Here is a 55,231-nt window from a genome sequence, read left to right as displayed (position 1 = left end):
GCAAATTGCGTCATTATTTAATCCTTATACTAGAAACGAACCAGCGCGGAACCCCAGGTGAACCCGCCACCAAAGGCTTCAAGCAAGACCAACTGGCCCCGTTTGATTCGTCCGTCACGTACCGCTTCATCAAATGCGCACGGTACTGACGCCGCAGAGGTGTTGCCGTGACGATCCAGCGTCACCACAACGTTATCCATCGACATGCCCAGCTTTTTAGCGGTCGCGCTGATGATGCGCAGGTTCGCCTGATGCGGCACCAGCCAGTCGAGTGCGGAGCGGTCAAGGTTATTCGCTTCCAGCGTTTCATCGACAATGTGCGCAAGCTCAGTCACCGCCACCTTGAACACCTCATTACCGGCCATCGTCAGGTAAATAGCGTTATCCGGATTAACGCGATCGGCGTTAGGCAGGGTCAGTAATTCGCCGTAGCTGCCATCGGCATGCAGATGCGTAGAGATGATGCCCGGCTCTTCGGACTGACCGAGCAGTACCGCGCCCGCACCATCACCAAAAATAATGATCGTCCCACGATCGGTTGGATCGCAGGTACGTGCCAGCACGTCAGCACCGATGACCAGCGCATATTTCACGGCACCGGATTTAACATACTGATCGGCAACGCTCAGCGCATAGGTGAACCCTGCGCACGCTGCGGCAACGTCAAATGCCGGGCAGCCTTTAATGCCGAGCATGTTTTGCACCTGGCACGCTGCGCTTGGGAAGGCATGCGTGGCAGAGGTCGTGGCAACCACGATCAAGCCAATCTGATCTTTATCAATGCCCGCCATTTCGATAGCACGCTGCGCGGCTTCGTAACCCATGGTCGAAACGGTTTCGTCTGGCGCGGCAATACGACGTTCACGGATACCTGTGCGCGTGACAATCCACTCGTCAGACGTATCTACCATTTTTTCAAGATCGGCGTTGGTACGCACGTGTTTTGGCAGGTAGCTGCCGGTACCTAAAATCTTCGTATACATGTACGCTCAGTCACTTTTAGCTAATACAGATTCCAGGCGAGCGGCAATCCGCTGAGGGACTTGTCGCTGCACCGCCTGCACTGCCTGTTCAATGGCGACAGTAAATGCTCGCTGATTGGCGGCACCATGACTCTTAATCACGATGCCGCGCAATCCTAACAGACAGGCGCCATTATACTGGTCGGGGTTGAGGTGACTGAATCGCCGCGTCAGGCTTTTTTGTAACCAACGCTTTAATAAAATCAACCACCAGGCGCTTTTTTTGCCTTCTCCCTGCGATTTAAGCAGTGAGAGAAACATTCGCACGACCCCTTCCATGGTCTTCAACGTTACGTTCCCGGTGAAGCCATCACACACCAGAACATCCGTTTTCCCCGTCAGCAACTCATTGGCTTCGAGATAACCAATATAGTTGATGGAGGGAACCTGTTTGAGCAATTCGGCAGCTTCGCGAATACTGTCCAGGCCTTTGGTCTCTTCTTCACCGATGTTCAATAACGCAACACGGGGATTGTTTATCCCGACCACTTCTTCTGCCAGCACCGACCCCATCACGGCAAACTGAGCCAGCATTGTACTATCACAATCGACGTTAGCACCCAAATCGAGCACCACGGTCTTGCCCTTCTGCTGGTGCGGTAATACCGTCACCAGCGCCGGACGCTCAATACCTTCAATAGGTTTGAGCAACAATTTCGACAGCCCCATCAGCGCGCCGGTATTTCCCGCACTGACGCAAGCCTCCGCGCGTCCTTCCTTCACCAGCTCCAGCGCCATTCGCATAGAACTGCCCCGGCTATTGCGAATCGCCTGCGATGGACGTGCATCACTGGCAATAACTGACTGCGCAGGAATAATCTGCAGACGCGAACGTTGTTCGAAGTCAGCTTTTGCAAGTAATGGCGTGATTGTGTCGGGATTGCCGACTAAAAGAAGTGTGAGTTGCGAATTAGAATTCAGTGCCTGCAAAGCTGCAGGCACTGTCACGGAAGGGCCAAAATCCCCTCCCATGACATCTAACGCCAGGGTTAGACGTGTCAAGGTATCGTCACAGCCTGGTTCGGTAAATTCCCCGTTTGCACGGGGAAATCCTCACTAAGCCTAATCACGCTGACGCGTGATTACTTAGTGATAACCTTGCGGCCGCGGTAGAAACCGTCAGCGGTGATGTGGTGACGCAGGTGTTTCTCACCAGAAGTCTTGTCTACAGACAGGCTGGTAACTGCAGTCAGCGCGTCATGGGAACGACGCATGCCACGTTTGGAACGGGTTGGTTTATTCTGTTGTACGGCCATGGACCTTACTCCTCAATTACTTACGCTTTAAGCTGGCTAATACGGCAAATGGGTTTGGTTTTTGCGCTTCATCAGGCAGTTCCCCAAAGACCATGTCCGCCTCGGACACTTCACAGTGTTCAGATTCATGCACCGGAACGACTGGCAAGGAGAGGATGATTTCATCTTCAACCAGAGCCAGAAGATCGATTTCACCGAATTCATTAACTTCAATCGGTTCATACGCTTCCGGGAGTGCTTCAGCCTGTTCGTCAGAACGGACCGGACTGAAACAATACGTTGTGTGAACATGCTGTACAAACGGTTTCCCGCAACGCTGACATTCGAGGGTTACCGTCACCTTTGCATCACCGGTTAAAACGGCGAGACGCTGGTTATCGATAGCGAACGACATGGAGCATTCTACATCACTGTCCACACTGACTACGGATTCGGCGACACGCTCAGCCTGATCGGAAGTATAAATACCTTCGTAATCGAGGCGTTTTTGAGCCGTGCGAACCGGATCAAGAGTCAGGGGTAATTTTACCTTTTGCATAGGGCGCGCATATTAACTTTGTAACGTCATATAGTCAAAGAAAAAGGCAACCACAGCTGCCTTTTGCCAATTATTCGCACACATTGCGGCCTGTAGTTTAAAATGGCTGGCATCGATACGCTATATCTGGTGATAAAAATATGCCAAATCTCGTTCTTGCCTCCACCTCACCCTACCGCCGAATGTTGCTGGAAAAGCTCGGGATCCCGTTTGAATGCGCGGCGCCGGAGGTTGACGAGACGCCACAGCCGGGCGAATCACCGCGTCACCTGGTCACCCGTCTTGCGAAGGAGAAAGCGCAATCACTTGCCGCACGCTACCCTTCGCATTTGATTATAGGCTCCGATCAGGTTTGTGTGCTGGACGGTGTTATCACCGGAAAGCCGCACACTGAAGCGAATGCCTGCCAGCAGCTTATGCAAGCGCGAGGCAATATCGTCACCTTTTATACGGGTCTGGCGCTCTACAACTCCGCCTCGGGTCACCTGCAAACCGAATGCGAACCTTTCGACGTCCATTTTCGCCATCTTAGCGAGCAGGAAATCGCCGACTATGTGCGTCGGGAGCGACCGCTCAATTGCGCCGGAAGCTTCAAAAGTGAAGGTCTGGGGATTGCCCTGTTCGACAAGCTGGACGGACGTGACCCGAACACGCTGGTCGGGTTGCCGCTGATAGCATTGTGCCAGATGCTCAGACGCGAGGAGTGTAATCCGCTGAAGATGTGAGTATTACGGGTGATGCATCACTTACCGGCCTGAGAGACCTCAGGCCGGTAAGTGCCGGCCAAATCAGCCGCGCAGCACCTTCAGGCAGCGTTTTAACTGCTCATCAAGGGGGGCTTCAATGCGAATTGTTTCGCCGGTATTCGGGTGAGTGAACGTCAGTGCCGCCGCATGCAGGAACAGGCGTGACAACCCGGTGCCCGCCAGCTGCTTATCAAACTCCCTGTCACCATAGCGGTCATCAAATGCGATCGGATGACCGGCATACTGCGTATGTACGCGGATCTGGTGGGTACGGCCGGTTACCGGGCTGCAGCGCACCAGCGTGGCGAACGCATAGCGCTCTTCCACTTTGAAACGCGTCTCAGACGGCTTCCCTTCCTGATTCACACGTACAATGCGCTCACCGCTTTGCAAAATATTCTTCAGCAAAGGTGCCTGCACCGCCTTAACGTGGGACTGCCAGTGGCCACGAACCAGCGCCAGATAATCCTTCTGCATCCCTTTTTCACGCAGCTGCTCATGCAGGGAACGCAGGGCAGAACGTTTTTTTGCGACCAGCAACACGCCGGAGGTATCGCGATCGAGACGGTGAACCAGTTCAAGGAAACGGGCTTCAGGGCGCAGCGCACGCAGGCCTTCAATCACGCCAAAGCTGAGACCACTCCCGCCATGGACAGCGGTACCTGACGGTTTATTCAGCACCAGGATATGATCATCCTCATAAAGGATAACGTCACTCAGGGCGGCCACTTTCTGCAACCTGGGTGAAACGACCTCTTCTTCGCGTTCCGCAACACGGACCGGCGGGATACGCACTTCATCACCGGCTTCGAGTTTGTACTCAGGCTTCACGCGTTTTTTGTTAACCCGCACTTCACCCTTGCGCAGGATGCGGTAAATCATGCTCTTTGGCACGCCTTTGAGTTGGGTGCGCAAAAAGTTATCGATACGTTGCCCCGCGTCGTCTTCCGCGATGGCAACCATTTTTACGGCTGGAGTCTCTGTTTTCATGGTTGGCGATTCTAAATATCGTCAGCCATTAGCGCCACTCATTTTTCTATGCTTATATTTACTTTTATCCGGCCTGTCCCCTGTTTCACGCAATCGATTTGGTGGTTATTAAACCAATCACCACCTTGAAGTGAAGAAACTGTGAGTAACCGGGTGATAATTGGTAAAAGTCATCTTGCTATAACCCGGCGAGCAGTGGAATAATGAACTCGTTTTCCGTGTTAAATCCTGGTTAAGTAAGGATCTCGACGGAATGACCAATTTTGTCTGACCGATCATCCACGCAGCAATGGCGTAAGACGTATTGATCTTTCAGGCAGTTAGCGGGCTGCGGGTTGCAGTACTTCCCGGTATAAGGATTGTTCTCTGGAGAGTTCTACCCAGGCAATTCCCCTGATAATTGCGCTGTGTTTCCGTATGAAATACAGGCAACCGACACTCTGCGCCTCTTAAGCGAGCGACAACCGTGAGGTTGGCGACGTGAATAGACACGAGGCCATCGGTTCATACCCCGGAAAGCGTCACCTTGCCCGCAGCTTTGTCGTCAATGTAAGAATAACGAGTAAGTTACGATGAAAAGAATGTTAATCAACGCAACTCAGCAAGAAGAGTTGCGTGTCGCCCTTGTGGATGGGCAGCGCCTGTACGATCTGGATATCGAAAGTCCTGGACACGAACAGAAAAAAGCGAACATTTACAAAGGTAAAATCACCCGCATTGAACCAAGCCTTGAAGCTGCATTTGTCGATTACGGTGCTGAGCGTCACGGTTTCCTCCCTCTGAAAGAAATCGCCCGCGAATATTTCCCTGCAAACTATAACTCCCATGGCCGCCCAAACATCAAAGATGTGCTGCGTGAAGGTCAGGAAGTCATTGTTCAGATTGATAAAGAAGAGCGTGGCAACAAAGGTGCCGCACTGACCACCTTTATCAGTCTTGCGGGAAGTTATCTGGTTCTGATGCCAAACAACCCGCGTGCCGGTGGTATCTCTCGCCGCATCGAAGGTGATGACCGTACCGAGCTGAAAGAAGCGCTGGCAAGTCTTGAGCTGCCTGACGGCATGGGGCTTATCGTGCGTACCGCAGGCGTCGGCAAATCTGCCGAAGCGCTGCAGTGGGACTTAAGCTTCCGTCTGAAGCACTGGGAAGCAATCCAGAAAGCGGCAGAAAGCCGCGCAGCGCCGTTCCTGATTCACCAGGAAAGCAACGTGATTGTGCGTGCCTTCCGTGACTACCTGCGTCAGGACATCGGTGAGATTCTGATCGATAACCCGAAAGTGCTTGAGCTGGCGCGCCAGCACATCGCTGCGCTGGGTCGTCCGGATTTCACCAGTAAAATTAAACTGTACACCGGTGAAATCCCGCTGTTCAGCCATTATCAGATCGAATCGCAGATTGAATCCGCTTTCCAGCGTGAAGTGCGTCTGCCATCCGGTGGTTCTATCGTTATTGATACGACCGAAGCGCTGACCGCCATCGACATCAACTCCGCACGTGCTACGCGCGGCGGTGATATCGAAGAGACAGCCTTCAACACCAACCTTGAAGCCGCTGATGAAATTGCCCGCCAGCTCCGCCTGCGCGACCTGGGTGGTCTGATTGTTATCGACTTTATCGACATGACCCCTGTTCGTCACCAGCGTGCGGTTGAAAACCGTCTGCGCGAAGCGGTACGTCAGGATCGTGCTCGTATCCAGATTAGCCATATCTCACGCTTCGGCTTGCTGGAGATGTCCCGTCAGCGTCTGAGCCCTTCACTCGGTGAATCCAGCCATCACGTCTGTCCGCGCTGCTCCGGTACCGGTACCGTTCGTGATAACGAATCTCTGTCCCTCTCTATTCTGCGTCTGATTGAAGAAGAAGCGCTGAAAGAGAACACCAAAGAGGTTCATGCCATTGTTCCCGTGCCAATTGCGTCCTACCTGCTGAACGAAAAACGTGCAGCCGTCAGCGCAATTGAATCACGCCAGGGCGATGTTCGCTGCATCATCGTGCCTAACGATCAGATGGAAACTCCGCACTACCACGTGCTGCGTGTCCGTAAGGGTGAAGAGACCAGCACGCTCAGCTATCTGCTGCCTAAGCTGCATGAAGAAGAGATGGCGCTGCCTTCCGATGAAGAACCTGCCGAGCGCAAACTGCCAGAGCAGCCAGCCTTAGCGACCTTCATCATGCCTGAAGCTCCGCCAGAAACGGCACTGGAAAAACCCGTGACCAAACCGGTTGCGCAAAAACCAGAAGCCGTTGCGGTCAAAGCCCAGCCAGAACAACCGGGTCTGCTGAGCCGCCTCTTCGGTGCGCTGAAGAAGATGTTTGCAGGCGAAGAAGTCCAGCAGCCTGAGCAACCGAAAGAAGCACCGAAAGAAGCGAAACCTGAACGTCAGCAGGACCGTCGTAAACGTCAGAACAACCGCCGTGACCGTAACGATCGTAATGACCGTAACGAACGCCGTGACAACCGTTCGGACAATAATGAGGGTCGTGAGCAACGCGAAGACAACCGTCGCAACCGTCGCGAGAAGCAACCGCAGAATGTTGAAGATCGTGAAATTCGCCCGCAGGCGGGCGATGAGTCTGAGAAGAGCAAACAGCGCGACGAGCAGCAGCCACGCCGTGAGCGTAGCCGTCGTCGTAACGACGAGAAGCGCCAGGCGCAGCAGGAAGTCAAAAACCTGAACCGCGAAGAGCCTGTTGAACAGCAGGAAAGCGAGCAGGAAGAACGTACTCAGGTTATGCCGCGTCGTAAGCAGCGCCAGCTGTCACAGAAAGTGCGTGTAGGTGCCCTGCCGGTGGAAGAGACCGTCATCGTCCCTGCAGAAGCAAGTGACACTGCACCAGGCACTCAACTGGCGAAAGTGGATCTGCCGGCCGTCGTCGAAAACAACGCTGAGCAAGACGATAACGGTGAAGGCCGTGATAACGCGGGTATGCCACGTCGTTCACGCCGTTCTCCGCGTCACCTGCGCGTCAGCGGTCAACGTCGTCGTCGTTATCGCGATGAGCGTTACCCGACACAGTCGCCAATGCCATTAACCGTGGCGTGCGCGTCTCCTGAAATGGCATCCGGTAAAGTCTGGATCCGCTACCCGGTTGCTCGTCAGGAGCAGGTTGTGGAAGAACAGGCTGTCACCGAAGAGGTGATTGCCCCGGTAGCCGCAACTGAAGAAGCGGTAAATGAAGCCGCTATCGTGGTTGAGCCACAGGCCGTTGAGTCAGAAGCGCCTCATGCAGTAGACGTTGAAACCACGCACCCAGAAGTGATTGCCGCGCCGGTTGACGCCGCACCGCAGCTTATTGCTGAAGAAGACACCGTGGTCGCTGAAGACGTTGTTGCTGAGGTTCAGCCAGCAGCAGCGGTAGAAGAGACCCCGGACGTGGTTGTTGAAACCGTGACTGAAGACGTGGTTCAGGACGTTGAAATTGACGTCGAACCGGTGCGTGAAGCCGCGAAAGCAGAAGAGCCAGAAGTGAAAGCCGAGCCGGTAATCACAGCGCCGGCCCCTGCTCACGTTGCGACAGCCCCGATGACTCGCGCACCAGCGCCGGAATATGTGCCGGAAGCACCGCGTCACAGTGACTGGGTCCGCCCTGCGTTCAACTTTGACGGTAAAGGCTCTGCCGGTGGCCACAGTGCAACGCATCAGGCGACGGCACCGGCTACCCGTCCGCAGTCTGTTGAGTAACGACACATAGCGTAAAAAGCCGACCTTCGGGTCGGCTTTTTTATTGCTCGCGTGCCGGCTTTCTCATACCCGCAATGTCCGGCATCACCCTCTTCATCATCTCCAGAAAACGGCGTAAACGCGCCGGATAATAACGCGACCACGGATAAACCAGATGAACCGGGAGCGCGGCGGGCTGCCACTGTGGAAGCAAATGCACTAAGCGCCCTTCCTGGATATCCTCCTTGACCGTCCAGCTTGAAACCATCGCCACCCCTAACCCTGTCAGGGCGGTATTGCGCGCAACATGCAGACTATCCGTGCTTAACCGTGGCGCAATGGAGATACGTTTTACCTGCGAAAGATCATCCCACAACTCCACATGTCGCTGATAGAACGTGCTGATGGCAATCCAGGGCAGCGCCTGCAGATCCTCCGGTGTGTGAACCGGCGCAAACTGGTCCAGCAGCGCAGGCGAAGCCACCACACAGCGTGGCACTTCCGCCAGCAGCACGGAGACGGTTGCCGGATCCACCTCTGCGCCAACTCGAATAGCACAATCCAGATTGTCGCTCAGAAAATCCACCGACTTATCGTTGAGCATCCACTCCACCGACAGCTGAGGATAACGCTGCAAAAACTCCGTTAACGGTCTCAGGAGCTGATCCTGCCCAAAGGCGTGCGGTGCGCGTACCCGTAACACGCCGACCGGCTCGTCCTCCGTCTGGCCGATTTCATCTTCCAGTGCCAGCCAGCTATCAATGACCCGCCGGGCATGTTGATAGCAGCGCTCGCCGTCATCGGTAAGTTTTGTTGCATGGGTGGTTCGCAATAAAAGCCGTACCCCCAGCAGCGTTTCCAGAGACTGAAGACGGCGGCTCACCGTGGCCTGGCTCGTCGCAAGCCGTCTTGCCGCCCCGGATAGCGATCCGCTTTCCACAATACGAACAAATGTGCGCATGAGTTCAACCCTGTCTATACGCTCAACTCGCTTCATCATTTTCCCTGCTATACGCCAAACGTATAAGCGTTTTACCACCAGGCCCTCTACCGTCGCAAGGCATAGTGATAAAAAATAGCGGCACACTATGAGTGAGGAACGTCTTATGAACACAACAACTGCTCCCCATGCCGCCAGTCGCTGGGTGATTTTTATGCTGGCTCTGGGGGCTGGCTTTAGCGTCGCATCCATTTACTACGCGCAACCGCTGCTGCCGCTGATAGGCGCCGACCTTCATCTTAGTATTGAAGGGATGGGGCTGGTCCCGACGCTGACCCAGGCAGGCTACGCGCTCGGTATTCTTTTTCTGTTGCCACTTGGCGATCGTCACGACCGCAGGATGTTAATCCTGATAAAAAGCGCCGCCCTGGCACTGTTTCTGCTGGGCTGCAGCCTGACCGGGCAGCAGCACTCACTGCTGCTGGCAAGCCTGCTGATTGGCATGGCCGCGACCATGGCACAGGATATCGTTCCCGCAGCGGCTATCCTCGCCCCCGAAGGGAAACAGGGAAAAACCGTGGGAACCGTGATGACAGGGTTGCTGATGGGCATCTTGCTGTCGCGAACCGTCAGCGGTGTGGTGGGTGAAGCTTTTGGCTGGCGCGTCATGTATCAGTTGGCCGCTGTAAGCATCGCATTTATTGGGGCGGTGATGTGGCGGGTACTCCCGCGTTTTGCCATTCACTCCACGCTGAGTTATCCCGCTCTGATGCGCTCAATGGAACATCTGTGGCATCGTTATCCGGCTCTGCGTCGTGCAGCACTGGCACAGGGTTTTCTGTCGATTGCCTTTAGCGCCTTCTGGTCAACGCTGGCGGTCATGCTGCTGGAGCGCTATCACCTGGGGAGCGCCGTCGCGGGTGGTTATGGTATTGCCGGGGCCGCGGGGGCCTTAGCCGCCCCGCTGGCGGGAGGTCTGGCGGACAAGCTGGGCGCCGGAAAAGTCACGCAGCTTGGCGCGGCACTGGTTACCGTCTCGTTTGGCCTGATGTTCCTGATGCCCGCGCTGGGTCTTCATGGACAACTGATTCTGATTGCTGTCTCAGCCATCGGGTTTGATCTGGGGCTGCAGTCCAGTCTGGTGGCGCACCAGAATCTGGTCTATAGCCTTGAGCCTCAGGCCAGGGGGCGTCTTAACGCCCTGCTCTTTACGGTGGTCTTTATCGGCATGGCGCTGGGTTCGGCTGCGGGGAGTAAAATCTACACGCTGGCTGGCTGGACGGGCGTGGTTGCCCTGGCAACGGTATGCGGTGTCATTGCGCTGGCAATACGTCTGATTGAAAGTGCACGCGTCGCCTCCGCACCGGCAGAAATCGCGTAAAAAAAATGCCCAATCCACACGGATTGGGCAGTAAAACATGCCCAGTTTCAAGACATGTTCCAAGAGGTCAAGATGTTATCTGTTCAGCTGGAACAGGGACATGCCCTGCATATCGCTAAACGCTTTATAAGATGCCTGCAGCGCGGCCTGCTGCATGGTGTAAGAGGAGATCGCTGCGTTCCAGTCCACATCAACCAGGTCGCTCATCTGCTTAGTCTGGCCCAGTGCACGATCGTCACCAAGGTTATCCAGCTTTTCAAGCTCGTTCATCTTGGTACCTACATCAGCAGCGACAGTAAGAATGTTGTTCTGGGTATTTGTGATGCCGGTTTGAGCATCAGAAATGATTTTCCCCTGTGCTTCAGCTGCAGCAGAGTCGGTATCGACGGGAACCTTAAGCGCGGTAATCGCCGTATCGAGGATCTTGAACATGTTCGTCTCGCCATATCCGCCACCAGGCAGTTCTTTGGCGTTACTGGTGATGCTTTCGAAGATCTGCTGACCCGTGTGGCTAATGACCATATTACGCGCGGTATCAACCTGCTGCGAAATAGCCTCAGTACCGCCTTTGTAGTCACCGGTAACGGAATCAAACGGTGGCACTTCAGTCTTAAAGCCGGCAAAGATAAACCGACCATTACCATCCGCGGTGTTTGCAAGGTTCATCAATTGGTCGCGAATACCTTGCAAATCGCTCGCCAGCGACAGGCGATCGTCATCACTTAAGGTTGCGTTTCCGGCATAGACTAATTTCTCTTTAGCACTGGTGATAGCGGCAGTAACCTGGTTAAGCACATTATCTTCGAGAGAAACTTTTTGTGATGCGAACGATCTTGCCAACGCAAACTGGCTATTTTGTGACTGTGATTGTGACAGAACAATAGCCTGCGACGCCGCGATAGGATCGTCCGACGGACGATTGACACGCTTGCCGGTGGACATTTGTTCACCATAACTCAACCACTTGCTCTGGGAATCGGTGATCCCGCGCATGTTTTGGTCGTACATCATCTGGGTGCTAATACGCATGTTTAACCTCAGCCTTAGCGAATATTAATGATTGCATCAAAGAGCGAGCTGGCAGTTTGTAGAACCTGCGCATTAGCGAGGTAATACTGCTGATAGCGCTGCAAATTGCCATACTCTTCGTCAAGGTTTACCCCTGAGATCGACTGCTGCTGTTTGGTTAACTGCGTCGCCACATTCGCTTTCGTTTCGCTGCTGGTTTTCAGTGCCGCTGTTGAGCTACCAACGGTACTGACGAGGGAAGCATAAGCATCATTGAAAGACTTATTCCCGCCGACAAGCTTGCTATTTTGCAGATCCAGCAATTTTTGACCGTTGCGGTTGTCACTTTCGCCACCGGCGCTTGTCGATGCCATCGCCAGTTTGGACTCATCATTAAACTTGAGTTCCATGTTTACGATGACATCAGAAACGGGCTTCACAACAAAACTGTCTTTGTTATTCGCGGTACCGCTCACGTTGACATTCAGGCCGTCGAAAGACAGATTGCCGCTCGCATCCGGACTCATCGTGAAACTGGTCTTATCCGACGTACGCGTAATGGTCCAGTCGGTTCCGTTGAACTGCAGCTTATAATCGGTTGCCTGGACTTTAGTACTGTCAGCCACGGAGGCTGTCAGCGCGGCGGTACCTGAATTCTTGCTGTTGGACACAACCGCAGGCGAGCCAAAGTCAAAGAGCTTGCCGCCAGCATCGCCGTTAGCATCAAAACCCGCTTCATGCTGCTTGTTCATCGCGTCAGCAAAGGCCAGCGCCATCTGGTTAAGGCTATTACGCGCTTTATCCAGATCTTCAGAGCGGAAGGTGAGTAAACCGCCAAGGGTGCCGGTGGTAATCAGCTTCTCAGGAATTTCGATATTCCCGGAAACGTCATCGGTATAGGCCAGCGTTGTACGGGTTGGGTCTGCGCTGGAATTCACCGCAGCCAGCTGGTTCGCTTTGCTCCCCTGTACCAGGCTGTAACCGGTGCCAAATGAGACGTTATACGTGCCGCCATCCTGCACAGAAACTTCAACACCGACAATTTTATTCAGTTCGCTCACCAGCTGATCGCGTTGATCGAGCAGGTCATTTGGTGATGAGCCAGCACCCACGCCGGTCAGACGGGAAATCTGATCGTTCAGGTTCGCAATCTGTTTGGCGTAGTTATTAATTTGATCGACGCTGGCAGCAATCGCGGTATTCACCTGAGAATCCTGATCGCGAAGATACTGATCGTTGGTTTTAAACTGATTGACCAGGCCATCCGCTTTGCCCAGCACCGTCTGGCGCGCAGCCGGATCTTCCGCGTTGCTCACCAGCGTCTGCAGACTTTTGAAGAAGTCCTGCAGCGTGGTAGAGAGCGAGTTGGTGGTATCCGAGAGCACATCATCGATCTTTGACATCTGCTGATAGCGCGTAGTCAGGCCGCTGCTCTGGGTCTGCGCGGCGCGCAGCTGGTTGGTAATGAATGCATCATACTCACGCTGGACACCGGAGACATAAACCCCGTTACCTACCCAGCCACCGCCGGTCAGCGTGCTGTTTGACGCGCCCAGCACTGTCGTCTGGCGGGTATAACCTGCCACGTTATAGCTTGAAATATTATTACTGACGGTATTGAGTGCCGACTGCGCAGCACTGAGGCCACTCATGGCACTGTTAATCAAACTGGACATGGGGGTTCCTTTTATACGTTCAGACACGAGTCCTGATGAAGGTTATCGGCAGCCTCCACCGGGACTTGAGAACTTTCAGAACAGATTTTCGATATCTGTGCTATAGGCTTTGCTGACCTTCTCGCCCATCGATTTCAGCTGCTGAATCATACTGGTGAGCTTACGCGCATAGTTCGGATCGGTGGCGTAGCCCGCATTCTGCAGTGCCTGAGCGCCCTGCTCCGCGGTTGCCGCCTGTGTAACGGCGGTGTAACGCGGATTTCGGCTCAACAGGCCCACATAGTCGGATAAGGCTTCCAGATAGGAGCTATAGACGCGGAATTTGGCTTTAACCTTCACCGCCGCACCGTTTTCATATTCAGTGGTGGTGATCTCGGTGGTCGGCCCCTTCCAGCTCGACGTGGCCTTCACGCCGAAGATGTTAAAGCTCGGATCGCCGTTTTCTTTACGGATCTGCCGCTGACCCCAGCCGGACTCCAGCGCCGCCTGCGCGAGGATCAGGTGGTGAGGCACGCCGCTCTGTTCACTGGCAAGACGTGCCGGCAGCGAGAGCTGCGCCAGGAAGTCTTTGCTGTCGCCAGAAAGTGGCTCATCGCTGGTGCTCGTGGCCTTCGGTATGGCTTTGCGCACCATCTGCGTCAGGGCCTGATTCTGATAACTGGTCACCGTTTGCAGGTCGAACTTCATCGGCACCTGCTGTGGCTTATCATCCGGCTGGATGCCCTGCGCGGCTTCGGTCTGTTTGACAATCATATCAGCCAGACCGAGGCCTTTCCCGGCGGTCATCTGCTGCGCAATCTGCTGGTCATACATGCTGGTGTAAAGACGGGTTGAATCACTGCTGAACATCCCGTCTTTCGGCAGGGTTTCACGCATGCTTTTCAGCATCATCTGTACAAACATCCCTTCCACCTGGCGGGCGACCGGGCGGATATTCGCCGCCGGGTCCTTACCTGCTTTGGTTTTCAGTTCGTTGAGCGACTGGGCATCCCAGGCAGCACCGGTCAACAGCTTGCTATCGGTCAGCATCAGATGATTTCCAGTTTGGCGCGCAGACAGCCCGCGCTTTGCATGGATTGCAGAATCGACATCAGATCCATCGGCGTCGCCCCCAGGGCATTCAGGGCCCGAACCACGCTATTGAGGTTCGCGCTGGAGCGTACGCTCTGCAGCGACCCACCGCTCTGGCGCAAATCAATCTGCGTTTGTGGCGTCACCACGGTCTGGCCACCCCCGAACGGGGTATCAGGCTGACTGACGTTGGCGGAACGGTTAACCGTCACGGAGAGGTTACCCTGCGCCACGGCACAGCTGTCGAGCGACACTTCGCGGTTCATTACGACCGAACCGGTGCGCGAGTTGATAATCACTTTGGCATCCTGAACCGGAACATTCACTTCCATATTCTGGATATCAGCCAGCATACGGACCTGGTTGCTGCTGCCGGTAGAGGTGCGGATCTGCACGGTACGGGCATCCAGTGCCGTGGCGCTGCCGTAGCCGCGGCTACGGTTGATGGTGTCGGCAATCTGCTGCGCCATCGTGAAGTCTTCATTATTCAGTTGCAGGTTAATGGTGTTGCCTGCGCCAAACTGGGTCGGCAGTTCACGCTCAATGATCGCACCATTGGTGATACGCCCGCCGTTCAGCTGGTTCACCTGCACACTGCTGCCGCCCGCAGACGCGCCGGCACCGCCGACCAGAATGTTCCCCTGCGCCAGCGCATAAACCTGGCTGTCGACCCCTTTCAGCGGAGTCATCAGCAGCGTGCCGCCACGCAGGCTTTTGGCGTTACCCATTGACGAGACCACGACATCAATTGTCTGCCCCTGGCGCGCGAACGCCGGGTAGGAGGCGGTGACCATGACCGCGGCCACGTTTTTCAGCTGCATGTTGGTTCCCGCCGGGACGGTAATACCGAGCTGGGAAAGCATGTTGTTCAAACTTTGAGTCGTGAATGGCGTCTGGGTGGTCTGGTCGCCCGTTCCGTCCAGACCCACCACCAGGCCATAGCCAATCAGCGAGTTTTCGCGTACGCCCTGAACGCTGGTGAGATCGCGAATACGGTCAGCCTGGGCAAACGTTGCCACCAGCGCCAGCGCCACGGCGAAGATCGATTTAAACATGGGTCACCTCGCTTACATCGGCGATAAGTTAAGGAAGAAACGCTGCAGCCAACCCATATTTTGCGCTTCATTGATGTAGCCGTTACCGACGTACTCGATGCGCGCATCCGCCACCTGGGTGGACGGAACGGTGTTGGTGCCGCTGATGGTGCGAGGATTAACCACGCCCGAGAAACGAATGAACTCAGTGCCCTGATTGATGGCGATCTGTTTTTCACCCACAACGTGTAAATTGCCGTTAACCAGCACCTGGTCAACCGTCACCGTCAGCGTGCCGCTAAAGGTATTGCTGGCATTCGCGCCACCTTTACCGTTAAAGGTATTGCCGCCAGAGGCCTCGACATCAGCACGCGCATTGCCGAACAGGCCCTGCAGATAGCGTGGAACGGTATCGAAACCGAAATTGGTTTTGCCATCGCGGCTGGCATTCGCCGACGAGCTCTTGCTCGCGCTGACGTTTTCCTGCAGCACAATGGTCAACGTATCGCCGACATTACGCGGGCGGCGATCTTCAAACAGCGGTTGATAGCCATAATTGATTGGCTGCGCGGTCTGGAAAATGGAGCCGTTCACCACTGGCGCCGGGCCAGGAACGGGTTGGGCGGTAGTCGCACCCTGCACTAAAGGTTTAGACGGGATCAAGGCACACCCGCTGAGGGTGACAGCCAGAACAGTCAGTATCGGATAACGAAACGCCGCGTTTTTTTGCATTGCCTTCATCTTCGAAAACAGGGAGCCGGCGCGGCGTTGACCGCACCGGGCTACACCTTAGAGTTGCGTCAGTTTCTGCAGCATCTGGTCGGTCGTCGACACTGCTTTACTGTTAATTTCATACGCGCGCTGGACCTGGATCATATTCACCAGCTCTTCCGCAACGTTCACGTTCGAGGTTTCCACATAACCCTGATACAACAGACCCGCACCGTTGAGGCCCGGGGTGCTTTCATTTGGCGTACCGGAGGATTGCGTTTCGGTGTAGAGGTTCTCACCAATGCTTTCCAGACCGGTGTCGTTCATGAAGGTGGTCAGGTTTAGCTGTCCAACCTGAACAGGTGCGGCCTGCCCCTGCTGCGTCACACTCACCACGCCGTCACGCCCGATAGTAATACTCAGGGCATTCGCCGGGATGGTAATCGCAGGCTGAACCTGGAAACCACCCGCCGTCACCAGTTGGCCATTCTGATCGACCTGGAACGATCCGTCGCGGGTATAGGCAGAAGTACCGTCAGGCAACTGCACCTGGAAGAACCCCTGGCCTTTGATTGCCACGTCTTTGCTGTTGTTGGTCTGAGACAGGTTGCCCTGGCTATGCAGACGCTCGGTGGCTACCGGACGAACACCGGTACCAATCTGCAGGCCGGATGGCAGCGTCGTTTGTTCAGAAGACTGCGCTCCCGGCTGGCGGATGGTTTGATAAAGCAAATCTTCGAAAACAGCACGCTGACGCTTGAAACCATTGGTGCTGACGTTTGCCAGGTTGTTGGCAATCACATCCATGTTGGTTTGCTGCGCGTCCAGGCCAGTTTTCGCGATCCATAAAGAACTGATCATAAGGAGTCCTGTTAACTCATAGCCAGAAGTTGGTTAGCCTTGCCCGCGTTTTCATCAACGCTGCTGATAATCTTCATCTGCATTTCAAAACGACGGGCACTGGCGATCATGTCGGTCATCGCTTCGACCGGCTTGACGTTACTGCCTTCCAGAACGCCGGACATCACGCGGATGCTCGGATCGGCCTGTAACGTGGCACCCCGAGTGGCCTGGGTCGCCTGGGTCAGACGGAACATCCCGTCATCACCACGCTGCACCTCTTTGCCTTCCGCCTTCACCAGCTTCAGACGCCCGACGGGCGCAACGGTATTGGCCGGATCGCCCGGGTTCAATGCCGAAATGGTCCCGTCGGCCGCGATAGTCAGCTCAGACCCTTCCGGCACCGTCAGCGGACCCGCTTCACCCATTACCGGATGACCCTGAATCGTCAGCTGGCCCGTGGCACTCACCTGGATGTTACCGTTACGGGTATATCCTTCACCGCCGTCAGCGGTCTGCACCGCCAGCCAGCCGTCCTGTTGCAGGGCAACGTCCAGCGGGCGTGAGGTGTAATCCATCTGCCCTGGCGTCATATCCGCACCCGGCGTGGAGGCCGTGACCAGCGTACGCGTCGGCAGGGAGAGCCCTTCCACCGGGACCGCACGCAGCGCATTAAGCTGCGCACGAAAGCCCGGTGTAGAGGCGTTTGCCAGGTTGCTGGCAGTAACAGCCTGCTGATTGAGCGTCTGGCTTGCCGCGCCCATCGCGGTATATATTGCGTGATCCATTGCGCTTTCCTGTCAGCCGCTTAACGCAGGTTAACCAGCGTGTTGAGGATCTGATCCTGGGTTTTGATGGTCTGCGCGTTCGACTGATAGTTACGTTGCGCGACGATCATGTTCACCAGTTCTTTACTCAGATCCACGTTAGACGCTTCCAGCGCACCGTTGGTCAGCGTACCGAAGTTACCGGAGCCCGCGGTACCCAGCAGCGCCACGCCGGAAGACTGGGTGGCAGACCAGACGTTATCGCCTTCAGACTTCAGACCTTCGTTGTTGGCGAAGTTAGCCAGCACGATCTGGCCCAGGGCCTGGGTCTGTTCGTTGGAGTAATTACCCACCACGGTGCCGTCGTCGTTGATCTGGTAGCTCACCAGGTCACCCGGTTTGTAACCGTTCTGGTTGGTTGCCACGATGTTATTGGCGCCGGTGTTCTGCTGCATGGAATTGGCGAAGCTCATCGCAAACGTGGCTGGCGTTGCACCTGGAACGGTGCCGGTGGTGATATTGATGCTGCCGCCGCCGGTCAGTACGCCGCTGGTGTTGAAGGTCAGCGTGGTCGCCAGGGATGGCGTGCTTCCTGCAACGCTGCCGTCCTGGGCATAGACTTTCCAGGAGTTTGCCGGAGTCGCGTCTTTAACGTAAAACAGGTTCATGTTGTGCGCATTACCCTGGCTGTCAAAGACCGTCACCGTCCCTTTTTTGTTGTAGCTGTCAGGGTTGATCGGATCAAAGGCCGTGGTTGGCGCGGTGTCAGTAGAGTTCAGGTTGATCTGCTGGGACGCGGTGGTGGTGGATTTCGCCGCCATCAAGGTCGTTGGGATATTGATCGCCTGCGGGTTAGCGCCGGTCTGAACCGTTGGCGGGGTACCCGCAACAGGATAACCGGTTAATTGCAGACCCTGCATGTTCACCAGGTTACGGTTTTCGTCCAGTTTGAACTGACCGTTACGGCTGTAGAACACAGAGCCGTTGGAATCGACCATACGGAAGAAACCGTTCTGGCTGATGGCGACGTCCAGACCACGACCGGTGTTGGTCGTCGTACCGTCGGTAAAGTCCTGAGTGATGCCCGCAACTTTCACGCCCAGACCCACTTTGGAACCGGCAAACATATCTGCAAATGAGGCAGAACCGGATTTAAAACCATAGGTCGCGGAGTTGGCGATGTTGTTGCCAATGACATCCAGGTTGGTGGCCGCAGCATTCAGGCCGCTGACCGCTTGAGAAAAGGCCATGACTTACTCCTGATAAGTGTTAAGGCTTAGATAATCTGCCGAACTTCGTCGAGCGTGGTGGTACCTGAGGTACCCAAATCCAGTTTGTTACCGCCAGCGCCTTTAATCACGCCCTGAACCAGCGCGAACTGCAGCGGCTGTGCCACCAGTTGGGTGGTTCCGTTGCTGGCGCTGATCGCCACTTTGTAAGAACCGTTTGGTGCTTTCGTGCCGTCGGTCAGGCTGCCGTCCCAGGTAAAGGTGTGTACGCCTGCCTTCAGCTCACCAATGTCAATGGTGCGTACCACTGCCCCGCTCGCATCGCTGATCGTCGCAGTCACTTTGTCAGCCGGCTGCTGCAGCTCAACGCCAAACGGCGTGGTGGTCGTGGTTGACGTCCCCTCGGTAGTGCTGGTGCCGGCAAGGATCGTGGTCCCCGGGATCATCACCCCATGACCAATCAGATTCGCAGCCTGCAGAGACTGGCTGTTGTCAATCTGACCGGAAACGGAGCCAAGGGTGGTGTTGAGTTTTTCAATGCCGCTGACGGTACTGATCTGCGCCAGTTGCGTGGTCAGCTCGTTGTTCTGCATCGGATTGGTGGGATCCTGGTTCTTCAGCTGCGCTACCAGCAGCGTCAGAAAGCTGCTCTGCAGATCGGACGCGTTACTGCCCGTCAGGGCGTTGGAACCCGTCGAACTTTTGGCGCCATTAACACCTGAGTTCGTGGGATCATTCACATTTACGGCGATGGACATGCATGTCTCCTTTACTGGCCGAGAGTGAGTGTTTTGAGCATCATGCTCTTCACGGTATTAAGCACTTCGACGTTTGCCTGGTAACTGCGTGACGCCGACATGGAGTTCACCATCTCACCCACCACATCCACGTTAGGCATTTTTACGTAACCGTTCGCATCCGCCAGCGGGTTGCCAGGCTCATACACCAGCTTGTCCGGTGCCTGGCTCTCAACCACATCAGAGACTTTCACACCGCCGGTGGCCGCGCCTGGTGCCGCATCGACCTGAAAGACGACCTGTTTCGCACGATAAGGCTGACCGTCTGGTCCGGTCACGCTGTCGGCGTTCGCCAGGTTACTGGCGGCTACGTTCAGACGTTTGGACTGCGCGGTAAGCGCCGAGCCGGCGATATCAAAAATATTCAGCAAGGCCATTTATCAGTTGCCCCCCTGCAGGACGTTCATCATGCCTTTGATTTGTCCGCCGAGAACGGTCAGGCCTGTCTGGTATTTCAGGCTGTTATCGGCAAACTGTGTACGCTCCCGGTCCATGTCCACGGTATTACCGTCGAGTGAAGGCTGGTCGGGAATGCGATAAAGCAAATCGGTCGTTGGTGCGGTCATCGTCTGAGCGGGAATATGACGTGAGGAGGTCAGCGCGAGCGCGACACCGCTCCCTTCTGCGCGTCCACGCTCCATCACTTTTTTAAGCTCACTGGAAAAATCAATATCGCGCGCCTGATACCCTGGCGTATCGGCGTTAGCGATATTGGCGGCTAAAATTTCCTGCCGCTGGGCACGTAAATTGAGCGCTTCCTGCTGAAAACGTAACGCGGCGTCGAGTTTATCGAGCATGTCTCCTCCGCTGATGGCAAAATTTCAGTTCACAGCTTAAATCTCAACCCATCCGCCTTATCGACGGAATAAGCGCAAAATGCGTCGCTATTTATTGCGTTGATGAAAAACCACTGCAGGTAGAATTCACTCAATTCTGGAAACGGTGGAACTTGCGATGCAAACGTTAAAACGTGGCCTGATGGCAACTTTCTTGCTTTTTAGCCCCCTGGTGCAGGCGGATGGTTTACAGGATCAGCTAAACACCTTTTTTGCCCAGAAGCTGGCGGGCTTTAGCGATGAAGTTGTCGTCACGGTACGCACGCCACCAAATCTGTATCCCTCCTGTGAGCAGCCGTCATTTACCGTGACCGGCACCACCAGACTGTGGGGGAACGTGAACGTGCTGGCACGCTGCGCCAACGAAAAACGGTATTTACAGGTTGCAGTCCAGGCGACAGGCAATTATGTTGTCGCCGCTGTCCCCATTGCCCGGGGTACCGCACTGCAGGCCAACAGCGTGACGTTGAAACGTGGCCGTCTGGATCAGCTGCCGCCACGGACAATGCTTGAAATTAACCAGGCGCAGGACGCCATCAGCCTGCGTGATGTCGCACCGGGCCAACCGATACAGCTGTCGATGCTGCGCCAGGCGTGGCGCGTCAAGGCGGGTCAACAGGTGATGGTGGTGGCCAATGGAGATGGCTTCAGTATCAACAGTGAAGGGAAAGCGTTAAACAATGCCGCGGTGGCACAAAATGCCCGCGTCAGAATGTCTTCAGGGCAGGTGGTTAGCGGAACCGTCGATTCTGATGGGAATATTCTGATTAACCTATAATCTTTTTAAAGATTTCGCTGCAGCTGCCGATAAATATTCAACTATTGATGATGTCAGGCGCCCACGCCGCGAACCCTCGATGAGGACAACACTATGAGCATTGATCGTACATCAGCCCTGAAGCCGGTAAGCGCTGTACAACCTCGCGAAACGAATGACGCTACGCCGCAGAAAACGCGTCTGGAAAAACCGTCAACGTCTAACAGCACCAGCGTAACCCTGAGCGATGCCCAGGCAAAACTGATGCAGCCAGGCGGCAACGATATCAACATGGAACGTGTTGAAGCACTGAAAACGGCTATTCGTAACGGCGAGCTGAAAATGGACACCAGCAAAATTGCTGACGCCCTGATTCAGGAAGCGCAGAGTTTCTTACAGAGTAACTAACCGTATGAGTCGACTGTCAGAAATACTGGATCAAATGACGGTTGTCCTGAACGACCTGAAAACGGTAATGGACGCTGAGCAACAGCACCTCTCTTCCGGTCACATCAACGGCAGCGCGTTGCAGCGTATTACTGAAGACAAAAGCTCGCTCCTGGCGACGCTGGATTACCTTGAGCAGCAACGTCGCGCTGAGCAGGATCCTAAGCGCAGTGCTAACGACGATATCGTTGAGCGCTGGCAGACTATTACAGAAAAAACCCAGCATCTTCGCGATCTCAACCAGCATAACGGCTGGCTGCTTGAAGGTCAGATAGAGCGTAATCAGCAAGCGCTTGAGGTGTTAAAACCGCATAAAGAAACCGGGCTGTACGGTGCGGATGGGCAGACAGCGACGGCACGTATTACGGGCGGGAAAAAGATTTCGATTTGAAGCATAAGCGACAAATCAAGCAGTGGGGAGCACCATAAGGTGAACTCCCCTTTTGGCGTTTATGCCGTACGGCGGGCAAACTCTTTCACTTTGAAGCCCAACACGGCGAGGGTGGCAAAGTAAGCCACAACCCCAACACCCACCACGGCCATCAGTCGCAGCAGACGATAAGGCATGGTGCCGAGCGACCACTCCGGCATCACGTGCATCATGCCGAGCAACGCCGCTGCCATCACCAGCACCGCGATAACCAGTCGCACAAGGAAACTCGCCCAGCCCGGCTGCGGCGTGAAGATATCCTGCTTACGCAGCTGCCAGTACAACAGCCCGGCATTCAGACAGGCCGCCAGACCAATAGACAGAGCCAGCCCCGCGTGCTTCAGCGGGCCAATAAACGCCAGGTTCATCAACTGGGTCATCACCAGCGTCACCAGGGCAATCTTCACCGGCGTTTTAATGTTCTGACGGGAGTAGAACCCTGGTGCCAGCACTTTAACAACAATCAGCCCCATCAATCCCACCGAGTACGCCACCAGCGCCTGCTGAGTCATGGACGCATCATGGGCTGAAAATTTACCGTACTGGAACAGCGAGACGGTCAGCGGTTTCGCGAGGATCCCCAGCGCCACCGCGCTTGGCAGTGCCAGCAGGAAACAGAGGCGTAAGCCCCAGTCCATCAGGCGGCAATACTCATCATGGTTGCCGCTGGCAAAGCTTTTAGAGAGCGACGGCAGCAGAATCGTCCCCAGCGCGACGCCCAGTACGCCAGAAGGAAACTCCATCAGACGGTCAGCGTAGTACATCCAGGAGACCGAACCGGACACCAGGAAAGAGGCAAAGATGGTATTGATGATAAGTGAGATCTGGCTGACAGAAACCCCGAGGATTGCAGGTCCCATCTGCTTCATGACGCGCATTGCGCCGGCATCACGGAAATTAATGCGCGGCAGAACCAGCATGCCAATTTTCTTCAGATGCGGCAGCTGATATGCCAGCTGCAGGACGCCGCCCACGGTCACCGCCCAGGCCAGCGCCAGTACCGGCGGGTTGAAATGCGGTGCGGCAAACAGGGCAAAGCCGATCATGCTGACATTCAAAAACGTCGGCGCAAACGCCGGAACGGAGAAGCGGTTCCAGGTATTGAGGATTGCCCCCACCAGCGAGGCCAGCGAGATCAACAGGATATAAGGAAAGGTAATGCGCAGCAGCTGGGTGGTGAGCGCAAATTTATCAGCGGTGTCGGCAAACCCCGGCGCGGTCACCATAATCACCCAGGGCGCAGCCAACATCCCCAGGACTGTCACAATAGCCAACGCCAGCGTCAGCAGCCCGGAGACGTAGGCGACAAACACCCGCGTAGCATCTTCGCCCTGCTTGCTTTTATATTCCGCCAGAATTGGAACGAAGGCCTGCGAGAAAGCCCCCTCAGCAAAAATACGGCGCAATAAATTCGGCAGTTTGAACGCGACGAAAAAGGCGTCCGTTGCCATCCCAGCACCAAAAACCCTTGCCACAATGGCATCGCGCGCAAAACCCAGTACGCGAGAAAACATGGTCATCGAGCTGACGGCTGCCAGCGATTTTAATAAGTTCATTAATGTGAATTTCCACAACCATACGGCAAAACGCCTGCAGAGCAGGCGTAATGAATGCCCGACGGCGTTGCGCTTGCGCAGGCCTTCGGATTTGCAGGCCGGGTAGGCGAAAAGCCTCCCGGCGAAACCAACAATCGGCGCTTAGTCTACCCGGATTTAAGGGAATTACTATCGGCAGATGTTACAGAGGGTTATTCACTCATGGCCTCTCGCCAGAGCCGTTCCACGATGCGTTGCGCCATGATGGCCTGTTCACCGGCGGTTTCCGGAACCGTCTGATTTTGCACGCAGCTAATGAAGTGACGGGCGCATCCCGCGAAGCCGCGTTGCTCCAGAGTGCTCTGCCAGCCTGGCGCCGGAAGCGTGACCACACCGTTGCCCTTCTCTTCACGCCACTCCCGCATGTCGGTGATGTCATACAGCGCACCGTCAGTGACGGCCTGGACAAACTCCCGCTGACTGCCCGCACGACGATGCATGCTGGTGGTCACCTGCAGATGTTCCAGCGCAAAGTGGTGCTCGGCGTAGACCATCTCGCCCAGATCGTTGGTCATCAGGGTCCCGCTTTTCAACTGAGCCTGGCCGTTTGTCAGCCAGAGCGCCGTATCCACCACGTGCAGATAATCATCGAGAAGCGTAAAGCGCAGATCGTTTGGCCCGACGCTGTCGGTACGGTGTTTATCCATCCTCAGGGAGGCCAGCGCGCCCGGCTGAGCCTTCAGCTGCTGATAAAGCGGAGCGAAGCGGCGGTTAAAGCCCACCATCAGCGTCAGGTTCTTGCGTGCCGCCAGCTCTATCAGTCGCTCGGCATCCTGAACGTTCTCCGCCAGGGGCTTATCCACACAGACGTGAACACCGGCATTCAGCAGTTCGCTGACCACCTGATAGTGCGTTGCCGTTGAGGTATGCACAAATACCGCGTCGCACTCGCGGGCAAGATCCGACAGCGAAGCGGCATAAGGTATCCGCCAGGTTGCGCAGATGCGTTCAGCCTTCTCGCGGGTAGGTGACCACGCGCCCTGAAGCGTCCAGTCCGTTGCCGCGCCTAATACCGGTAACCAGGCTTTTTGTGCAATACCGCCAAGCCCCACCACGCCTACACGTAATTTTTTCACTGTTAATCTCCCAAATGTGCCAGCAGTGCGTCCAGGCGCTGTTTCAGCCTAGCGACCTCCTCTTCCAGCGCGTCCACGCGCGCCGTCAGGCTGCCGCTGACAACAGTGGACTCTTGTTCCGTTGCCAGCGTCGCGGTATCCACCTCGCCACTGAAGAGATGCATATAGCGGCTCTCACGCTTGCCCGGTTCGCGTGCCAGACGCACCACGTAAGGGCCATCCTCGCGGGTTGCAAGCCCTTCCAGGGTTTGTTCCACTTCCTGCATATCCGCAAACTCATGCATACGGGAAGCCCGTGTGCGCAGCTCGCCGGGAGTCTGTGCGCCGCGCAGTAAAAGGGTCGCGATCACCGCCACTTCCGCGGCGCTCAACTTCAGGTCGCCGAATTCGGAATTACAAAAACGTTGTTCGTACTTGGTGACGCGGTTTCCGAAGCCGCTGACGGTGCGCAGATAATGGCGTTTCACCAGTTCATCCAGCACATCCTGAACGTCATGCTCGCTGAGGTTCATTACCGGCTCGCGGTTGGTCTTTTGGTTGCAGGCCATCATGACGGCGTTGACAGAGAGCGGATATTGCTCCGGCGTCGTGACCTGTTTTTCCAGCAGGCATCCGACGACGCGCGCTTCTGCACCGCTTAACTGATATTTCATCTCTTCTCCTTAGCGACCCGCTGTCCAGTCCCGGGTGGTTAATGCCGTGAGGACATGGTCGCGCCATTCTCCATCTATCAGCAGATAGTCTTTGGCGTAACCCTCTTTCTCAAACCCTAAACGCGCCAGCAAATTACCGCTGCGCTGATTATGCGGCATATAGTTCGCCATAATACGATGGATATGTTGCGTGCGTTGCATATAACGGATCGCCACCGTTAATGCTTCATACATCAGCCCCTGCCCCTGCCATTTCTGACCGATGGAGTAGCCGAGGTAGCAGGCGTGAAACGATCCGCGCACGACGTTTGAAAAGTTGGCGATGCCGATGATCTCTTTTTCTTCGGGATCCAGCAGCGCAAAATAAAACGCACTTCCCTGCTTATGAAATTCCGCAATCATACTGAGGCGCGCCTGCCAGCCGGATGGGTAACAATGGCTCTCATCCCGAACGGGTTCCCAGGGTTTTAAAAACTGGCGATTCTCGGCGTAATAATCCGCCAGACGCCAGGCATCACGCTCATGCACCAGACGAACGACCAGCCTGTCCGTTGTCAGACGCACTTTTGGCACATTACTGCGATAGCCAAACATCGATACCACTCCTTCCCGTCACTTCTGCTGACCCATTAGCTTTACTATACCTGTGCCTGCGCCGTCTGTGAAAACAGTGACATACCATTTTGACCTCTTTTCACATTTTTCGATGAGAACTCTCTATCAAAGCGCTCTTTTGATAAAAAAATATTGTCACGCTCAGGGGTGGGAAAACGCGCATTAACCCCGCAGAATGTTAGCGTGCTCACCATCCTGTTTTCCCTGGAGGGAAAATGTCCCGCGTATCACAGGCGAGGAGCCTGGGTAAATATTTCCTGCTAGTCGATAACATGCTGGTCGTGCTCGGCTTTTTTGTCGTGTTTCCTCTTATCTCGATCCGCTTTGTCGATCAGATGGGCTGGGCGGCGCTGATGGTTGGCATCGCGTTGGGGTTACGCCAGTTTGTCCAGCAAGGCCTTGGGGTGTTTGGCGGCGCCATTGCTGACCGCTTCGGCGCGAAACCGATGATTGTGACCGGTATGCTGCTTCGTGCGGCAGGCTTTGCCACGATGGCGGTTGCCCATGAGCCCTGGCTTCTGTGGTTCTCCTGCTTTCTCTCCGGGATCGGCGGAACCCTGTTTGACCCGCCGCGCACCGCGCTGGTGGTGAAGTTAATTCGCCCGCAGCACCGCGGACGTTTCTTCTCGATTTTGATGATGCAGGACAGCGCGGGCGCGGTAATTGGCGCGCTTCTGGGGAGCTGGTTGCTGCAGTACGATTTCCGTCTGGTCTGCGCGGCTGGCGCAGTGCTCTTTATTCTGTGCGCCCTCTTTAATGGCCTGTATCTGCCCGCATGGAAATTGTCGACGGTGAAAGCGCCGGTACGCGAAGGGCTGGGCCGCGTCCTGCACGACAAACGTTTTGTCACCTACGTATTGACCCTGACGGGTTACTACATGCTTGCCGTGCAGGTGATGCTGATGCTGCCTATCATGGTGAATGATATTGCGGGAACCCCGGCCGCCGTGAAATGGATGTACGCCATCGAAGCCGCGCTTTCGCTGACGCTGCTCTATCCGATTGCCCGCTGGAGCGAACGGCGTTTTCGCCTGGAGCATCGTCTGATGGCCGGGCTGTTTTTAATGACGCTGAGCATGATGCCCATCGGTCTGGTGAATTCTCTCCAGCAGCTGTTTACGCTGATTTGCACCTTCTATATCGGCTCTATCATCGCCGAGCCGGCTCGTGAGACGCTGAGCGCCTCGCTTGCAGATGCACGTGCCCGCGGCAGCTATATGGGGTTCAGCCGACTCGGCCTGGCCTTTGGTGGGGCTTTGGGTTACGCCGGCGGCGGCTGGCTGTTTGATGCAGGCAAAGCGCTGAATCAACCGGAACTGCCGTGGATGATGCTCGGCGCGGTGGGCTTTATGACGCTGCTGGCCCTCTGGTGGCAGTTCAGCCAGAAGCGCAGCGCAAGCGGTATGCTCGAACCGGGCGCGTAGCCCTTCCCTCTGGCGGGAGGTCGCTCCCGCCTCACTTCTCAGTTTTTTCTGCTGGTTTCTGCCATTTCACACTGACATACTGACGTAACAGGACAGAAGCGCCGATTTTTCGTTGAGGAACACTATGAAGAAAATTGTCATTGCCGCTGCATTCATTGTCAGCGGTCTGCTGGTGGGCTGTAACCAGCTTACGCAATACACCGTCAGTGAACAGGAAATTAATCAGGCGCTGGAAAAACATAACAACTTTTCAAAAGACATCGGCGTGCCCGGGCTTGCCGATGCGCATATCGTCCTCAGCAACCTGACCAGCCAGATAGGACGTGAAGAGCCAAACAAAGTGACGCTGAACGGGGATGCAAACCTCGATATGACCTCCCTCTTCGGCAACCAGAAAGCCAATATCAAGCTGAAGCTGAAAGCGCTGCCGGTCTTTAACAAAGAGAAAGGGGCTATTTACCTGCAGGAGATGGAAGTCGTCGATGCGGAAGTCACGCCGGACAAGATGAAATCTGTGTTGCAAACCCTGATGCCTTATCTGAATCAGTCGCTGCGTAACTATTTTAATCAGCAGCCAGCCTATGTCTTAAGTGAAGACAAGAGTAAGGGTGAAGCGCTTGCGAAAAAGTATGCTAAAGGGATAGAGGTGAAACCGGGAGAAATCATTATTCCCTTCACTGATTAACCCGTAGGGCGCCGAGGCGCCCTTTTTTTTACGGAAAAGTGTGCAAACGAAAACGTTTCCGCTTATGATTTGTGTCCGGCAAAAACAGCCATCCGAATGACTGATTCCTGACAAGCCGGAGCTTCCATGACTGCACAACCCCAGGTTCTTAAAATCCGCCGCCCTGACGACTGGCATATCCATCTGCGCGATGGCGATATGCTCAAAACCGTCGTGCCTTATACCAGCGAAATTTATGGCCGCGCGATTGTCATGCCTAACCTGGTGCCACCAGTCACCACCGTCGATGCCGCAATGGCGTATCGCCAGCGCATTCTGGATGCCGTCCCGGCGGGCCATGATTTCACCCCGCTGATGACCTGCTACCTGACCGATTCCCTGGATCCAAACGAAGTGGAGCGCGGGTTTAACGAAGGCGTATTCACCGCTGCGAAACTTTACCCGGCCAATGCCACCACCAACTCCAGCCACGGCGTTACCAGCATTGATGCCATCATGCCGGTACTGGAGCGCATGCAGAAACTGGGTATGCCGCTGCTGGTTCACGGTGAAGTCACGCATGCCGAGATCGACATCTTCGACCGTGAAGCCCGTTTTATCGACACCGTGATGGAGCCCCTGCGTCAGCGCCTTCCCGCGCTCAAAGTGGTCTTCGAGCACATCACCACCAAAGATGCCGCGGAGTATGTCCGCGACGGTAACGAGCTTATCGCCGCCACCATCACGCCACAGCATTTGATGTTTAACCGTAACCACATGCTGGTTGGCGGTGTACGTCCGCATCTGTACTGCCTGCCGATCCTCAAGCGTAACATTCACCAGCAGGCGCTGCGCGAACTGGTTGCCAGCGGCTTCTCCCGCGCGTTTCTGGGCACGGATTCCGCACCTCATGCGCGTCATCGCAAAGAAGCAAGCTGCGGCTGTGCGGGCTGCTTTAATGCCCCAACTGCTCTCGCCAGCTATGCAACCGTGTTTGAAGAGATGAATGCCCTGCCGCATTTCGAGGCGTTCTGCTCACTCAATGGCCCCCGTTTTTATGGGCTGCCGGTCAATGAGACCTTCATTGAGCTGGAACGTGAAGAGAGCCAGGTTGAGGAAGCCATTCCACTGACCGATGACACGCTGATCCCATTCCTGGCAGGTGAAACCGTTCGCTGGACGGTAAAACGCTAAAAAATCAGTGCCCCTTGTTGTCAAACCGATAATATACCTGTATAAATACACAGTATATTACACAGGGGGCATTTATGCGTATTGAAGTCACCATAGCCAAAACTACTGTTCTGCCTGCCGGCGCGCTTGATGCACTTGCAGGCGAATTATCCCGTCGTATTAACAACACCTTTCCCGAAAACGATGGTGCCGTAACGGTGCGTTACGCGGCCGCAAACAACCTCTCCGTCATTGGCGGCGCGAAAGAAGATAAAGCGCGTATCACCGAAATCCTGCAGGAAACGTGGGAAAGCGCCGACGACTGGTTCATCACAGATTAACACTGCTCCCTCATTGTGTTTTTTTGCCGGGTCGCCCCGGCTTTTTTTTCGCCTGAAAATCCAGAAAGTTCAAATTAATTCGGCAACTTCTTTAAAAATCGTGAACAACATGGTGTTTTATTGTTCGAACAATCCTAAAAAGCAGAAAAATGTGTTGCTAGCTGTTTATTTTTCCCTTAGGAACCCTTATTACTTGTATACTGAAGTTGCTTCAGAAAAACATGCATTGAACCTCGAAGTCGTTGTCTTCTAACACGCATTATGGGGGTTATAATGGAAAAGAATAGCGAAGTCATCCAGACCCATCCACTCGTTGGCTGGGATATCAGTACCGTAGACAGCTACGATGCACTGATGCTGCGTTTGCACTACCAGACCCCAAATCAGCTGAACCGTGAAGAAGCGGAAGTTGGACAGACGCTGTGGCTTACGACAGACGTCGCCCGTCAGTTTATTTCTATTTTGGAAGCAGGCATCGCAAAAATAGAATCTGGCGACTACCAGGAAAATGAGTATAAACGGCATTAGCGTTTAGCCCACTTTTCACTCTACAGGCACCCTTGGGGTGCCTTATTTATTTCTCCCTTGTATAAGCCCCCGATGTTAATTACTCTGCTAACAAAGCGTTAGTTTAAGAGATGCCCATGAAATATGATCTGATTATTATTGGTAGCGGCTCCGTTGGTTCTGCCGCCGGATATTATGCCACCCAGGCTGGCCTCAAGGTTCTGATGATAGATGCCCATCTTCCCCCTCATTCAGAGGGAAGCCATCATGGCGATACTCGCCTCATTCGTCACGCCTATGGTGAAGGCGAGCGCTATGTCCCGCTGGTACTTCGCGCGCAAGCGCTCTGGGACGAACTGGCTAAACAGACTGAGGAACGCATTTTCGAACGCACGGGTATCATTAACCTTGGTCCTGCCCGCTCTGATTTTCTCGCCAGCGTCGAACGCAGCGCGAAGACATTCAACCTGGACGTTGAGAAGCTCGACGCGGCGGGGATCATGTCACGCTGGCCGGAAATCACCGTCCCGGACGATTATGTTGGTCTCTTTGAAGCCCATTCTGGGGTGTTGCATTGCGAAACAGCAATAAAAACCTGGATAGCGCTGGCCGCGAAAGCAGGCTGCGCCCAGCTTTTCAATTGCCCGGTCGAGGCCATTAAACATGACGCTGACGGCGTCACGGTGACAACCCTGGACGGAGAGTACACGGCCTCCCGATTGCTCATCAGTGCAGGTACCTGGGTAACCCGTCTGCTGCCAGACCTGCCCGTACAGCCGGTGCGCAAGGTCTTCTCCTGGTTCCAGTCTGATGGCCGTTACAGTACGCAGAATAAATTCCCGGCGTTCACCGGCGAGTTACCCAACGGCGATCAGTTCTACGGCTTCCCTTCGGATAAAGACGCGCTCAAAATCGGGAAACACAATGGGGGACAAATTATCTCCTCTCCTGAAGAACGTAAACCGTTTGGCGCCTACCCACAGGATGGCTCTGAAGCCTTCTCGTTCCTGCGAAATATTCTGCCGGGCGTCGGTGGCTTACTCTATGGCGCGGCATGCACCTACGACAACACCCCGGACGAAGACTTTATTATCGATACGCTGCCCGGGCATGAGAACACATTGCTCATCACCGGTCTGAGCGGTCACGGCTTTAAGTTCGCGTCGGTGCTGGGTGAAATTGCCGCGCAGTTTGCCCAGGGTATTACACCGCAGTTTGATCTGACGCCCTTCTCTCTTTCACGTTTTAACGGATAATCCACCACGGGCTTCGGACGTTCCGGAGCCCGTCTTTTTGTTACGGTTTGCGGGGCGCTATGCGCAAAGTTGTGGGTTTTCTCATCAATAATATTCGTGAGCATTTGATGCTCTATATCTTATTGTGGGCGCTGCTGGCCATCATTGATTTTATTTACATTGTATTTTACTGAAAGCCTGCCTGACATTTATTGACATTACTTTATATTTACTTAAGTTAGAACAATTCCTCAATTAGCCCTTTGTTAAGTCTTGCACGAAGACATTGAATTACCTTTGCGGATCATTTTCAAAACCGCTGAAATAAATAAAATAAAAATCAATATCGACTTATTTCAGTTGCAATATCATTCCTTCCCGTTCATTTTTACTGCTCTGTTTATTTGATAATGGTAATCCTGATGCAATTGCGTAACACCTCCCGGCGCTATGGAATAATATCCATAAGCTTGCACTGGATATTTGCTATTGCGGTCTATGCCATGTTCGGACTTGGCCTCTGGATGGTGACGCTCAGCTATTACGATGGCTGGTATCACCAGGCCCCGGAGCTGCATAAGAGTATCGGCGTGCTGCTGATGATGGGGCTGGTTATTCGCGTGATCTGGCGACACATTTCACCGCCGCCTGCCGCGCCAAAGACCCACAGTAAATTTACCCGTATCAGCGCTGTTGCCGCGCATATTACGCTTTATGCGCTGCTCTTCGCTCTTCTGATCAGCGGCTATCTCATCTCGACAGCAGAGGGTAAGCCAATAAGCGTTTTTGGCATTTTTGATGTCCCGGCAACGCTTGCCGATGCGGGATCACAGGCCGATATTGCCGGGGTGATTCACCTCTGGCTGGCATGGAGCGTGGTTATCCTGTCCGTGCTGCACGGGCTTGCCGCCCTTAAACATCATTTCATCGATAAAGACGATACGCTAAAGCGCATGCTTGGCCGCTCGTCAGTTGACTCTGGAGCTTAAAATGAAAAAACACCTGCTGGGTATCGCACTGGGTTCTCTGTTATTTACCACCGGCTCAGCCGTTGCTGCTGGCTATAAAATTGATAAAGAGGGCCAACATGCTTTCGTCAATTTCCGTATTCAGCATCTCGGGTATAGCTGGCTGTATGGCACCTTTAATGATTTTGACGGCACATTCAGCTTTGACGAAAAAAATCCTGCCGCCGATAAAGTCAACGTGACCATTAATACCAACAGTGTCGACACCAATCATGCAGAACGCGATAAACATTTGCGCAGTGCGGAATTCCTGAACGTGTCTAAATTCCCACAGGCTACCTTCACCTCCACGGAAGTGAAAAAAGATGGCGATAAGCTGGATATTACCGGCAACCTGACGCTCAACGGCGTGACAAAACCGGTTACGCTGAATGCAAAATTAATGGGCCAGGGTGACGATCCGTGGGGGGGTAAACGTGCCGGATTTGAAGCCGCAGGTAAAATTCACCTGAAAGACTTTAATATTACTACCGATTTGGGCCCGGCTTCTCAGGATGTCGAACTGATTATTTCCGTTGAAGGCGTTCAGCAGAAGTCATAATAACGACGCCCGGCAGGCTTTCACACTGCCGGGCATCAGCCTTATTCAGGGTCGGGAATACCCAGTTTGGTGTTCAGACGGCCACGGGATTTATTAAAAATCTTGTTACCGTTTTCCCGTCCTGCACGACGACGGCGCTGCTCCTCTTCCGGCAGCATACTCTCTTCACTGCACAGTTCGCTGCAGCATCCGTTAAATTTCTCGGCACAGGTCGGACACTGAATAAACAGCAAATGACATCCGTCATTTTTGCAGTTGGTATGGGTATCACACGGCGTACCGCACTGGTGACAGTGGGCAATCACATCCTCTGAAATACGCTCGCCCATTCGTTCGTCAAAGACAAAGTTCTTACCGATAAAACGCACCGGTAAACCCTGCTCACGGGCACGGCGGGCGTACTCTATAATGCCGCCTTCAATGTGCCAAACCTTATTAAACCCGTTGTGCTTCATCCAGGCGCTGGCCTTCTCACAGCGGATCCCACCGGTACAGTACATCACGATCTTTTTATCTTTATGTTCCTGCATCATCTCAACCGCTTTTGGCAGTTGCTCGCGGAAGGTATCAGCCGGAATTTCCATCGCGTTTTCGAAATGCCCCACTTCATACTCATAGTGGTTACGCATATCGATGAACACCGCATCCGGATCGTCCAGCATCGCATTCACTTCCGCCGCTTTCAGGTATTCCCCGACATCAGCGGCGTTAAACGCCGGATCGTCAATACCGTCCGCGACAATGCGTTCACGCACTTTCATGCGCAGTACCCAGAATGATTTACCGTCATCATCCAGGGCAATGTTCAGGCGTACACCGTTGAGAGCCGGATCGAACCCGTAAAGCAGGTCGCGGAAGGCGTTTACTTTGCTTTCCGGTACGCTGATCTGGGCATTGATGCCTTCACGGGCAAGATAGACGCGACCGAAAACATTCAGCGTCGTGAAGGCCTGATAAAGCGCATCGCGGGTCGCTTGTGGATCGTTGATGGTGAAGTATTTGTAGAATGAGATTGTCGTGCGCGGTTCGGTTTCAGCCAACATACGCGCCTTTAACATCTCATTCGAAACGCGGTTGTGTAACACTGGCATGGTGTACAAGTCCTGCAATCGTTAGAGAGAATGAAAAATCGGTCGGCATCATATAGCAAACAATGACAATTTACATCCACACAATTTACGCTACATTTCACACACCCTAGTTAGTCAGACTTATCAATTGCTGCATTCGTACACGTTTCGAAGACAGACATTTTGGCTACGCCTCAAAAAATGAGACAATAGCTAAACAGGACGTTAGAACACAGGAAAGACATGACCCAGTTACCGAAATTTACTGTCGCCCTTTTGCATCCCCGCTATTGGTTGACCTGGCTTGGCATTGGTTTTTTATGGCTGATGGTCCAACTCCCTTACCCTGTGATTTTCCGTGTGGGCAAATGTGTGGGCCGTATTGGTCAAAAATTCATGAAACGCCGCGCCAGGATTGCCTACCGCAACCTTGAGCTGTGCTTCCCGCAGATGAGCGAGGCGGAACGTCATGAGATGGTTACCAGGAATTTCGAATCCGTTGGCATGGGGCTGATGGAAACCGGTATGGCGTGGTTCTGGCCAGACAAACGGATGGCCCGCTGGAGTGAAGTCACTGGGACGGGTATGGAGCCTGTGCATACGCTTCAGGCCAATAAGACAGGCGTACTGCTGATTGGCGTGCATTTTCTGACGCTGGAGATCGGTGCGCGTATGTTTGGCATGCAGGCACCCGGTATTGGTGTTTATCGCCCTAACGATAACCCGGTGATCGATTTAATCCAGACCAATGGTCGTATGCGCTCCAATAAAAGTATGATCGACCGTAAAGACCTGAAGGGGATGATCCGCGCGCTGAAATCAGGTGAAGTGATCTGGTATGCCCCTGACCACGATTATGGCCCGCAATCCAGCGTATTTGTCCCGTTCTTCGCCGTTGAAGAGGCGGCCACAACCACCGGTACCTGGATGCTGGCGAAAATGTCCAAAGCCGCGATCGTCCCGTTTGTCCCGCGTCGCAAGCCGGATGGCTCAGGCTACGAGTTAATGATGCTCGAGCCGGAACTCGCGCCGCCGCTGGACGATGCGGAAACGACCGCTCGCTGGATGAACAGAGTGGTTGAGAAATGCATCATGCTCGCGCCGGAGCAGTATATGTGGCTCCATCGTCGCTTCAAAACGCGGCCAGAGGGTATGCCGTCGCGCTATTAATTTTCCGTGCGGCCATCAGGGCCGCACGCTCATTTAGCTTTAAAAGCGCCTCCGCATTGCAGCGATCATAACCCAGGCGCATACTTAGCAGGCTTATTACTTCAGGCCTATGGTGCTCTGCACCTCATTATGCGGATTGTTATGTCACCCTCAGATGCCCCCATAAACTGGAAGCGTAACCTCACGGTTGCGTGGCTTGGCTGTTTTCTCACCGGTGCGGCGTTTAGCCTGGTGATGCCCTTCCTGCCGCTTTACGTTGAACAACTTGGCGTCACCGGTCACAGTGCGCTCAATATGTGGTCTGGCCTGGTCTTCAGTATCACCTTTCTCTTTTCCGCGATTGCTTCGCCCTTCTGGGGTGGCCTTGCCGATCGCAAAGGACGAAAGATCATGCTGCTGCGTTCGGCACTGGGGATGGCCATCATCATGGCGCTGATGGGCCTTGCGCAGAACGTCTGGCAATTTCTGATTTTGCGCGCGTTACTGGGGCTGCTGGGGGGCTTTATTCCTAACGCAAATGCGCTCATCGCCACCCAAATTCCGCGACACAAAAGCGGCTGGGCGCTCGGAACGCTCTCCACCGGTGGCGTGAGCGGCGCATTGCTGGGACCGCTGGCAGGCGGACTGCTGGCGGATAACTACGGCCTGCGTCCGGTCTTTTTCATTACTGCCAGCGTCCTTTTTCTCTGCTTTATCGTCACGCTGCTCTGTATCCGTGAACGTTTCACCCCGGTCCCCCGAAAAGAGATGCTCCACGCACGGGATGTGCTGACCTCGCTTAAAAACCCCAGGCTGGTGCTAAGCCTGTTCGTCACGACCCTGATTATTCAGGTAGCAACCGGGTCGATTGCCCCTATTCTGACGCTCTACGTTCGCGATCTGGCCGGTGACGTCAGTAATATTGCATTTATTAGCGGGCTTATCGCGTCGGTGCCCGGCGTGGCGGCGCTGCTCAGCGCCCCGAGGCTGGGAAAACTGGGGGACCGCGTGGGCCCGGAAAAAATCCTGATATGCGCCCTGGTGATTTCCGTTCTGCTCCTCATTCCGATGTCGATGGTACAAGCGCCGTGGCAACTTGGCTTGCTGCGTTTCTTACTGGGAGCGGCAGACGGCGCGTTACTGCCTGCGGTTCAGACCCTGCTGGTTTACAACTCAACGAACCAGATAGCCGGCCGCATTTTTAGCTATAACCAGTCATTTCGCGATATCGGCAACGTCACCGGACCGCTGGTCGGTGCCGGGATTTCCGCCAGTTTTGGTTTCCGCGCCGTGTTTATCGTCACCGCGGGCGTGGTGTTGTTTAATGCGATTTATTCGTGGTTCAGTTTATCGAGGGCTTTACGACCGGTCGTTAATAAGACAAACGCGTGACAGCTTATTTTTGCATTCATACTTGCAGAACCCGATATTCAGCTATTCTTTCCCTGAAACCTTCAGGAAAACAGGGAGACACCAATGACCATGTACGCCACACTGGAAGAAGCTATTGATGCCGCTCGTGAAGAGTTCCTCGCCGATAATCCTGGCGTTGATGAAGAAAATGCTGACGTGCAACAACTTAATATCCAGAAATACGTTCTGCAGGACGGGGATATTATGTGGCAGGCCGAATTCTTTGCTGATGATGGCGAGGAAGGAGAATGTTTGCCGGTCCTGAGCGGAGAAGGTGCGCAGGCCGTCTTTGATGGCGACTATGACGAAATCGAACTACGGCAGGAATGGCTTGAAGAAAACACCCTGCACGAGTGGGATGAGGGCGAATTTCAGCTCGAGCCGCCGCTGGATACGGAAGAAGGACAGACCGCAGCCGATGAGTGGGATGAGCGTTAATTTCCCCTATTCATAAGGGCCGTGCTGAGCGTCGATCGGCAGCAATAGCGTATCGAATACCAGTGAAAACGGTAAATCGAGCACGGTGAGATAGCGCCACGCTGAGTCACGTACATCCCATTTTACCCCGGGGTAGTACTGATTACCGTGGCCTTGCCCTGGAATGGTGCGGCTGATGATGCTGCCACAGCCGCTGAGTAAACACGCCATCATCACGGCGAGGATTATTTTCATCAATGACCTCTAAAAAAATACCGGCTTTTCAGCCGGTATTTTTATTTGCCGGGTAGCATAACGCCGCCGGGCACAGAAGGCTTACTTCGCCTTCAGCGCGAGTGGATTAATTTTAATCTCTTTATAGTGGCTGACCCACGAAGAGTATTTTTCCGGCGCAGACCACACACGGTAGTGAAGGCGTGCCATCGTAACCGGATCGCTCAACAGCACCAGACGACGGTCGCGGTTGAGTTTTTCCGGCGTATCATTCAGCGCCTGCTCAACGTGACGATCGCGGGCAATCTCAAGTACCTGGCTTGCACGGTGACGCGCTGTCGCCATGGCCGTCGCCAGAGCGTTAAATGACGGGTTAAACACCGCGTGCATAAAACCATCTTCCAGCGAACGTTTGCGGTTCTGCTCCAGATACGTGTCGGTATCCACCAGCACCTGTGGCGGCGAATACTCTTCCGGGATCAGGAACAGTTTCCAGCGTTTGGTACGCAGCCCCACCGTTGAACGGCTCGAAATCACTGACACAAACGGTGACAGGATCAGCGAGAAGACAATCGGTGCCAGCCAGAACAGGAAGCGCAGATCCAGCCAGGCCATACCTGCCGCCCATACCAGACCCAGCAGCAGCTGCGAGCCATGACGCATGAAGGCTTCCCCCCACGGCGTGGAGTCATCATCACGCTGCGGTGAATTCCAGACCACTTCCCAGCCGAGGAACGCGCTGACCACAAACACGGTATGGAACAGCATACGCACCGGCGCCAGCAGCACCGAGAACAGCACTTCCAGCAGAAGCGAGAGCGTCACGCGGCAGAAACCACCGTACTCTTTCGAGCCTTTGCACCAGATCAGAATGATACTGAGCAGCTTAGGCAGGAACAGCAGCACCATGGTGGAGGCAAACAGCGCAATCGCCAGCTCCGGACGCCACTGCGGCCACACCGGGAACAGCTGGCGCGGTTGCAGGAAGTATTGCGGTTCCGTCAGAGCATGCACCACCTGTAGCGCAGTAGAGAGCGCAAGGAACATAAACCACAGCGGTGCGGAGAGATAAGACATTACGCCAGTCAAGAACACAGCACGGTGAACCGGGTGCATCCCTTTTACGAGGAACAGGCGGAAGTTCATCAGGTTACCGTGACACCAGCGGCGGTCACGCTTGAGCTCATCCAGCAGGTTCGGCGGCAGCTCTTCGTAAGATCCCGGCAGGTCGTAGGCGATCCAGACGCCCCAGCCAGCACGACGCATCAACGCCGCTTCCACGAAGTCGTGCGACAGAATAGACCCCGCAAACGAACCTTCACCCGGCAGCGGAGCCAGCGCACAGTGCTCAATGAACGGCTTCACGCGGATAATGGCGTTGTGACCCCAGTAGTGAGACTCACCCAGTTGCCAGAAGTGCAGACCAGCGGTAAAGAGCGGCCCGTAGACGCGGGTTGCAAACTGCTGGCAGCGCGCATAAAGCGTGTCCATACCGGACGCTTTTGGCGAAGACTGGATAATCCCCGCATTCGGGTTGGCTTCCATCAGACGCACCAGACCGCTCAGGCAGTCGCCGCTCATTACGGAGTCAGCATCCAGCACGACCATGTAGCTGTACTGATTCCCCCAGCGACGGCAGAAGTCATCGATGTTTCCGCTTTTACGCTTCACACGACGACGACGACGGCGGTAGAAGATCTGGCCTTCACCCTGCACTTCCGCGATCAGTTCCATCCAGGCTTTTTGCTCGGCAACGCAGATGTCCGGGTTGTAGCTGTCACTCAGGATATAGACGTCAAAATGCGCCGCGTTACCGGTTGCCTTTACGGACTCCCAGGTCGCACGCAGACCCGCAAATACGCGGTCAACGTCTTCGTTACAGATAGGCATGATCAGCGCCGTACGGTGCTCAGGATTAAGGGGTTCATCCCCGACCGTTGAGGCTGAAATGCTGTATTTGTCCCGCCCCATCAGCAGCTGCAGGAAGCCCATCAGCGCGGTCCAGAAACCGGCTGACACCCAGCAGAAGAGAACGGCAAACAGCAGAAGAATGCCGCTCTGCAGGATATACGGCAGCAGCTGCATGAAGGAGACCCAGATATCCTGGCCCATCATGTCTGCAGGGTTGATAAGTGCCCAGCCCTGGTAAGGCAGAATGGTTTTCATGTACCAGGTGGCGACCACGGTCTGCGCCAGCGTCAGTAACAGCAGAATGTAACGACGAATGGTCCCCACGGTACGCCATTTCTGTTCGGAGGCCTGCTCTTCTTTCGTCAGGCGCGACAGATAGCGCGGCGTAACATCACGCCCACGCAGGCGATCCCAGAAGCGGCCAACCGGGTTGGTGCGCCACGGGTCAGGGAACATTGAGGAACGCGTGGCTTTCGGCATTGCCTGAAGCTGATCGCGTCCTTCGTCGTCTTTAATCAACTGCCCTTCTGCCAGCGAGTCTGGCCATGCCTGCTCCAGACGCGCCTTTACTGACCCCAGCGGCGTATCATCGTCACGGGAAAACGGACGATGTTCGCCATCCAGCGCGGTATGCACCGCGCGGATGTCGCTTTTAGGCAGCGCCGCTTTTTCAATGTCCGTCAGCGGCATGGCATCAATATATTCAGATGTATTATTCATTGGCAGGTAGCTGATAGCTCCAGGTTTCACTCAGCGGCTGATCGTTACTGACCAGCGCAGCACGCATTTCAGTGGTCTGTTTCGGATCTTTCACTTTCACGCGCAGCGTCAGACGCCAGCCTTTCGTTACCGGGTTATAGCGTACGGTGTTCTCAACGATTTCACCGTTATCACCGATGCTGGCCTGAGCCGCAACGGCAGTATCCGGGGACAGTTTTTTCATATCCTGGCCCGCGAAGTCCACAACAAAGGCCACGGTGCCATCAGGCTGACGGATCAGGTTAGACTGCTTCACATCACCCGTAGAACGGCGAGTCTGCATGACGTACGCGTTATCCGGCGCATGCAGTTTGTCTTCGTCGCGGCTAAAGGTAATGGTGTATTTGAAGTTCATCTCTTTACCGGCTTCCGGCAGCTGATCCGGCGTCCAGTAAGCAACGATGTTATCGTTGGTTTCGTCATTGGTTGGAATTTCAACCAGCTCAACCTTACCTTTACCCCAGTCACCTTTCGGCGTGACCCAGGCGCTTGGGCGCAGGTCATAGCGGTCATCCAGATCTTCAAATCGGGAGAACTGACGGCCACGCTGCAGGAGGCCGAAACCTTGCGGGTTTTCCATCGCAAAACTGCTGACAGCCAGATGTTTCGGGTTATTCAGCGGACGCCAGATCCACTCACCATTACCTGCATGAATAGAAAGACCGTTGGAATCGTGCAGTTCCGGGCGGAAGTTCGTCGCCGGTGACGGCTGATTCGGCCCAAACAGGAACATACTGGTCAGCGGTGCAACGCCCAGTTTGCCGACTTTATCGCGCAGGTAAACTTTGGACTGCACGTCAACGACCGTGTCACGGCCAGGCATAATCACAAAGCGATAAGCACCGGTCGCACGCGGGGAATCCAGCAGTGCATAAATAGTCAGGCGTTTGTCGGTAGGTTTTGGACGTTCAATCCAGAACTCGCGGAAACGCGGGAACTCTTCACCTGATGGCAGCGCGGTATCAATGGCGAGGCCACGCGCAGAAAGCCCGTACACCTGCCCTGCCCCGATCACGCGGAAGTAGCTGGCACCGAGCATGCTGACGATTTCGTCGTTTTTATCTTTGCTGTTGATCGGGTAAAGCACCTTGAAGCCAGCGAAGCCCAGGTCTTTAACCGTATCTTTATCGTGCTGAACATTGCCAAAATTGAAGTAATCCGGGCTGTACTTGATTTTACGTACCGCGGTCGCCGTCACTTCATTAATGGCAACAGGCGTGTCGAAGTACATTCCCTGATGATAAAACTCAAGCTTGAACGGGGTTTTAATGTTGTTCCAGTACGCTTTGTCATGGTTGAACTGGATCTGCTGATAGTCCGCATACTTCATGTCGCGGAAAACGGAGGGCAAGTTACTTTTTGGCGCTTCGTAGCTCTTGCCTGCCATCGATTTTGCCTGTTTTGCGACATCGTCGATGTTAAAGGCCAGTGCCGATGAGGTATACAGAGATAACACCACTGCAGCACCCAACCAACGCATTTTCATCATCTGTGGTTTATGTTTCATAATAAGTAAGCACTTCCCCCTTTGTGTGCTTATATCGATCCGATCCATTTTAATGGAAACTCAGGCAATCCGACAACATTATCACTGCTTTGTTCAGCTCGCTGGCTCATGGATTAAGCAAATGAAAGAACCCGCTTTTCACTTTGCGTGCTTATCCTGGAGACAGGGTGTCGGTCTTGGTGTAGGGTTGGCTTCGAATGTAACCATTATGAGTCTTAGGGATAAGGCGAAAAGTCTGAGAATGCACAAAGTTATATGAGCTCAACACCTGTAGAACGTGAATATTTCCTCGACTCGATCCGGGCATGGCTGATGCTGTTGGGGATCCCCTTTCACATTTCACTGATTTACTCCAGCCACACCTGGCATGTGAATAGCCAGATGCCCTCCTGGTGGCTCACGCTGTTTAATGACTTTATCCATGCCTTTCGTATGCAGGTGTTTTTTGTCATATCCGGCTATTTCTCCTACATGCTGTTCTTACGCTACCCGGTAAAACGCTGGTGGAAAGTGCGCGTGGAGCGTGTGGGCATTCCGATGTTGACCGCCATTCCCCTGCTGACGTTGCCGCAGTTTATTATGTTGCAGTACGTCAAAGGCAAGGCGGAGAACTGGCCAAATCTGACGCTGTATGAAAAGTACAATACCCTGGTCTGGGAACTGGTGTCTCACCTGTGGTTCCTGCTGGTCCTGGTGGTGCTCACCACGGTCAGCCTGGTCATTTTCAGCCGCCTGCGCCATCGCCTGAGTACCCAGGCCGATACCTTCTTCGCCAACATTACGCTGGGTAAACTGTCTCTGCTCTTTTTGCTGCTGGGGATCGCCTATGCGGCCGTGAGACGCACGCTGTTTATCGTGTATCCGCCGATACTGAGTGACGGGCTGTTCAATTTCGTCGTGATGCAGTCGCTGTTTTACATCCCCTTCTTTTTAGCCGGTGCGCTGGCATTTATTCATCCCAAACTTAAATCGCTGTTTACCACCCCGTCGCCATGGTGCGCCCTGGGTGCCGCTATCGCGTTTGCGGCCTATCTGTTAAATCAGCGCTATGGCAGCGGCGATGGCTGGATGTATGAAACAGAAAGCGTGATCACCATGCTGCTGGGCCTGTGGATGGTGAATGTGGTCTTCGCGCTGGGACACCGCTTGCTGAACTTTAAGTCCAGCCGCGTAACCTACTTCGTCAATGCTTCACTGTTTATTTACCTGGTGCACCACCCGCTGACGCTGTTCTTCGGCGCTTATATCACGCCACATATTGCGTCCAACACGCTGGGTTTCTTTACCGGACTGGTCTTTGTGATTGGGATTGCCATCGTGCTCTATGAAATCCATCTGCGGATCCCGCTCCTGCGTTTCCTCTTTTCAGGAAAACCGCAGGCTAAAGCCTCATAAACAAACGCGGCGCACTCAGTGCGCCGCGTTTGTTTTAGCTCTCTACGTCCTGTCCACGCTGCGTGAGAAGCCGCTGATAAAGGTGCGTGGTTTCTTCGTCGAAACAGACAAAAATCACCTTCTCAGGCATCGGCTTGAGGGAGAGGTATCGGTAAACGGTCTCTACCGCGATCGTGGCAGCGGCAGGTTTTGGATATCCGTATACCCCAGTGCTGATAGCCGGAAAAGCCATCGTCTTATAGCCGTTATCCGCTGCCAGGCGCAGGCAGTTGCGGTACGCCTCCTCCAGAAGACTCGCCTCATGCCGATCGCCGCCATGCCATACAGGCCCCACAGCGTGAATCACCGCTTTGGCAGGAAGATCTCCCGCGAGGGTAATCACCGCATGACCCGGAGGACATTCACCCTGCTGCTGACGCACAGCTTTACAGGCCTCAAGGAGCTGCGGTCCTGCAGCCCGGTGGATTGCGCCGTCAACACCGCCCCCGCCCATCAGTGATGGATTGGCCGCATTAACGATCACGTCGACGTGCATCGTCGTAATATCGCCATGAATGACTTCAATTTGCGGTTTCATACGTACCCTCTGCTACCCGCCTTTTTCTTAAGTGTATCGCAGAGGAGGTATGGATAAAAAACTATCGGGGAAAAACCTCTTCCGCCGGGGAGCGGAAGAGCGAGAATTAACGATACTGAATTTGAACAACCGCGAGCGTTTTTTCGGGATTAAGGTACTTCATGCTGAGAGTTGCGAGGCTGGAATCGTTGACCTGACCGTTAAGTACATCTTCATAGCTGACCCTGCGCGTTTGCATCCGATTATTATCCGGGCATGTCATTGCAAACGCGTCATGATGCGGTGTGACCACGCAGGGGTCTGCGACAATAGCGCCGCGAAAATGAATCACACCACCGTCGACAATCGTGGCTGAAAAAGCGGGAGTAATAAATGCAGAGAGGATCAAACCTAAACCATAAACCCGTCGGGCTAAATATTTGGTCACTATATGTACTCCTCAATGAAAGTCGTCCTTGAGGGGTAAACGCGCTCCGTTAGGGCAAACAAAGCATCACGTTATGGAACAGCACTGCACCGTTCCTAATAACAGCATAGCTCAACCGCGCACGCCCGCCATATCCACAACGTCTTGATTTCATAATCATTAGAGCGCACTTCCCGCCGGGGACCATTGCTGTGATAAATGAAGCGATTTCCCGTCAGAGACAGTGACAGTAATGTTCACTTTGTCTCCGGAATCTATATTTAAACTCAGCCGCATTAAATCAATCGTCTGATTAGCGGGAATAAAAAGTGTGTTTTGTTGCCGTGAAGAACTTTGCCCCCCCTGCCCCTGGCGCAAAGAGACAATCTGCACCTGACATTCACACGGTTCCGTCAGAATAACCTGCGGAATAATGGTGGTCATATTTCCCTGTTGCGATGTTTTAAACGTGATCTGACTGGAAAGCGCCGCGAGGAGAATTAAGGTATTCATGATGAACTCCCGAAAAAAAACAGGGCAAATGCCCTGTTTTTTTGTAGCACAGACTGGAAATTAATACTGATGTGCAGTCGCGTGGTTGCCAAAACCAACCTGCTGAACAGTCACTGTGGATCCGGATGCGGTTTGATCAACAGCAGCACCGTTGCCACCACCGTACTGGCTAACGTTCATCACCGAGTGGTTACCATTCCACTGGTCAAGCGTTGCGCTGTTACCGAAACCATTCTGAGTCAGACTAATCGAGCTGTCATCAGAGCCCTGGCCAACGTCAGCACCGTTACCGCCGCCACTCTGATTAATGGTCAGTGTGGAATTTCTCGCACTGGTTTGCAAAGCGAGAGCCGAGTTACCGCCACCGTACTGGTAAATGCTCAGCGTTGAATTTGGACCACTGTCATGACCACCGTGGCCATGCCCGTTACCCCAACCGCCTTGATTAATACTACCGGCCATAGCACTACCAGAAACTACGATTGCTGCAATTGCTGCCACTTTGATAAATTTCATGGTAAACCCCCATCGGATTGATTAAAGTCGCCGCTAAATAACTAACGCTGAATAACGCGAATCGCCATTTGCGACTGTCTCTGCACTACAACTGCGGTTTTCTGCGTACCGTACTGCGTAATATTTGCTCTATTACCCGACCCTTTTTGGATAATTTTCGCACTATTACCATATCCATCTTGCGTAATACCTGCATCATTCGCGCTACCGCTCTGATCGATCCAGGCAATATTATAAGTCCCTGATTGATCAACTCTCGCTCTGTTGCCTGCTCCATCCTGAGAAACAATGGACAATAATTTTGACCCGTCCTGGCGAACCTGAGCATCATTTAACATGCCCTGCTGACCAATAATGGCTGCCTGATTTAATGATGAACGACTTAATTCATTAACCGTGAAGTTATATTCAGCGTTAGCCAAATCTGAATCAGCCGCGATTACAAATCCAGGCGCACCCAGTAATGTAAACATCATAAATAACGATGTATTTTTCATGTTGTCACCCTGGACCTGGCTATTTGATAACGCCATAACCTTGTTACTGTGACTTCGTGTTAGAACGACTCGTAATTTGTTAACGCGTCGTTACGGTGATGAGTATGTCTGCCGAAACATTTTAAATATCTCACCCGCGTGGCTTATTTTTATTTATGACGTCACCTCAAAGTAGTAATTCCATGCAAAAAAACGTTATAGACCGGGGTTCTTATTTTTCTATTAAGCTTTTCTTAATAATCGATTGTGCAGCGGGACGAGAGGGGTAAAGCCCCCATGCAACGGACGCTAAACGAAACGCCAGGAGGACATTTTACACAACACGTGACACGAGACCTGTTTTCTTAAGACGCAGCACCTTTCATTCCAGGACTTAGAAAATCTCTGTGACTCATACCTCTTTACGGGAAGAAATAAATAATTAATATTCATAAAAATCAAATAATTATAAATATTTGTATGATTTTTAAAATCTGTGCAGGGTTATTTACATGTACAACTTTCTTATCATTCCACAACATTTAAAAGAGTCCATTTTCACAAATTAATATTGATTTTTACATCCTGTTACACGTTTAACACTTGCTTTAAAGTTAGTAATAGCTAGATTGAAATCAGATGTACGAAATTTGTTTTATATTTACCTCCTGCTGGAGGTTATGGTTTTTTTCTTCACACAGCAGTGCAACATCTGTCAGTACTTCTGGGGTCCTCTTTTTTATCTGGAGGACCGCTGTCAGGTGTCATAAAAAAGTGGGGTTTCATCATGTATAATGAAGTCCAAAGTTTACATGGTCATACGTTACTGTTGATCACAAAACCTTCGTTGCAAGCGACCGCTTTATTACAACATTTAAAGCAATCGCTGTCTCTGCACGGGAAATTACATAATATTCAACGTTCTTTTGATGATATTGCACCTGGCAGTATCATTCTGATTGATATGATGGAAGCGGATAAAAAGCTTATCCATTACTGGCAAGATAATTTAAGCAGGAAAAACAATAACATCCGCGTGTTATTATTGAATACCCCTGATGAGTATCCCTTCAGAGATATTGAAAGCTGGCCGCATATCAATGGTGTGTTCTATATCACGGAAGAAGAAGATCGGCTGGTCGAAGGTCTGCAGGGTATATTGCGCGGCGAGTGTTATTTTTCGCAAAAACTTGCCAGCTACCTCATCACGCACTCCGGAAATTACCGCTATAACAGTTCAGAGTCAGCGCTGCTAACGCACCGTGAGAAAGAGATCCTGAACAAATTGCGCATTGGTGCTTCAAATATTGAAATCGCCCGTTCGTTATTTATCAGCGAAAATACGGTAAAGACGCACCTTTATAATCTTTTCAAGAAGATAGCTGTTAAGAACCGAACTCAGGCTGTTTCATGGGCAAACGATAACCTCAGGCGTTAATCAAATGAAACGCACGTTGAGTTGGATCGCCGCAGCGAGTTTCATGCTCGCTGCCGGGAACGTACGGGCCGTCGAGGTCGAAGTTCCCGGATTGTTAACAGACCACACTGTCTCCTCGGTCGGGCACAATTTTTATCGTGCATTCAGTGACAAATGGGACAGTACATTTACTGGAAATATAACAATCAACGAGCGGCCCAGTGCACGATGGGGAAGTTGGATAACAATAACGGCTAATCAGGACGTTATTTATCAAACATTTTTATTCCCCACGAAAATAGACTTCGATAAAAACGTAGCCTTAGCACTGGCTCAATCAGAAGATGCTATTAATCGCCTGCAAATTGATAAAGCGCTATTAAGCACCAGCGATTTAGCAAAAGACGAATTCTAGCGAACCTATATCCGGAGGCTGTCATGCGTATTGCATATGCAGTTGTTTCGATAATGCTAATAACCCCTATAAGCTGGGCCGGAAATATGACGTTCCAGTTCCGTAACCCTAACTTTGGCGGTAATCCCAATAATGGGGCGTTTCTGTTGAACGAAGCCCAGGCGCAAAACTCCTATAAGGATCCCAGCTTTAAGGATTTTAGCGTCGATACCCCATCGGCACTGGACAACTTCACGCAGGCTATCCAGTCGCAGATTTTGGGAGGGTTGCTGACCAACATTAATACCGGCAAACCCGGCCGAATGGTGACCAACGACTTCATTGTCGACATCGCCAACAAGGACGGACAACTCCAGTTGAACGTTACCGATCGAAAAACCGGGAAAACCTCCACCATTCAGGTTTCCGGTCTACAAAGTGATTCAACGAACTTTTAAACAACAACGAAATAAGGACAACGATCATGCAGCGCTTCCTGATATTTGTTGCAGTGTGCTTATTGAGCGGTTGTTTAACTGCTCCACCTAAAGAAGCTGCAAAACCAACATTAATGCCTCGGGCTCAAAGCTATCGTGATTTAACACATTTACCTGCGCCGACCGGTAAAATATTTGTCTCGGTTTACAACATTCAGGATGAAACGGGACAATTTAAACCTTATCCGGCAAGTAACTTCTCTACGGCAGTGCCACAGAGCGCCACCGCCATGCTGGTGACCGCCCTGAAGGATTCGCACTGGTTTATTCCTCTGGAACGTCAGGGTCTGCAGAACCTGTTAAATGAACGGAAAATTATTCGCGCTGCGCAGGAAAATGGCACCGTCGCGAATAATAACCGCATGCCGCTGGAATCACTGGCCGCGGCGAACGTCATGATCGAGGGATCGATTATTGGTTATGAAAGCAACGTTAAATCGGGTGGTGTGGGCGCGCGTTACTTTGGTATCGGTGCTGATACGCAATATCAGCTCGACCAAATCGCCGTAAACCTGCGTGTCGTCAACGTCAGCACGGGCGAAGTGCTCTCTTCGGTAACGACCAGCAAAACCATTCTTTCTTATGAAGTGCAGGCCGGGGTTTTCCGCTTCATCGATTACCAGCGTTTGCTGGAGGGTGAAATCGGGTATACCTCTAACGAACCGGTCATGATGTGTCTGATGTCAGCCATAGAAACCGGAGTAATCTTCCTGATTAATGATGGTATCGATCGTGGATTGTGGGACCTGCAGAACAAAGCAGAGGCGCAAAACCCGATACTGGTTAAATACCGCGATATGTCGGTGCCTCCGGAATCCTGACAGGAAGCGCATAAAAAAGGCGAGATCATCATCTCGCCTTTTTTTATTCGCTTACCGCAGTGATGTTTTGCGCTTTATCCCGTCTAGCGGCCAGCCAGAGGCCGCTGTTCTTCATGGCATAGCCAAACACCAACCCCAGCATTAGCGAGGGAAGCACCAGCGCCCAGTCCCCCTGCCCTGCAAACGTCGCGCATGCGCCCATAAAGGTACCGGGTACAAACGACAGCAGCATATGCTTTGCCTGGATACACATCAAAAACGCGACTACGCCGGTCATGATATAGCCCAGCATCTCCAGATGCGGGGCCAGCGCGCTGCCCTTCATAATCACGAGTGCCCAGATAACACCGCTCATCAGGGTACAGCCAGAGATGAAAAGCCCTTTTACGCCGCCCTGCGGGCAGGCAAAGTAGGCCGTACAGCCCAGAAACCCGGCCCAGCTGAGCAACCCGAGAGAGACCGCCACCCATCCCCATAGTCCGGAGAGAATGCCTGTCGTTAATGCGATACAAAGTAAAATGTTCATGGTGCGCATCTTAGCAGAAGCGCACCATGGAAATGAGATCAGATGCACATTCCGTGCAAGATGAAATGTATGATTGCAGAATTTATGTGAACTAAATCACTCTTCATCCTCTTCTTCCAGCTCATCCCACATTGCCGCAATGGCGTCGCGGGTCAGCGGAGCCAGCGTTCTCCAGAACGGCGAGGTCGCATGTGCTTCAACTTTGCCGAGGAAAGTACCGCACCACGGCAGCAGATACGCTTCGAAGAGCGTTTCGATAGCCTCGTTCTCATCATCAGCGGCGTGATCTTCAATCCAGGATGCAGCCAGCAGCAACGTTCCGATATGGTCCGCAGGGGTATCCGTCAGCGGCATTCCGCGTTCAGAGAGAAACGCGCGCACTTCCGCTTCCGTCGCCCCTTCCTGCCAGGCTGAACGGTACGGCGAAACGCGGCATTCGTCGCCAATAAACAGTGCGTTGTAATCCGTTGAAATCTGCTGCATATCGCAACTTTTTTGCAGACGCTCCAGCAACTCATCCTGTTCCAGCGGCCAGTTTTGCGCCAGTTTCCCTTCACGAATCAGGGTAAAGAGTGGAACCAGCAGCGGGTCTTGCGGCTGACGATAGAACAGCGTACCCAGCACGCGGCAAAGGATGGAAAACTCATTCATTTTTTTATTCCATTACACAATTAAAGATCGGCAAATTCATCAATCGGATCCATTCCGCGTGACTCGAGGAAATCAAGCATGCGGCGTGGGGTAACGTTAAGGATCCTGTCTTCCGGGAAATCCACGTCATTCAGTATTTTCAGGCATTCACTAAAATCACCCAGCGTAAACGCGGTATGGGAATCGGAACCCAGCGCCACCATGCCGCCGGCATCCCGTACTGCAGCTGCAACGGCGCGACAGTTTGCTTCACTGCCCTTACGCGAGTGAACAAAAGAAGAGTTATTGATCTCCAGCGCCACGCGGTGTTTCGCTGCCGCCTGGGCAACAGCCTCGATATCAATCGGGTATTTAGGATTACCCGGATGAGAAATAATGTGCACGTTGCCGCTGGCTATAGCAGCAATCATCGCTCGGGTGTTCGTCTCTTTATCCTGCGGCGCGAAAACCGGCTCGTGGAAACCGGCAAGGATCAGATCCAGAGAGGTCAGCATCGGTCCGGTGCAGTCGATTTCACCGTCTGTATTTTTAATGTTTGCCTCGATACCGCGCAGTATCCCAATACCGTCCACCAGACGTGGCCAGATCCGCATATTCACAAAATGCCAGTAGTGCGGCGCATCTGCCATGTCCGGGCCGTGATCGGTAATCGCAAAAAGCGTAATGCCCTTGCGTTTCGCTTGCGCGATATAATCATGGAGGTTGCTATACGCGTGGGTACTGGCGACGGTGTGCATATGCAGGTCAACGGGATACATCTTTCTCTCCTCTGCGGTTTTTCCAAAGGATAGCAGTTATCTGCAGCGAATATTAGCAAAAACCCGGCTAACGCCGGGTTTCACTCAGTAGCCGCGCTGTCTGTCGACCTGTCCGGTTACCGGATGGCCCTGCTCCATCTCACTGATGGTGTGGGTAATATAGGCCACAGCTTCCGCCGGACGCGTGACCGCTGCAATGTGCGGCGTCATCGCCACACGCGGATGTGCCCACAGCGGGCTTTCGGCCGGTAACGGCTCGCGGCTGTACACATCCAGCATCGCCCCTTTCAGTTTTCCGCTGTTCAGCGCCTGCAGCAGATCGGACTCAACAAGGTGTACCCCGCGCGCCAGGTTCATTACGTAACTCTGGTCAGCCAGTTGATTTAGCAGTGCACCATTGATAATCCCCACCGTTTCGGCCGTATTTGGCAGCAGGTTGATGAGCACGCGCGTACCGTTCAGGAACGCAGGAAGCTCATCAGCGCCGGCAAAACTTTCTACGCCCGGATAATCCTTGCGGCTACGGCTCCAGCAACGCAGTGGGAAGCCCCACGGGGCAAGTGCTTCAGCGACTTTTGAGCCGAGCACGCCAGCCCCGAGGATACCAATGGTAAAATCTTCGCGCTGATAATCAGGCAGCGGCTCCCAGTGGGATTGCTGTTTTAGTGCCTGATAGTCGTCGAAGCGGCGGAACCAGTGCAGCACCTGGCTGACGGCATACTCCTGCATTTGCTGGCCCATGCCGGTATCTTCCAGACGGAAAAGAGGGATCTCTTCCGGCAGCATTTCAGGGTGTGCTTTCAGTTTGCTCAGAATCGAATCCACGCCGGCGCCCAGTGCAAAAACGGCCTTCAGTTTACGGCCCTGGAGCATTTCTACCGGCGGATGCCAGACCAGCGCGTAGTCAGCATGTTCGTTATCACCACGTTTCCACTCACGCACGCGCGCCCCGGGCAATGCCGCCGAAAGTGCCTTAATCCAGTAAGCAGTATCAAAAGTGGGGTGATAGAAGATTATATCCATAGTCATTCCTGCCTTTTATTGCGCTGTTTTGTGTTCATTTTCAACTGGATTGCCAGCATAACAAATTTTTCCCGCCACCGCGTTGTTGATAAAAAAGGCGCTTTCAGCACATTTAAAAGCCATGTTGACTGAAGTTTGTCTAAATGCGCTGATTTACTGAAAAAGTGAGTTGACGCCAGTTCGGCTTTTCCTTACATTAGCGCCCGTCCCGGCAACAACGGGATGACAATATGGTGAGGTGTCCGAGTGGCTGAAGGAGCACGCCTGGAAAGTGTGTATACGGCAACGTATCGGGGGTTCGAATCCCCCCCTCACCGCCATATTCAAGATGAGAGTTCGTACGAAAGTACGGGCTTTTTTCTTTTATATTCCCCGGACAGGGGGGATGAGAATCCCCGACCGGGGTTCGACAACGGGCGACAGCCAGCTGGACAGACTGAGCGCGCAGCGAACAGGCTGCCCGCAGGGCGAGCGAAGCGAGTCAATCCCTCCCTCACCGCCATATTCAAGATAAGAGCTCGTACGAAAGTACGGGCTTTTTTCATTTATATTCCCCGGACAGGGGGGATGAGAATCCCCGACCGGGGTTCGACAACTGGCGACAGCCAGTTGGACAGACTGAGCGCGCAGCGAACAGGCTGCCCGCAGGGCGAGCGAAGCGAGTCAATCCCCCTCTCACCGCCATATTCAAGATGAGAGCTCGTACGAAAGTACGGGCTTTTTTCTTTTATATTCTCCGCCAGTGCGCCCTGAGCCCCTCTCTCGAAAGATTAATCTTCCACCATCCGCGCATACTCTTCGGTAAGAAAATCCACCAGTGCCCTGACAGACGGGAGTAACCCGCGTCTTGAAGGATACACAGCATGAATCACCTCACGTCGTGGCTCCCAGGCATCAAGTACGCGAATGAGGTCCCCTGACGCAAGCTGATCTTTCACCATCAATATCGGCAACTGCACCACGCCGATACCCGCTATAGCCGCTTCACGCAGCGCCAGCATATCGGTAGTGATCAGGCGAGGATGGTAATGGATTTCCGCCTTCGCCCCTTCGGGACCGCTCAGTTCCCATTTATGGATGTGTTTACCCTCGTTCGTGCTTAATCCAGGCCAGGCACTGAGTTCAGAGGGCACCAACGGTTTACCCATCCGCTGAATCAACGCCGGTCCAGCGACCAGGCAATGTCCCCGGTCAGCCAGTACCCTTAACACCAGATCGCTGTCATCGAACGGACGCGGGCGCACACGGATCGCGACATCAATCCCCTCCCCCACCAGGTCTACCCGCCGGTTGGTTGCCTCAAGCTGCAGCGCGATCCCTGGATAGCGCGCCATAAATCTCGCCAGCATCGGGCCAACATGGACATGCAACAATGTTATCGGGCAGGTGATCCTGACAATACCGCGCGGCTCAGCCTGCAACGCGGCCACCGCCTCCTCAGCAGCTTCTGCTTCCACCATCATCGCTTTACAGTGCTGATAGAAGGTCTGGCCAACTTCTGTCACCGTAAACAGCCGCGTTGTGCGATGTATTAACCGTACGCCAAGCCGCTCTTCCAGCTGAGCTATCCGGCGGCTTAGCCGGGACTTCGGCAAATCGAGCGCACGCCCCGCGGCAGCAAAACCACCGTAGTCGACCACCTTCACAAACCAGACGAAGTCATTGAGATCCTGCATAAATCCTCATCGTTCTATTTTTAGAACAGTGAATGCCATTTTCACTATCTACCGGGATATTAACGCTGAATATAAGCTAATTACATCAACAACGCTTCAGGAGTTCATCATGAAAAACGTAACAGGCGTGTATACCGCTCCCCGTCAACACTGGGTTGGTGATGGTTTCCCGGTACGTTCAATGTTTTCTTACCAGACACACGGCGAGCCGCTCAGCCCGTTTTTACTGCTGGATTATGCCGGGCCATACACCTTCCCGGCGGATGGGGCAAAGCGCGGCGTCGGCGAGCATCCGCACCGGGGTTTCGAAACGGTCACCCTCGTCTATTCCGGCGAAGTTGAACATCGCGATTCCACCGGCAGAGGCGGCGTAATAGGCCCCGGGGACGTGCAATGGATGACGGCGGGCGCTGGCATTTTGCACGAGGAGTTCCACTCCAGCGCGTTCTCGCAGAAAGGCGGCGAACTGAAAATGATGCAGCTGTGGGTCAACCTGCCTGCCAAAGACAAAATGGCGACGCCGGGCTACCAGAGCATCACTAAGGCGGATATCCCTGTGGTCACGCTGCCGGATAACAGCGGCTCGCTGCGGGTTATCGCAGGTCGCTACGAGGATGTTGCTGGCCCCGCACACACCTTTTCGCCGCTAAACGTCTGGGACATCGCACTCAATCAGGGTAGCCATCTCACGCTCAGTCAGCCGGAGGGCTGGAGCACGGCGCTGGTTGTGATGGAAGGCACCATTACGGTGAACGGAACAGCCCAGGCAGGCGAGGCACAGTTGGTTGTATTAAGCCAGCAAGGCGACACACTCCATCTGGAAGCGAGCCTCGATGCCAAAGTCCTGCTGATGGCCGGCGAGCCGCTGAATGAACCCATCGTGGGCTATGGGCCGTTTGTGATGAACAGTAAAACCGAAATCGCGGAAGCCATTCGTGATTTCAACTCCGGCCGCTTCGGCCAGATCTGATGGTAATAAAGGAGAAGAAGATGTCTGCACCTGCAAATTTTAACGGCTCACGCCCGGTTATTGATGTAAACGATGCGGTGATGTTGCTTATCGATCACCAGAGCGGACTTTTCCAGACCGTGGGGGATATGCCAATGCCAGAGTTGCGCGCACGTGCTGCGGCGCTGGCAAAAATCGCTACCCTGGCGAAGATCCCGGTGATCACCACCGCTTCTGTTCCACAGGGACCGAATGGCCCCCTTATCCCGGAGATCCACACTAATGCGCCACATGCGCAATACGTTCCACGTAAAGGTGAGATCAACGCCTGGGATAACCCGGAGTTTGTGGCTGCGGTGAAAGCCACCGGGCGCAAAACGTTGATCATTGCCGGCACCATCACCAGCGTCTGCATGGCGTTTCCCTCTATTAGCGCAGTCGCGGAGGGTTATAAAGTGTTTGCGGTTATTGATGCCTCCGGCACCTACAGCAAAATGGCTCAGGAGATCACCCTGGCGCGCGTGGTCCAGGCCGGGGTGGTACCAATGGATACCGCGGCGGTTGCCTCTGAGATCCAGCGGACATGGAACCGGGAAGATGCAGCCGAGTGGGCTGAAGTGTATACCCATATCTTCCCTGCCTATCAGCTGCTGATCGAAAGCTATACCAGAGCACAAGAGGTGGTCAAAAACAGCGAAGTGCTCGATTCACAGCGTTAATCACCGGCTCCACGGTCAAAATGACGTGGAGCTGATTATTGCTTAACCGAACAAGCACTAAAGCAGAAAATCTGCTTGACCGTTTTAGCGCAACTCCCTATAGTAGCGCCCCGTTGCCCCCCAAGCGGTCAGGCAGCAAAACAATATGGTGAGGTGTCCGAGTGGCTGAAGGAGCACGCCTGGAAAGTGTGTATACGGCAACGTATCGGGGGTTCGAATCCCCCCCTCACCGCCATATTTAAGATAAGAGCTCGTACGAAAGTACGGGCTTTTTTCTTTTATATTCCCCGGACAGGGGGGGATGAGAATCCCCGACCAGGGTTCGACAACTGGCGACAGCCAGTTGGACAGACTGAGCGCGCAGCGAACAGGCTGCCCGCAGGGTGAGCGAAGCGAGTCAATCCCCCCCTCACCGCCATATTTAAGATAAGAGCTCGTACGAAAGTACGGGCTTTTTTCTTTTATAT

At 53.7% G+C, this 55,231-nt stretch carries 61 protein-coding genes, 2 tRNA genes and 3 other RNA genes (1 of these 66 cut by a window edge); 30 read left to right on the top strand and 36 right to left on the bottom strand.

What is annotated here, in order from left to right:
- The 5 genes from fabD to yceD form a co-directional block, all read right to left on the bottom strand.
- Positions 1–14: the beginning of an ACP S-malonyltransferase gene (fabD, locus tag QRN24_RS18065; RefSeq protein WP_014169574.1), read on the bottom strand. The gene continues 916 nt to the left of window position 1, outside the view; 14 of the gene's 930 nt are visible here — the first part of the coding sequence; its start codon is at positions 12–14; its stop codon lies beyond the left edge, outside the window.
- A 15-nt stretch (positions 15–29) separates the two neighbouring features.
- Positions 30–983 (bottom strand): beta-ketoacyl-ACP synthase III, encoded by a 954-nt coding sequence (locus tag QRN24_RS18060; protein ID WP_014169572.1) that lies wholly within the window; start codon positions 981–983, stop codon positions 30–32.
- 6 nt (positions 984–989) lie between these two features.
- Positions 990–2,024 carry a phosphate acyltransferase PlsX gene (plsX, locus tag QRN24_RS18055; protein ID WP_014169571.1) on the bottom strand — a complete coding sequence of 345 codons (1,035 nt, stop codon included), beginning with the start codon at positions 2,022–2,024 and terminating at the stop codon, positions 990–992.
- Positions 2,025–2,104: 80 nt separating this feature from the next.
- Positions 2,105–2,278, bottom strand: coding sequence for a 50S ribosomal protein L32 (rpmF, locus tag QRN24_RS18050; protein ID WP_003857964.1), 174 nt, complete (start codon positions 2,276–2,278; stop codon positions 2,105–2,107).
- A 16-nt stretch (positions 2,279–2,294) separates the two neighbouring features.
- Positions 2,295–2,816 carry a 23S rRNA accumulation protein YceD gene (gene yceD / locus QRN24_RS18045; protein WP_014169570.1) on the bottom strand — a complete coding sequence of 174 codons (522 nt, stop codon included), beginning with the start codon at positions 2,814–2,816 and terminating at the stop codon, positions 2,295–2,297.
- Positions 2,817–2,956: 140 nt separating this feature from the next.
- On the opposite strand from yceD, the gene QRN24_RS18040 reads away from it, so the two are divergent.
- Complete coding sequence (locus QRN24_RS18040) at positions 2,957–3,541, top strand: Maf family protein (protein ID WP_032677877.1); 585 nt, start codon at positions 2,957–2,959, stop codon at positions 3,539–3,541.
- A gap of 63 nt (positions 3,542–3,604) precedes the next feature.
- Here QRN24_RS18040 and rluC read toward each other — a convergent pair whose 3' ends face one another.
- Positions 3,605–4,552 (bottom strand): 23S rRNA pseudouridine(955/2504/2580) synthase RluC, encoded by a 948-nt coding sequence (rluC, locus tag QRN24_RS18035; protein ID WP_014169568.1) that lies wholly within the window; start codon positions 4,550–4,552, stop codon positions 3,605–3,607.
- Between the two features lie 572 nt (positions 4,553–5,124).
- On the opposite strand from rluC, the gene rne reads away from it, so the two are divergent.
- On the top strand, positions 5,125–8,235 hold the full coding sequence (gene rne, locus QRN24_RS18030; RefSeq protein ID WP_284942939.1) for a ribonuclease E: 3,111 nt from the start codon (positions 5,125–5,127) through the stop codon (positions 8,233–8,235).
- A 40-nt stretch (positions 8,236–8,275) separates the two neighbouring features.
- Here the strand turns inward: rne and QRN24_RS18025 are convergent, their stop codons facing one another.
- Positions 8,276–9,211 (bottom strand): LysR family transcriptional regulator, encoded by a 936-nt coding sequence (locus QRN24_RS18025; protein WP_171032979.1) that lies wholly within the window; start codon positions 9,209–9,211, stop codon positions 8,276–8,278.
- 109 nt (positions 9,212–9,320) lie between these two features.
- Here QRN24_RS18025 and QRN24_RS18020 point away from each other — a divergent pair, with 109 nt between their 5' ends.
- Positions 9,321–10,535: an MFS transporter gene (locus QRN24_RS18020; RefSeq protein WP_284942938.1), complete on the top strand. Its 1,215-nt coding sequence runs from the start codon at positions 9,321–9,323 to the stop codon at positions 10,533–10,535.
- A gap of 75 nt (positions 10,536–10,610) precedes the next feature.
- Here QRN24_RS18020 and flgL read toward each other — a convergent pair whose 3' ends face one another.
- The 11 genes from flgL to flgB all read right to left on the bottom strand — a co-directional run bounded on the left by flgL (position 10,611) and on the right by flgB (position 20,465).
- Complete coding sequence (flgL, locus tag QRN24_RS18015; RefSeq protein ID WP_014169564.1) at positions 10,611–11,564, bottom strand: flagellar hook-associated protein FlgL; 954 nt, start codon at positions 11,562–11,564, stop codon at positions 10,611–10,613.
- A 14-nt stretch (positions 11,565–11,578) separates the two neighbouring features.
- Positions 11,579–13,219 carry a flagellar hook-associated protein FlgK gene (gene flgK / locus QRN24_RS18010; protein WP_279256828.1) on the bottom strand — a complete coding sequence of 547 codons (1,641 nt, stop codon included), beginning with the start codon at positions 13,217–13,219 and terminating at the stop codon, positions 11,579–11,581.
- Between the two features lie 75 nt (positions 13,220–13,294).
- Positions 13,295–14,248 carry a flagellar assembly peptidoglycan hydrolase FlgJ gene (flgJ, locus tag QRN24_RS18005; protein WP_063214591.1) on the bottom strand — a complete coding sequence of 318 codons (954 nt, stop codon included), beginning with the start codon at positions 14,246–14,248 and terminating at the stop codon, positions 13,295–13,297.
- A complete protein-coding gene (locus QRN24_RS18000) occupies positions 14,248–15,345 on the bottom strand; it encodes a flagellar basal body P-ring protein FlgI (RefSeq protein ID WP_014169561.1) in 1,098 nt (365 codons plus the stop codon). The genes flgJ and QRN24_RS18000 overlap by 1 nt, the downstream gene beginning before the upstream one ends.
- A 12-nt stretch (positions 15,346–15,357) precedes the next feature.
- On the bottom strand, positions 15,358–16,056 hold the full coding sequence (flgH, locus tag QRN24_RS17995) for a flagellar basal body L-ring protein FlgH (RefSeq protein ID WP_023311139.1): 699 nt from the start codon (positions 16,054–16,056) through the stop codon (positions 15,358–15,360).
- Positions 16,057–16,113: 57 nt separating this feature from the next.
- Positions 16,114–16,896, bottom strand: a complete 783-nt coding sequence (flgG, locus tag QRN24_RS17990; RefSeq protein ID WP_008500810.1) for a flagellar basal-body rod protein FlgG — start codon at positions 16,894–16,896, stop codon at positions 16,114–16,116.
- An 11-nt stretch (positions 16,897–16,907) separates the two neighbouring features.
- Positions 16,908–17,663, bottom strand: coding sequence for a flagellar basal body rod protein FlgF (locus QRN24_RS17985; protein ID WP_014169559.1), 756 nt, complete (start codon positions 17,661–17,663; stop codon positions 16,908–16,910).
- Between the two features lie 20 nt (positions 17,664–17,683).
- Positions 17,684–18,892 (bottom strand): flagellar hook protein FlgE, encoded by a 1,209-nt coding sequence (flgE, locus tag QRN24_RS17980; RefSeq protein WP_284942937.1) that lies wholly within the window; start codon positions 18,890–18,892, stop codon positions 17,684–17,686.
- Positions 18,893–18,918: 26 nt separating this feature from the next.
- A complete protein-coding gene (gene flgD / locus QRN24_RS17975) occupies positions 18,919–19,629 on the bottom strand; it encodes a flagellar hook assembly protein FlgD (RefSeq protein WP_020884678.1) in 711 nt (236 codons plus the stop codon).
- An 11-nt stretch (positions 19,630–19,640) separates the two neighbouring features.
- Entirely contained in the window at positions 19,641–20,045 is a 405-nt protein-coding gene (flgC, locus tag QRN24_RS17970) for a flagellar basal body rod protein FlgC (protein WP_013097138.1), read from the bottom strand.
- Between the two features lie 3 nt (positions 20,046–20,048).
- Positions 20,049–20,465, bottom strand: a complete 417-nt coding sequence (flgB, locus tag QRN24_RS17965) for a flagellar basal body rod protein FlgB (protein WP_014169556.1) — start codon at positions 20,463–20,465, stop codon at positions 20,049–20,051.
- 157 nt (positions 20,466–20,622) lie between these two features.
- Here flgB and flgA point away from each other — a divergent pair, with 157 nt between their 5' ends.
- From flgA to flgN, 3 genes are all read left to right on the top strand, one after another.
- Positions 20,623–21,282 (top strand): flagellar basal body P-ring formation chaperone FlgA, encoded by a 660-nt coding sequence (gene flgA / locus QRN24_RS17960; RefSeq protein WP_047366234.1) that lies wholly within the window; start codon positions 20,623–20,625, stop codon positions 21,280–21,282.
- 93 nt (positions 21,283–21,375) lie between these two features.
- Positions 21,376–21,669, top strand: coding sequence for a flagellar biosynthesis anti-sigma factor FlgM (flgM, locus tag QRN24_RS17955; RefSeq protein WP_014169554.1), 294 nt, complete (start codon positions 21,376–21,378; stop codon positions 21,667–21,669).
- 4 nt (positions 21,670–21,673) lie between these two features.
- Positions 21,674–22,099, top strand: coding sequence for a flagella biosynthesis chaperone FlgN (gene flgN, locus QRN24_RS17950; protein ID WP_025204463.1), 426 nt, complete (start codon positions 21,674–21,676; stop codon positions 22,097–22,099).
- Between the two features lie 59 nt (positions 22,100–22,158).
- Here flgN and murJ read toward each other — a convergent pair whose 3' ends face one another.
- The 4 genes from murJ to rimJ form a co-directional block, all read right to left on the bottom strand.
- Positions 22,159–23,694, bottom strand: coding sequence for a murein biosynthesis integral membrane protein MurJ (gene murJ / locus QRN24_RS17945; protein ID WP_020884681.1), 1,536 nt, complete (start codon positions 23,692–23,694; stop codon positions 22,159–22,161).
- Between the two features lie 191 nt (positions 23,695–23,885).
- Positions 23,886–24,809 carry a Gfo/Idh/MocA family protein gene (locus tag QRN24_RS17940; protein ID WP_025204464.1) on the bottom strand — a complete coding sequence of 308 codons (924 nt, stop codon included), beginning with the start codon at positions 24,807–24,809 and terminating at the stop codon, positions 23,886–23,888.
- 2 nt (positions 24,810–24,811) lie between these two features.
- Positions 24,812–25,462, bottom strand: coding sequence for a YceH family protein (locus tag QRN24_RS17935; RefSeq protein WP_284942936.1), 651 nt, complete (start codon positions 25,460–25,462; stop codon positions 24,812–24,814).
- Positions 25,463–25,471: 9 nt separating this feature from the next.
- Positions 25,472–26,056 carry a ribosomal protein S5-alanine N-acetyltransferase gene (gene rimJ / locus QRN24_RS17930; protein ID WP_013097146.1) on the bottom strand — a complete coding sequence of 195 codons (585 nt, stop codon included), beginning with the start codon at positions 26,054–26,056 and terminating at the stop codon, positions 25,472–25,474.
- A 236-nt stretch (positions 26,057–26,292) separates the two neighbouring features.
- Between rimJ and mdtH the strand changes: the two genes are divergently transcribed.
- From mdtH to QRN24_RS17885, 9 genes are all read left to right on the top strand, one after another.
- Entirely contained in the window at positions 26,293–27,501 is a 1,209-nt protein-coding gene (gene mdtH / locus QRN24_RS17925; RefSeq protein WP_014169547.1) for a multidrug efflux MFS transporter MdtH, read from the top strand.
- Positions 27,502–27,625: 124 nt separating this feature from the next.
- Complete coding sequence (locus QRN24_RS17920) at positions 27,626–28,186, top strand: lipoprotein (protein WP_020884685.1); 561 nt, start codon at positions 27,626–27,628, stop codon at positions 28,184–28,186.
- A 126-nt stretch (positions 28,187–28,312) separates the two neighbouring features.
- A complete protein-coding gene (gene pyrC / locus QRN24_RS17915) occupies positions 28,313–29,359 on the top strand; it encodes a dihydroorotase (RefSeq protein ID WP_063214596.1) in 1,047 nt (348 codons plus the stop codon).
- A gap of 74 nt (positions 29,360–29,433) precedes the next feature.
- Complete coding sequence (dinI, locus tag QRN24_RS17910) at positions 29,434–29,679, top strand: DNA damage-inducible protein I (protein WP_020884687.1); 246 nt, start codon at positions 29,434–29,436, stop codon at positions 29,677–29,679.
- A gap of 273 nt (positions 29,680–29,952) precedes the next feature.
- On the top strand, positions 29,953–30,207 hold the full coding sequence (gene bssS / locus QRN24_RS17905; protein ID WP_008500827.1) for a biofilm formation regulator BssS: 255 nt from the start codon (positions 29,953–29,955) through the stop codon (positions 30,205–30,207).
- A gap of 116 nt (positions 30,208–30,323) precedes the next feature.
- Complete coding sequence (gene solA / locus QRN24_RS17900; protein ID WP_020884688.1) at positions 30,324–31,442, top strand: N-methyl-L-tryptophan oxidase; 1,119 nt, start codon at positions 30,324–30,326, stop codon at positions 31,440–31,442.
- Positions 31,443–31,501: 59 nt separating this feature from the next.
- Positions 31,502–31,615: a DUF2770 family protein gene (locus QRN24_RS17895; protein ID WP_032670549.1), complete on the top strand. Its 114-nt coding sequence runs from the start codon at positions 31,502–31,504 to the stop codon at positions 31,613–31,615.
- Positions 31,616–31,843: 228 nt separating this feature from the next.
- Positions 31,844–32,410 carry a cytochrome b gene (locus QRN24_RS17890; protein ID WP_032670551.1) on the top strand — a complete coding sequence of 189 codons (567 nt, stop codon included), beginning with the start codon at positions 31,844–31,846 and terminating at the stop codon, positions 32,408–32,410.
- A gap of 1 nt (position 32,411) precedes the next feature.
- Positions 32,412–32,990: a YceI family protein gene (locus tag QRN24_RS17885; protein WP_284942935.1), complete on the top strand. Its 579-nt coding sequence runs from the start codon at positions 32,412–32,414 to the stop codon at positions 32,988–32,990.
- Positions 32,991–33,031: 41 nt separating this feature from the next.
- On the opposite strand, the gene trhO is transcribed toward QRN24_RS17885, so the two are convergent.
- Entirely contained in the window at positions 33,032–34,081 is a 1,050-nt protein-coding gene (trhO, locus tag QRN24_RS17880) for an oxygen-dependent tRNA uridine(34) hydroxylase TrhO (protein WP_032677865.1), read from the bottom strand.
- Positions 34,082–34,303: 222 nt separating this feature from the next.
- Between trhO and QRN24_RS17875 the strand changes: the two genes are divergently transcribed.
- From QRN24_RS17875 to QRN24_RS17865, 3 genes are all read left to right on the top strand, one after another.
- A complete protein-coding gene (locus tag QRN24_RS17875) occupies positions 34,304–35,230 on the top strand; it encodes a Kdo(2)-lipid IV(A) acyltransferase (protein ID WP_014169534.1) in 927 nt (308 codons plus the stop codon).
- A gap of 141 nt (positions 35,231–35,371) precedes the next feature.
- Complete coding sequence (gene mdtG / locus QRN24_RS17870; protein WP_032681267.1) at positions 35,372–36,601, top strand: multidrug efflux MFS transporter MdtG; 1,230 nt, start codon at positions 35,372–35,374, stop codon at positions 36,599–36,601.
- A gap of 84 nt (positions 36,602–36,685) precedes the next feature.
- The gene (locus QRN24_RS17865) at positions 36,686–37,060 is read left to right on the top strand and encodes a MysB family protein (RefSeq protein ID WP_086532695.1); all 375 of its coding nucleotides are present in this window, start codon (positions 36,686–36,688) and stop codon (positions 37,058–37,060) included.
- A gap of 6 nt (positions 37,061–37,066) precedes the next feature.
- On the opposite strand, the gene QRN24_RS17860 is transcribed toward QRN24_RS17865, so the two are convergent.
- The 3 genes from QRN24_RS17860 to mdoG form a co-directional block, all read right to left on the bottom strand.
- Positions 37,067–37,294: a YceK/YidQ family lipoprotein gene (locus QRN24_RS17860; RefSeq protein WP_020884695.1), complete on the bottom strand. Its 228-nt coding sequence runs from the start codon at positions 37,292–37,294 to the stop codon at positions 37,067–37,069.
- Positions 37,295–37,375: 81 nt separating this feature from the next.
- Complete coding sequence (mdoH, locus tag QRN24_RS17855; RefSeq protein ID WP_032681268.1) at positions 37,376–39,904, bottom strand: glucans biosynthesis glucosyltransferase MdoH; 2,529 nt, start codon at positions 39,902–39,904, stop codon at positions 37,376–37,378.
- Positions 39,897–41,450: a glucans biosynthesis protein MdoG gene (gene mdoG, locus QRN24_RS17850; RefSeq protein ID WP_025204472.1), complete on the bottom strand. Its 1,554-nt coding sequence runs from the start codon at positions 41,448–41,450 to the stop codon at positions 39,897–39,899. The genes mdoH and mdoG overlap by 8 nt, the downstream gene beginning before the upstream one ends.
- A 255-nt stretch (positions 41,451–41,705) precedes the next feature.
- On the opposite strand from mdoG, the gene mdoC reads away from it, so the two are divergent.
- Positions 41,706–42,845 carry a glucans biosynthesis protein MdoC gene (gene mdoC / locus QRN24_RS17845; RefSeq protein ID WP_014169528.1) on the top strand — a complete coding sequence of 380 codons (1,140 nt, stop codon included), beginning with the start codon at positions 41,706–41,708 and terminating at the stop codon, positions 42,843–42,845.
- A 34-nt stretch (positions 42,846–42,879) separates the two neighbouring features.
- On the opposite strand, the gene ymdB is transcribed toward mdoC, so the two are convergent.
- The 5 genes from ymdB to csgB form a co-directional block, all read right to left on the bottom strand.
- Positions 42,880–43,422, bottom strand: a complete 543-nt coding sequence (gene ymdB, locus QRN24_RS17840) for an O-acetyl-ADP-ribose deacetylase (RefSeq protein WP_086532696.1) — start codon at positions 43,420–43,422, stop codon at positions 42,880–42,882.
- 106 nt (positions 43,423–43,528) lie between these two features.
- Positions 43,529–43,849, bottom strand: a complete 321-nt coding sequence (locus QRN24_RS17835) for a YmdA family protein (RefSeq protein ID WP_014169526.1) — start codon at positions 43,847–43,849, stop codon at positions 43,529–43,531.
- A 159-nt stretch (positions 43,850–44,008) separates the two neighbouring features.
- Positions 44,009–44,341: a curli assembly chaperone CsgC gene (gene csgC / locus QRN24_RS17830; RefSeq protein WP_014169525.1), complete on the bottom strand. Its 333-nt coding sequence runs from the start codon at positions 44,339–44,341 to the stop codon at positions 44,009–44,011.
- 60 nt (positions 44,342–44,401) lie between these two features.
- The gene (csgA, locus tag QRN24_RS17825; protein WP_014169524.1) at positions 44,402–44,857 is read right to left on the bottom strand and encodes a curli major subunit CsgA; all 456 of its coding nucleotides are present in this window, start codon (positions 44,855–44,857) and stop codon (positions 44,402–44,404) included.
- 41 nt (positions 44,858–44,898) lie between these two features.
- On the bottom strand, positions 44,899–45,354 hold the full coding sequence (csgB, locus tag QRN24_RS17820) for a curli minor subunit CsgB (RefSeq protein ID WP_020884698.1): 456 nt from the start codon (positions 45,352–45,354) through the stop codon (positions 44,899–44,901).
- 766 nt (positions 45,355–46,120) lie between these two features.
- On the opposite strand from csgB, the gene csgD reads away from it, so the two are divergent.
- From csgD to csgG, 4 genes are read left to right on the top strand one after another with little or no spacing between them, the layout of a single operon-like run.
- A complete protein-coding gene (gene csgD, locus QRN24_RS17815; RefSeq protein ID WP_020884699.1) occupies positions 46,121–46,771 on the top strand; it encodes a biofilm master transcriptional regulator CsgD in 651 nt (216 codons plus the stop codon).
- Positions 46,772–46,775: 4 nt separating this feature from the next.
- Positions 46,776–47,165: a curli production assembly/transport protein CsgE gene (gene csgE, locus QRN24_RS17810; protein ID WP_020884700.1), complete on the top strand. Its 390-nt coding sequence runs from the start codon at positions 46,776–46,778 to the stop codon at positions 47,163–47,165.
- 23 nt (positions 47,166–47,188) lie between these two features.
- Positions 47,189–47,602, top strand: coding sequence for a curli production assembly/transport protein CsgF (gene csgF, locus QRN24_RS17805; protein ID WP_020884701.1), 414 nt, complete (start codon positions 47,189–47,191; stop codon positions 47,600–47,602).
- Positions 47,603–47,628: 26 nt separating this feature from the next.
- Positions 47,629–48,462, top strand: coding sequence for a curli production assembly/transport protein CsgG (gene csgG, locus QRN24_RS17800; protein ID WP_014169519.1), 834 nt, complete (start codon positions 47,629–47,631; stop codon positions 48,460–48,462).
- A 43-nt stretch (positions 48,463–48,505) separates the two neighbouring features.
- Here csgG and QRN24_RS17795 read toward each other — a convergent pair whose 3' ends face one another.
- The 4 genes from QRN24_RS17795 to ghrA all read right to left on the bottom strand — a co-directional run bounded on the left by QRN24_RS17795 (position 48,506) and on the right by ghrA (position 51,420).
- Positions 48,506–48,988, bottom strand: a complete 483-nt coding sequence (locus QRN24_RS17795; protein WP_143349636.1) for a DUF1097 domain-containing protein — start codon at positions 48,986–48,988, stop codon at positions 48,506–48,508.
- Positions 48,989–49,084: 96 nt separating this feature from the next.
- Positions 49,085–49,639, bottom strand: coding sequence for a TorD/DmsD family molecular chaperone (locus QRN24_RS17790; RefSeq protein ID WP_020884703.1), 555 nt, complete (start codon positions 49,637–49,639; stop codon positions 49,085–49,087).
- A 20-nt stretch (positions 49,640–49,659) separates the two neighbouring features.
- A complete protein-coding gene (locus tag QRN24_RS17785) occupies positions 49,660–50,397 on the bottom strand; it encodes a phosphatase (RefSeq protein WP_014169516.1) in 738 nt (245 codons plus the stop codon).
- A gap of 84 nt (positions 50,398–50,481) precedes the next feature.
- Positions 50,482–51,420 carry a glyoxylate/hydroxypyruvate reductase GhrA gene (ghrA, locus tag QRN24_RS17780; protein WP_020884704.1) on the bottom strand — a complete coding sequence of 313 codons (939 nt, stop codon included), beginning with the start codon at positions 51,418–51,420 and terminating at the stop codon, positions 50,482–50,484.
- 232 nt (positions 51,421–51,652) lie between these two features.
- Between ghrA and QRN24_RS17775 the strand changes: the two genes are divergently transcribed.
- From QRN24_RS17775 to QRN24_RS17765, 3 genes are all read left to right on the top strand, one after another.
- Positions 51,653–51,740 (top strand) — tRNA-Ser (locus QRN24_RS17775).
- Positions 51,741–51,784: 44 nt separating this feature from the next.
- A non-coding RNA gene (locus tag QRN24_RS17770) (RtT sRNA) lies at positions 51,785–51,922 on the top strand.
- Between the two features lie 44 nt (positions 51,923–51,966).
- Positions 51,967–52,104: non-coding RNA, RtT sRNA (locus QRN24_RS17765), on the top strand.
- Between the two features lie 86 nt (positions 52,105–52,190).
- Here the strand turns inward: QRN24_RS17765 and QRN24_RS17760 are convergent.
- Positions 52,191–53,096, bottom strand: coding sequence for a LysR family transcriptional regulator (locus QRN24_RS17760; RefSeq protein ID WP_284942934.1), 906 nt, complete (start codon positions 53,094–53,096; stop codon positions 52,191–52,193).
- Positions 53,097–53,205: 109 nt separating this feature from the next.
- On the opposite strand from QRN24_RS17760, the gene QRN24_RS17755 reads away from it, so the two are divergent.
- The 4 genes from QRN24_RS17755 (at position 53,206) to QRN24_RS17740 (ending at position 55,182) form a co-directional block, all read left to right on the top strand.
- A complete protein-coding gene (locus QRN24_RS17755; RefSeq protein ID WP_153852255.1) occupies positions 53,206–54,066 on the top strand; it encodes a pirin family protein in 861 nt (286 codons plus the stop codon).
- Between the two features lie 20 nt (positions 54,067–54,086).
- Positions 54,087–54,764, top strand: a complete 678-nt coding sequence (locus QRN24_RS17750) for an isochorismatase family protein (protein ID WP_032677857.1) — start codon at positions 54,087–54,089, stop codon at positions 54,762–54,764.
- Between the two features lie 147 nt (positions 54,765–54,911).
- Positions 54,912–54,999 (top strand) — tRNA-Ser (locus QRN24_RS17745).
- A 45-nt stretch (positions 55,000–55,044) separates the two neighbouring features.
- Positions 55,045–55,182, top strand: a non-coding RNA gene (locus QRN24_RS17740) — RtT sRNA.
- Positions 55,183–55,231 lie beyond the last annotated feature (49 nt).

Origin of the sequence: Enterobacter sp. MEB024, assembly GCF_030209635.1 — a bacterium.
Taxonomy (GTDB): domain Bacteria; phylum Pseudomonadota; class Gammaproteobacteria; order Enterobacterales; family Enterobacteriaceae; genus Enterobacter; species Enterobacter ludwigii.
This window is presented reverse-complemented; position numbering and strand designations above follow the sequence as displayed.

Coding starts and splice junctions, on each gene's coding strand:
- flgJ (WP_063214591.1), bottom strand. CDS start 14,248: ATGCTGACCGATAGCAAGCTGTTGACCGGTGCTGCCTGGGATGCCCAG.
- rne (WP_284942939.1), top strand. CDS start 5,125: ATGAAAAGAATGTTAATCAACGCAACTCAGCAAGAAGAGTTGCGTGTC.
- csgF (WP_020884701.1), top strand. CDS start 47,189: ATGCGTATTGCATATGCAGTTGTTTCGATAATGCTAATAACCCCTATA.
- QRN24_RS17985 (WP_014169559.1), bottom strand. CDS start 17,663: ATGGATCACGCAATATATACCGCGATGGGCGCGGCAAGCCAGACGCTC.
- mdoH (WP_032681268.1), bottom strand. CDS start 39,904: ATGAATAATACATCTGAATATATTGATGCCATGCCGCTGACGGACATT.
- murJ (WP_020884681.1), bottom strand. CDS start 23,694: ATGAACTTATTAAAATCGCTGGCAGCCGTCAGCTCGATGACCATGTTT.
- ghrA (WP_020884704.1), bottom strand. CDS start 51,420: ATGGATATAATCTTCTATCACCCCACTTTTGATACTGCTTACTGGATT.
- ymdB (WP_086532696.1), bottom strand. CDS start 43,422: ATGAAACCGCAAATTGAAGTCATTCATGGCGATATTACGACGATGCAC.
- QRN24_RS17755 (WP_153852255.1), top strand. CDS start 53,206: ATGAAAAACGTAACAGGCGTGTATACCGCTCCCCGTCAACACTGGGTT.
- flgN (WP_025204463.1), top strand. CDS start 21,674: ATGAGTCGACTGTCAGAAATACTGGATCAAATGACGGTTGTCCTGAAC.
- dinI (WP_020884687.1), top strand. CDS start 29,434: ATGCGTATTGAAGTCACCATAGCCAAAACTACTGTTCTGCCTGCCGGC.
- QRN24_RS17760 (WP_284942934.1), bottom strand. CDS start 53,096: ATGCAGGATCTCAATGACTTCGTCTGGTTTGTGAAGGTGGTCGACTAC.
- QRN24_RS17860 (WP_020884695.1), bottom strand. CDS start 37,294: ATGAAAATAATCCTCGCCGTGATGATGGCGTGTTTACTCAGCGGCTGT.
- QRN24_RS17750 (WP_032677857.1), top strand. CDS start 54,087: ATGTCTGCACCTGCAAATTTTAACGGCTCACGCCCGGTTATTGATGTA.
- QRN24_RS18040 (WP_032677877.1), top strand. CDS start 2,957: ATGCCAAATCTCGTTCTTGCCTCCACCTCACCCTACCGCCGAATGTTG.
- QRN24_RS17920 (WP_020884685.1), top strand. CDS start 27,626: ATGAAGAAAATTGTCATTGCCGCTGCATTCATTGTCAGCGGTCTGCTG.
- flgM (WP_014169554.1), top strand. CDS start 21,376: ATGAGCATTGATCGTACATCAGCCCTGAAGCCGGTAAGCGCTGTACAA.
- QRN24_RS17935 (WP_284942936.1), bottom strand. CDS start 25,462: ATGAAATATCAGTTAAGCGGTGCAGAAGCGCGCGTCGTCGGATGCCTG.
- mdtG (WP_032681267.1), top strand. CDS start 35,372: ATGTCACCCTCAGATGCCCCCATAAACTGGAAGCGTAACCTCACGGTT.
- csgC (WP_014169525.1), bottom strand. CDS start 44,341: ATGAATACCTTAATTCTCCTCGCGGCGCTTTCCAGTCAGATCACGTTT.
- QRN24_RS17885 (WP_284942935.1), top strand. CDS start 32,412: ATGAAAAAACACCTGCTGGGTATCGCACTGGGTTCTCTGTTATTTACC.
- csgD (WP_020884699.1), top strand. CDS start 46,121: ATGTATAATGAAGTCCAAAGTTTACATGGTCATACGTTACTGTTGATC.
- csgA (WP_014169524.1), bottom strand. CDS start 44,857: ATGAAATTTATCAAAGTGGCAGCAATTGCAGCAATCGTAGTTTCTGGT.
- flgA (WP_047366234.1), top strand. CDS start 20,623: ATGCAAACGTTAAAACGTGGCCTGATGGCAACTTTCTTGCTTTTTAGC.
- QRN24_RS17890 (WP_032670551.1), top strand. CDS start 31,844: ATGCAATTGCGTAACACCTCCCGGCGCTATGGAATAATATCCATAAGC.
- rpmF (WP_003857964.1), bottom strand. CDS start 2,278: ATGGCCGTACAACAGAATAAACCAACCCGTTCCAAACGTGGCATGCGT.
- flgC (WP_013097138.1), bottom strand. CDS start 20,045: ATGGCCTTGCTGAATATTTTTGATATCGCCGGCTCGGCGCTTACCGCG.
- QRN24_RS18060 (WP_014169572.1), bottom strand. CDS start 983: ATGTATACGAAGATTTTAGGTACCGGCAGCTACCTGCCAAAACACGTG.
- QRN24_RS18025 (WP_171032979.1), bottom strand. CDS start 9,211: ATGAAGCGAGTTGAGCGTATAGACAGGGTTGAACTCATGCGCACATTT.
- flgL (WP_014169564.1), bottom strand. CDS start 11,564: ATGCGTATTAGCACCCAGATGATGTACGACCAAAACATGCGCGGGATC.
- QRN24_RS17795 (WP_143349636.1), bottom strand. CDS start 48,988: ATGAACATTTTACTTTGTATCGCATTAACGACAGGCATTCTCTCCGGA.
- mdtH (WP_014169547.1), top strand. CDS start 26,293: ATGTCCCGCGTATCACAGGCGAGGAGCCTGGGTAAATATTTCCTGCTA.
- bssS (WP_008500827.1), top strand. CDS start 29,953: ATGGAAAAGAATAGCGAAGTCATCCAGACCCATCCACTCGTTGGCTGG.
- QRN24_RS17785 (WP_014169516.1), bottom strand. CDS start 50,397: ATGTATCCCGTTGACCTGCATATGCACACCGTCGCCAGTACCCACGCG.
- csgG (WP_014169519.1), top strand. CDS start 47,629: ATGCAGCGCTTCCTGATATTTGTTGCAGTGTGCTTATTGAGCGGTTGT.
- QRN24_RS18020 (WP_284942938.1), top strand. CDS start 9,321: ATGAACACAACAACTGCTCCCCATGCCGCCAGTCGCTGGGTGATTTTT.
- flgK (WP_279256828.1), bottom strand. CDS start 13,219: ATGTCCAGTTTGATTAACAGTGCCATGAGTGGCCTCAGTGCTGCGCAG.
- rimJ (WP_013097146.1), bottom strand. CDS start 26,056: ATGTTTGGCTATCGCAGTAATGTGCCAAAAGTGCGTCTGACAACGGAC.
- flgD (WP_020884678.1), bottom strand. CDS start 19,629: ATGTCCATCGCCGTAAATGTGAATGATCCCACGAACTCAGGTGTTAAT.
- trhO (WP_032677865.1), bottom strand. CDS start 34,081: ATGCCAGTGTTACACAACCGCGTTTCGAATGAGATGTTAAAGGCGCGT.
- mdoG (WP_025204472.1), bottom strand. CDS start 41,450: ATGAAACATAAACCACAGATGATGAAAATGCGTTGGTTGGGTGCTGCA.
- flgG (WP_008500810.1), bottom strand. CDS start 16,896: ATGATCAGTTCTTTATGGATCGCGAAAACTGGCCTGGACGCGCAGCAA.
- QRN24_RS17865 (WP_086532695.1), top strand. CDS start 36,686: ATGACCATGTACGCCACACTGGAAGAAGCTATTGATGCCGCTCGTGAA.
- pyrC (WP_063214596.1), top strand. CDS start 28,313: ATGACTGCACAACCCCAGGTTCTTAAAATCCGCCGCCCTGACGACTGG.
- QRN24_RS17790 (WP_020884703.1), bottom strand. CDS start 49,639: ATGAATGAGTTTTCCATCCTTTGCCGCGTGCTGGGTACGCTGTTCTAT.
- QRN24_RS17895 (WP_032670549.1), top strand. CDS start 31,502: ATGCGCAAAGTTGTGGGTTTTCTCATCAATAATATTCGTGAGCATTTG.
- flgE (WP_284942937.1), bottom strand. CDS start 18,892: ATGGCCTTTTCTCAAGCGGTCAGCGGCCTGAATGCTGCGGCCACCAAC.
- mdoC (WP_014169528.1), top strand. CDS start 41,706: ATGAGCTCAACACCTGTAGAACGTGAATATTTCCTCGACTCGATCCGG.
- flgH (WP_023311139.1), bottom strand. CDS start 16,056: ATGCAAAAAAACGCGGCGTTTCGTTATCCGATACTGACTGTTCTGGCT.
- QRN24_RS18000 (WP_014169561.1), bottom strand. CDS start 15,345: ATGTTTAAATCGATCTTCGCCGTGGCGCTGGCGCTGGTGGCAACGTTT.
- solA (WP_020884688.1), top strand. CDS start 30,324: ATGAAATATGATCTGATTATTATTGGTAGCGGCTCCGTTGGTTCTGCC.
- rluC (WP_014169568.1), bottom strand. CDS start 4,552: ATGAAAACAGAGACTCCAGCCGTAAAAATGGTTGCCATCGCGGAAGAC.
- yceD (WP_014169570.1), bottom strand. CDS start 2,816: ATGCAAAAGGTAAAATTACCCCTGACTCTTGATCCGGTTCGCACGGCT.
- QRN24_RS17875 (WP_014169534.1), top strand. CDS start 34,304: ATGACCCAGTTACCGAAATTTACTGTCGCCCTTTTGCATCCCCGCTAT.
- csgE (WP_020884700.1), top strand. CDS start 46,776: ATGAAACGCACGTTGAGTTGGATCGCCGCAGCGAGTTTCATGCTCGCT.
- flgB (WP_014169556.1), bottom strand. CDS start 20,465: ATGCTCGATAAACTCGACGCCGCGTTACGTTTTCAGCAGGAAGCGCTC.
- csgB (WP_020884698.1), bottom strand. CDS start 45,354: ATGAAAAATACATCGTTATTTATGATGTTTACATTACTGGGTGCGCCT.